Genomic DNA, 57,671 nt, shown 5'->3' on the forward strand with positions numbered 1-57,671 from the left:
CCAGATTGACGGTACGGTGAGCAACGACGTATTCGGACTTGCAGCTTCAGGAACAAACGGAGGCCAGACAGGAGCTAATCCGATTTCGATGGATGCCATCCAGGAAATCCAGGTAGTAGTTGCCCCATTCGACGTACGGCAGAGCGGATTCACCGGCGGCGGAATCAACGCCATCACCAAGCAGGGAACAAATACCACACACGGATCGGCCTACACTTATTTCAACAACCAGAACATGTATGGCAAGTACAGTGCCATCCGCGGCTACGAGAAATCTCCGATGGCACAGCAATACACACGCACGTACGGAGGAACACTGGGAGGAGCCATCATCAAGGACAAGCTGTTCTACTTTGTCAGCGCAGAAGGCAAGAAAGAATCGTATCCGTCAAGCATCTACCCGGGATATACAAACAATTACCTCACCGCCGGCGACGCACAGAAAATTGCACAGAAATACCAGGAGCTGACCGGATTCAACGAAGGATACGGACAGCGGAACGTTGACAACAAATCGTTCGGATTACTGGCACGTGTCGACTGGAACATCAACCAGAACCATAAACTGGCTATCCGCTACCAGCACAACAATTCGTATGACGACAATTACGGAGTGAGCGCGACAAGCTATATGTTCAACAACAGCGGATACCGCATGAACAACAAGACCAACTCTGTCGTTGCCGAACTGAATTCTCACCTCGGACAGAATCTCTACAACGAGCTCCGTGCCTCGGCCAGCTTTATCCGTGACCACCGCGAAACAGCTTACCAAGGTCCTACCGTACAGATAAAGAATATTTATGCCGCAGACGGAAAAACCAGAATCACGGCCAACATCGGTACTGAATATTCTTCAGGCGCCAATTACCTGGATCAGGACATTTATACATTTGAAGACAATCTCTCATGGTATCTTGGCGACCATACACTGACTTTCGGTACGCACAACGAAATATACCGGATGAAGAATCTGTTCATCCAGGCAATAAACGGGTCATGGTACTACAACAGCCTCGACCTGTTCCTGAACGACGAACCCTATCAGTTTTCATATAAGTATACCGACCCGACACTGACCGGAGGAGATACCCGCTGGGCTCCGGCCATGAAGGCAGGCCAGTTCGGTTTCTATGCCCAGGATAAATGGGATGTCAACAACAACTTCAATCTGACCTACGGCTTGCGCATAGATATCCCGGTTGTTTTCAATGACCCCACGGAAAACCCGACATTCAATGACTATGCAGCCAAAAGAGGATTTGACGTTCGTGTCGGCCAGAACCCGAGTGCAAAAGTGCTGTTCTCTCCGCGCGTAGGTTTCCGCTGGTTCCTGAATGAGTCTCACAACACGCTGCTGAGAGGAGGCGTAGGAATCTTTACGGGCCGTGTACCGTTCGTATGGCTGTCGAATGCCTTCAACAACACCGGTATGGAAAGCAAGGGAACAACGATTTCGCCGCAAGATGCAGACAAGAACTATACGAACACAGCGCCGAAACTAGGCGACTATGCTCATGACCCAATGGCTGCTGCCAATTCGCAGAAAGGTTCTGCATCACGTCCGGACATCGTTACAGTGGACAAGGATTTCAAATACCCGCAAGTATTCCGCGCAAACCTGGCTTTGGAACAGCGTCTTCCGGGAGATGTGAAACTTACTCTGGAGGGTATCTACTCAAAAACAATGAACAACGTGTTCTTTGAGAACTTGGCCATCACAAACAATGGAGAAAAGGTGTATGCTGTTCCCGGTGTGGAAGCGTCCTCCGCTCCGCGCTACAGCAACGAACGAAGCGACTATTACAGCATCATCAACCTGAAAAATACAAACAAAGGCTATACGTATGCCGTATCGGCCCTGCTGGAAAAGAGCTTCAACTTTGGTCTTGACCTGTCGGCTTCTTACACTTTCGGACACGCGAAGTCTGTAAACGACGGTACAAGTTCCGTTGCATACTCTAACTGGAAATACAACTATTCGCGTGACACTAATTCAGACAACGAACTGGGATTCTCCAAGTTTGACATCCCTCACCGCGTAATGGTTCAGGCTTCTTATACCAGTCCGAAATATTGGAACAACTGGATGAGTACCACTGTAGCTGTCATCTACAACGGCTTCTCGGGAGGTAGATACTGCTTGACTATGAACGAAGTTCAGGACTTCAACGGTGACGGCTTCTCTGGAAACTCTCTCCTCTACATTCCGACAGATGCAGAAATTGATAAGATGATCTTTACCGGCGTTGACAAAGACGGAGAAGCACTGAGCATGACGGCAGAAGAAAGCCGCAAAGCTTTCAAGGAATGGATTGCAAACGACAGTTATGCCAAGAATCACCGCGGACAGTATGCAGAACGCAACTCAAATCTGAGCAAGTGGGAACACGAAATTGACCTGCATCTGGCCCAGACCATTTATAACATCAAGGGTGCAGGCAAGTTGGAACTGACTTTCGACATCATCAACTTTGCCAACATGCTGAACAAGAAATGGGGAGCAAGCTACAGCTCAGCCTATAATTTGTCGCCGATTTCCGTAGAATACATGACAACAACAGAAAACGGAGAAAGAACTCCGGCGTATTCATACAACAGAGCAGAAATCGAGAAAAACGATATCGCTTCACGCTGGCACGCACAGGTTGGCGTAAGACTGACTTTCTGATAAATACGGATTTATTATAAGCAACCGATCAAAATTAGCTTATATTAACGTGTCTATTTGAAAACGCAGATTCACGCGGATAAACGCAGATAATAATTTAACTATTAATCCAATCTGAGTTAATCCGCGTAAATCTGCGTTTTTCATTATATCAATTCATTTTGTACACTCAGAAAGAAAGAGGGTGTGTCGAAATTGTTCTTTGAACACAGAGGCACAGAGACACAAATTTTTATTTATTTGATAATAAAATGTATATACTCTGTGACTCTGCACTCAGTTCCTTAATTACGGCACATCCTCTTTCTTTTTTATCTGTTCCTCTCTTTTTCTTTATCAGACAGCCTGCCTCTCTCCTCACAAAAGCAGGAAAAATCCCCGAAAGGCCTGTTCCTGATGACAAAGACAGTTACGTTACGTCCACTCGTCCCAAAGATCACTCCACCAGCCGTCTTCCCAGTCTTCAGGAAACTCTTTCACAATGTTTCCGTCTTGATCGACAATGACCAGCCAATCGTCGTCGTGGCGTTCGGCCTCAATGGCATAAAATATGCCCCGGCGGGAATCAAGCACGTCAATGTCGTCATCATCGATGTCATGGTAGCCTTTTGACCATAAATTGCTCCACAAGTTATCGGGCAGACTGCTGAATCTAGGCTCTTCCCACCAAGTGCCAACCCACTCGTTCCGGAAGTTGAAGTAAACTTCTTTTTCATAGCCTTCATGACGGATTTCAAACTCCATGAAACCGTCTTCCCAATCGCTGTCTTCAATGCGCGCGCCGGGGTATCGGTCTGCGATAAATTCTCTGGGAGTCATCGGCTGCTGTTCAGGAACGAAGTCGATATGGTTATCGTCTTCGGGCGCACCGATAACTTCATCAACAAGTTTGCCCTCCAAAGTATAATAGAGATCAACGTCGGTCTCCGTTCCGTTCTCATTCTTGTCTACCTCGATGACATAAAACGTTTCAGATCCTGCGCGTTCCAACACATTGGCTTCATCGTCCACTGTCCAAGGCGATTGGGCGTAGACGCTGGACTCAAAGGCGCTGCGCACAGCTGCCGGGAGACTGCTGAACGGTATTTCACGGTCGGTCATGCTCCAACGATTGCTCGTGCGTGAAAACCACGCAGTGCAGTTGGGTTGCATCATTTCGGCCCGCGTACCTGCATCATAGAAACGAGCGACATCGTAGTCATCGATGGTCGTCCAAGAGACGTTGGTCGCGTTGGGAAACATTTCGTTAAACGCCTTGACGATTTCGCTAGGCGGAGTTCCGGACAAGCTGTCATCATCACTGCATGACGACAGCACGAACACACTGCATAAAGCAGCCATCAAAAAAAACTTAAACTGTTTCATAGTACAAGTGGATTAGAATATCGTATCGCTATAAATAAAAGCATTTTTCTTCAAAAAGGTGAACAATAACTGTTATTGTTATTAACCTTTAACGGAATTAACTAAAAGCAGAGCATCGCCACTTTTTTCAAACCCCTATATAGATTTCAAGGTTCGTTTAAAAGCAAAAGGCAGAGCCGCAACACGACCCTGCCTCGTTAATAAGAAATCAGTCTTCCATCAGCTTGCGATAACGCACACGCTTCGGCTCTACGTTGCCCATGCGCTTCATCTTGTTCTCCTCGTATTCGGTATACGAACCTTCAAAATAGAACACTTCACTATTGCCCTCGAACGCAAGGATATGCGTACAAATACGGTCGAGGAACCAGCGGTCGTGGCTGATGACCACGGCACAGCCTGCAAAATCCTCCAGACCTTCTTCCAAGGCACGCAGGGTATTCACGTCAATGTCATTGGTAGGCTCATCGAGCAGCAGCACGTTTCCTTCCTCCTTCAGCGCCATGGCCAGATGCAGACGGTTGCGTTCACCTCCCGAAAGCATGCCGCAGAGCTTTTCCTGATCGGAGCCGGAGAAGTTGAAACGGCTCAGATAGGCGCGCGCATTGATGTCGCGGTTACCCATACGGAGCAGTTCGTTTCCGCCGCTGATCACCTGATAGACAGTCTTGTTCGGGTCGATATCCTTGTGCTGCTGGTCGACATAGGCAACCTTCACCGTTTCGCCCACTTCAAACTCTCCCCTGTCCGGCTTTTCAAGTCCCATAATCAGGCGGAACAGCGTTGTCTTGCCCGCACCGTTCGGACCGATAACACCCACGATGCCGTTGGGAGGAAGCATGAAGTTGAGGTCGTCAAACAGCAGCTTGTCGCCATAAGCCTTCGCCACATGCTTGGCTTCGATAACCTTGTTTCCCAGACGCGGACCGTTCGGGATGAAGATTTCCAGCTTCTCTTCCTTCTCCTTCACATCCTCGTTCAGCAGCTTGTCGTAAGAGTTCAGACGGGCCTTTCCCTTTGCCTGACGGGCCTTGGGAGCCATGCGCACCCATTCCAGCTCGCGTTCCAGCGTTTTGCGGCGCTTGCTTGCCACTTTTTCTTCCATTTCCATGCGTTTGGTCTTCTGCTCCAGCCAGCTCGAATAGTTTCCCTTCCAGGGGATACCTTCGCCACGGTCGAGTTCCAGAATCCATCCGGCCACGTGATCAAGGAAGTAACGGTCGTGCGTCACGGCGATTACCGTTCCTTCATACTGCTGCAGATGCTGTTCCAGCCAGTCGATGCTTTCTGCATCCAGGTGGTTGGTAGGCTCGTCCAGCAGAAGGATGTCCGGCTTCTGAAGCAGCAGGCGGCACAAAGCCACACGGCGGCGTTCACCTCCCGAAAGGTTCTTCACCGGCTGGTCTTCGGGAGGACAGCGCAGCGCATCCATCGCACGTTCCAGCTTGCTGTCCAGGTTCCATGCGTCTGTAGCGTCAATGATATCCTGCAGTTCGGCCTGGCGGGCGAAAAGCGCATCCATCTTTTCCGGATTTTCATAATATTCCGGAAGCCCGAACTTCTGGTTGATTTCTTCATATTCCGCCAATGCGTCCACGGTGCTCTGCACACCTTCCATCACCACCTCCTTGACCGTCTTTTCATTGTCGAGCTGAGGTTCCTGAGCCAGATAGCCCACCGAATAGCCCGGAGAGAAAACCACTTCGCCCTGATAGTTCTGGTCCAGTCCGGCGATAATCTTCAGCAACGTAGACTTTCCCGAACCGTTCAAACCGATGATACCGATCTTCGCTCCGTAGAAAAAGGATAGGTAGATGTCTTTCAATACCTGTCTGTTGTTCTGGAATGACTTGCTCACTCCCACCATCGAAAAGATAATCTTCTTGTCGTCTGCCATATTCTTTATTGGTTGTTAGTTAAATAATGTCTGCGTCTTGCAGCTTCCGGATGTAATAACGGTGCACATAGAGCTGGTAAAAGAGCAATCCCGCCACGCCGATGACAAAAGCCGTCACAAACGGATTGCCTACACTCATCCGGGATTCCCATTGGCAAAGCAAATAGCCGGCCGTCACTCCAACTCCCCAAAGGAGCTGGAACGTGTGATAACCGGTTCCCCGTTCGCAATGGAGCGGAAGGAGAATCATCATCCGCAGGAACTGGTAGAGGGAAAGCCCCAAACCCAGCCCTGCCAGAACTCCCGCACATCCAAACGCACGGTGACCGAAATCGGGGAAGCCGAGTATGCCCAATGCGGCAAGCATCAGCAGCATTCCTGCACCGTTCAGCAACCGTCCGCCCACTTTCAGCGTGATGAAACGGCTCACCGGCAAAAATACAAAAAATCCCGCACCCATGTAAAGATAAAAGTGAGTATATCCATAGCCTACCGTTCCGAGCAGAAAACCCAGCATGACGGGTACGGTCATCATGTTCAGTCCGGACAGACAGGTGCGGAACAGCAGGAAGCGGTCGAACGAAAGCAGCGGAACATCCAAAGGGGCACGGAAACAGACTCGTACCGCGGAAACCAGCACTACCGACACAAGCGCAAGACATGCCGAAAGCATGAACGCACCGTCGGACGAAATGACAAAGGGGCCTCCTCCTTCTATGCCCAGCACGATTCCGGCCAGCATACCCACGAGTCCCGCCCACGTGAAGCAGGCATTCGCCCCGTCCCGATGACGGCTGGGAGTGACATCGATGACCAGCGTGCTTCCCATCGACATCAAGGCTACTCCGAACATCGCTCCCTGAAGGAGCAGCCAGGCTATCATCCACCTGACATCAGACACATAGCCATAGAACACCGTTATTACGGACAACAGGAGAATGCTGTACACGCACACATGCTTCCGCTTGAAGCGGTCCACCAGATAGGCGTTGAAAGGACCGGAAAGGAATGGGGCGATTCCGAAAACGGATGTTATCAGAGCCGCATGCAGCCCGTCGCATTCCAAAGCCGCCTGAATCCAACCGTGAAGGACTGGAAACAGCATATAGACCGACATGAAAAGGAACACGTTCGCCAGCACCAGCAGACAGAAGTTCCGGTTCCACAAGCCGTGATTAGTCGCCATTGAGTCTACTTTTATAAATGAAGAATGAAGCATCAAGAATGGGAGAAAATTCTTCACTATCCACTCTTAACACTTCACTCAAATCAATACTGTTCTGTTTCGTTGGGAAAATCGCCCGACTTCACATCGGCCACGTAATGTCCGATGGCATCTGTCATCACCGTGTTCAGGTCTGCGTAACGGCGCAGGAACTTCGGGCTGAAGCCTTTGGTCATGCCCAGCATGTCGGCCACCACAAGCACCTGTCCGTCAACGCCTCCTCCGGCACCGATTCCAATCACGGGAATCGAAAGCTCTGAAGCCACACGTGCGGCAAGAGCCGCCGGAACCTTCTCGAGCACAAGGGCGAAGCACCCGATTTCTTCAAGCACATGCGCGTCGCGCACCAGCTTTTCGGCCTCAGCGTCATCCTTGGCACGCACGCCATACGTCCCGTACTTGTTGATGGACTGGGGCATCAGTCCCAAATGTCCCATCACGGGCACTCCGGCAGCAATTATTCTGGAGAACACGTCCCTGTATTCCTCTCCGCCTTCCAGTTTCAGCGCATCGGCACCCGTTTCCTTCATCATCCGCACGGCATTCGCCACACCTTCATAGGGGTCAGCCTGATAAGAGCCGAAGGGCATGTCCACAACAACCAGCGCACGCTTCACGCCGCGTGCCACCGACCTGCCGTGGTAAATCATCTGATCGACAGTTATGGGAAGCGTAGTGGCATTTCCCGCCATCACGTTCGAAGCGGAATCGCCCACCAGAATCACATCCATACCGGCGCCGTCTACAATCTGCGCTACGGTATAATCATAAGCTGTCAGCATGGAAATCTTTTCTCCCTGCTGCTTCATTTCAATCAATCGGTGAGTGGTGACCTTGCGGGCATCACTCGACAAATATCCTGCCATAAATCACTTAATTAAAAAACGTTCATAATACCTTCCGAACGGGAATCACGGCATATTCAGAAAATAACCCGTCAAGTCAATCAAAATATCCCAACAAGTCAATTAAAATGTCCCGTCATCTTCATCAAGATGTCCCGTCATTTTTACGCCGGGAAGAGATTCCCTCCCCCAAAAGCCAGACAAAAGTAAGGCAAATCTCTGATATAAACAACTTTTAACGGGCAATTAATGCAAAAGGAGGCCCATCATCTCGGGATAGCTGAAAGCGGTGAAATCGGGGATGACCAGCGCGCATTTGCCGGCTATCGCCTCCTTGGGATTGGTGGTGCTCAGACCTACCACCGTCATTCCCGCCGCATTCCCGGCCTCAAGCCCGTGGAAAGAATCCTCGAATACCACGCAGTTTTCCGGAACGGTTTCGAAAACCTCCGCACCGAGAAGGAAACAGTCGGGTGCTGGCTTCGAACGGGCAAACATTTCTGCGGTCAGAATGCGGTCGACCAACTGCTTCAGCTCCGGATGAACGGCATATACGTTAGCCATCTTCTTCTCGTTCGAGCTGGTCACGATGGCAATCTTCACTCCATGGGCATGAAGTTCGCGCATGAAGTCCACCACCCCCGGAATATACTCATAGCTCATCTGTTCCTCAAAACGGTTCAGCCCATCGGTTATCTCGGCCTGCTCTTTTTCCATTCCGGCAAAATAACGGCCGTAAATCTGGTTCAAAGTCTGTCCCTTGATGATTTTTCCGAACTCCTCGTGTTCGGGATGATACTTCTTCCCCACCTCGTTCCAAAAGATGCTGTACTGCGACTCCGTATCCATCACCACTCCGTCAAAATCAAAAAGAGCGGCTGCGCATTTTGTCATGTCCATGTGATTCAAGTTTAATTTAGTTTGATTTAACGGTGCAAATTTCATAAATATCCGCCCATCTTCCTAACTTTGCCACGCAATTTTAACGAAAGAATACAAAAAATGGAAACCAATAATCCGCATGTGCTTGGGGAAGCACCTATCGGGAAATTGCTGTGGCAATATTCCATTCCGGCTATCATCGGAATGACCCTGACTTCTTTATACAACATCATCGACAGTATCTTTATCGGGCACGGCGTGGGAGCGCTGGCTATTTCGGCCCTCGCCATCACGTTTCCGCTGATGAATCTGATCATCGCTTTCAGCACGCTGGTGGGAGTGGGCGGAGCAACCCTCTCATCCATCCGGCTGGGACAAAAAGACCGGAGGGGAGCCGAATACATTCTGGGCAACGTAGCGGTGATGTGTGTGGTAAACGCCATCGTTTTCGGAGGAATCTCGCTGATCTTCCTCGACCCGATTCTGCGCTTCTTCGGAGCCACCGAGGCCACGCTCGCCTATGCACGCGACTTCATGCAGGTGATTCTTGCCGGCACGCCGATTTCTTACGTAATGATCGGACTCAACAACATCATGCGCGCCACCGGATACCCGAAGAAGGCCATGCTCTCATCTATGCTGACCGTGGGATGCAACGTCATCTTCGCCCCGATCTTCATCTTCTGGTTCGACTGGGGGATCCGGGGGGCTGCACTGGCCACCATACTTTCCCAATTCATCGGAATGATTTGGGTGCTTGCTCACTTCTTCAGCAAAAAGAGTTATATCCGTTTTGAGAAACGCTGCTTCAAGCTGAGGAAAAACATCATCGAAAACGTGTTTGCCATCGGCATGTCGCCTTTCGTGATGAACGTGTGCGCCTGCTGCATCACGATTTTCATCAACAACAGCCTGCTGAAATATGGGGGCGATCTTTCTATCGGCGCATTCGGCATACTTAACCGTATCGTCATGCTCTTCATCATGATTGTAATGGGAATCACGATGGGAATGCAGCCCATCACCGGATACAACTACGGGGCGCAGCACTTTGCACGTGTGAAACAGACGCTCAGAATAGGAATTACAGCCGCGGTGACCATCACTACCTGCGGCTTTCTGGTCGGAGAGCTTTTCCCGTCCGTGTTCGTCGGAATGTTCACGACCAACGATGAACTGACCCGGCAGGCTACCGTAGCCCTCCGCTTCGGAATCGCCTCATTCCCGGTGGTAGGCGCACAGATCGTCATCACCCAGTTCTTTCAGTCGATCGGAAAAGCGAAAATATCCATCTTCCTTTCGCTTACCCGCCAGCTGCTTTTCCTGCTCCCCTGTCTGGCGCTGTTCCCGCATTGGTATGAACTGAACGGAGTGTGGCTCAGTATGCCCGTATCTGATTTCTTCGCCTTCATAGCAGCCGTACTGATGCTGGCCTATCACTTCCGCACAAGGATGAAAAATGCGGCCTCCACATCCGGAATCAGCTGAACAGCAGCATGATGTTCAGCACCGAAACGACAACCGCAATCGTATAAAGCACAAACGTACTCCAGCGGGAATTGGCATATTCGCCCATCACCCGTCTGGATGAAGTGAGGCCCACCTGAAGAAAGACCGTAAAAGGCAGCTGGACACTCAGTACCATCTGCGAAATGATCAGTCCTTTAAAGGGATTGCCGATAAAGAAGATGACCAGCAGCGCCACTCCCAACGAAATCAGAATGCCAGCGCGCGAATGGATGTCCTTTATATGGTAAGACTCGCCGAACATTCCGGCAAAGATGGAACCGGCAGCCATTCCGCTGGTCACGGTCGACGACAGTCCCGCCATCAGGAGAGCCAAAGCGAAGATTGTGCCGGCCTGGCTCCCCAGCAAAGGGTCGAGCAGCGACTTCGCCTGCTGCAATTCTTCTACCTGCACACCGCCGGCAAAGAAAGTGGATGCGGCAAGCAGAATCATCGCACTGTTGATGGCCCACCCCACTCCCATCGAAAAGAGGGTATCATAAAATTCATATTTCAGCAAGCGGCGGATGGAACTGTCATCCCGCTTGTTATACTCGCGGCTCTGCACCACCTCCGAATGAAGAAAAAGATTGTGAGGCATCACAACAGCTCCCAGCACACTCATGATAATCAGCAGGCTTCCTTCGGGAATGCTCGGAATTACCCACGAACGGACAGCTGCCGGCCAGTCGATATCAACCAAAAACAATTCGTAAAGAAATGAAAGTCCGATAACTGACACAAAGCCGATGATGGAACGCTCGATCCGCTTGTATGAGTTGGTGAAAAGCAGAATTACCACAAGCACCGTGGTCAGGATGGCTCCCCACATAATCGGGATTCCGGCAAGCATCTGCAGCGCAATGGCTCCGCCCAGTATCTCGGCCAACGAAGTGGAAACGGATGCCAGCACCGCACTGCCCAATATGGGGCGCGACACCCATCTGGGCGTATAGCGCGTGGCAGCCTCACTCAGGCACAGGCCGGTAACAATGCCGAGATGCGCCACATTATGCTGCAACACGATAAGCATGACGGTAGACAACGTGACCACCCAGAGCAGCGAATAGCCGAAATCGGATCCCGCAGCGAAATTTGACGCCCAGTTTCCGGGATCAATAAATCCCACGGTGACCAGCAGTCCGGGACCGATGTATTTGAAGAAATCCAGACCTCCCAGATAACGCTGGTGGTCTTTCCGTTTAAGTTCTTTGATTATATTCCACATAGCATATCTCCTTTTTTTCCATAAAACAGCATGAAGATACGCAAAGTTCACAAAAATAAAAAGAGTGTCCGTTTTTATTCGGATGCGGAAGGAAGGTAACGCTCCCACCCTGCGGCCTGATACCAGGCAATCGCAGTGCGATAGTATTCATCCCATGAATCCTTGATTCCACGGTCGGGGAAGTACATGCCGATGCCGCAGAAACGGTTTTCGTCAACCGTCACGCCTTCAAATTCATACGCAGCTCCCGAGAGGCAGGCTTTTGCCGCAACAGCTTCATTGAGAGCCGACTGAATGTTTTCGGGTATCTGCCCGCTGTTCAGCACACGGAAAAAATCACCGACATCAAAAGAGAAATTCTTATAGCTCTTCACTCCATACTGCTGTATGTCATTTTCGTAATCCAGATCCGAAAGTTCCGACTTGTATGTTTCCAGCCCTGCACCCACAGCATTCGCCAGTCCCGCAGCCTTGGAACAGTCGACCAATGCGCATGTACCCCACGCATTGTTTTCTTTGTTAAACGAAATAAAATCAGTGCAAACCTGAGAAAATCCGGAAGCTGCACCATAAAGATAAGGCAGCACCCGATGGTAAGGAAAACCCAAAACAGATGTTTCCATCACCGATCCGATAAGATAATCAGTCGCTTCACGCAATTCATAAGCCACCTCTGCGGTGCCCATCATGCAGGCATCGAAAAGAAGAAAATCAAGTTTCTGCGAAAAGCTGGAAAGAAGCACATCCGCCAGTTCCGGAAGATTGATGCTGTAGCCATTGTCGTCACCGAATGCTTTCGACTGCACCGTCTTCCCTCCTTTTATCCAGCTTGAAGCATGAGAGCCGAAAATCAGTCCGTAGCTTTCGGAAGGAGCGGCTTCCTGCATGTCCAGAAACACCTGGCGCATCACCTGAGGATCGACAGCCACATACGAATTGTCTGAAGGATACACTTTCTTTCTGGCAATCTCCACCACCTCGTCAAAGCTGACATTTTCGCCCGGCGAAGGCAGTCCGTTCACATTTCCGCTTCCGTCACTCACAAACTCCATCAGCGTCGGACCGTCGAAAGTCGCATCGTTTGAACGGGGACGGTAATAAACCAGCAGCGTACAAGTATCTGTCATGGACGACAAGGCTTCATACATCCATACGACATTGTCCTCCAAATAAGCGTTCAGGTTATTGTTTGCCACCAGATAAGCCAGCACCGTGCGCCCCTTCCGCATCACAGGCTTGCCTTCCGGAATTTCATTCGAGCAAGAGAAAGTCAGCGCTCCTGCCAGCAAGACACACAAGACAGACCAGACCTTCAGCTTCACCATTCCCAATCAGGCTTTTCAAATTTGAATTCAGGATCCACTCCCAGAATCACAAGCGAATTCCCTTTCTTGTAGTTTTCTTTCAGCTTGGCAATTTCTTTTTGCAGGCTTTTCTGCTTTCTGTTGAAGAACATGAAGCAGGTGCGGTTTTTTCCTCCCTGTTTCTGTTCAAGATAGTCTTTCAACTGAATGCTGTAGGCCGCACGGTTCACCAGCATTCCGCTTCCGTCGACAGAAGCACTGTCCAGATACTGAATATCTGTAAAATAGACAAGCGAATCAGTGAACGACGCCGACACTCCGGCAAGATAAACCCCATATTTTTTCTTATCCTTCGGCTGCTTTCCTACGGCAGACACTGCCAGCAAGGCCATGAAGAAGAAACAAAGAAACTTTGTATAACGCATAGTTCAATTCATTTAAAAACAGGTTACAAAAGTAAGCATTTCATGCATAAATACCGAAACATGGAATGAAAATTAACAAAATAAAAGGAGAGTGCATCAGAACATGAATTTGATGCACCCTCCTCCATTCCTTTTCGGAAACCGAACCTTTCTTATCCCAAATAAGACTTGAGCAGCTTGCTACGAGAATTTTGTCTTAACCTTCTGATAGCTTTTTCCTTAATCTGGCGGACACGCTCACGTGTGAGCCCGAATTTGTCGCCGATTTCTTCCAACGTCATTTCCTGCGTGTTGATACCGAAAAACATCTGGATGATCTCCTTCTCCCTTTCGGTCAGCGTAGAAAGCGCTCTGTCGATTTCCTTCGAAAGTGATTCATTAACCAAGGAACGGTCTGCCATCGGAGAATCGTCGTTTACAAGCACATCCAGCAGACTGTTGTCTTCTCCTTCCACAAAAGGAGCGTCAACCGAAATGTGACGGCCGGACACCTTCAGGGTATCCGAGATCTTGTCTACCGGAATCTCCAGCTCGTCGGCCAACTCTTCAGGCGACGGACGACGCTCATTTTCCTGCTCGAACTTGGAGAAAGCCTTGCTGATCTTGTTCAACGAGCCTACCTGGTTCAAAGGCAGACGCACAATGCGCGACTGCTCTGCCAGAGCCTGCAAGATAGACTGGCGGATCCACCATACCGCATAACTGATAAACTTGAATCCACGGGTTTCATCAAATTTTTCAGCGGCTTTAATCAGTCCAAGGTTACCTTCGTTGATCAAGTCAGGCAAGCTGAGTCCCTGATTCTGATACTGTTTGGCTACTGATACGACGAAACGCAAGTTTGCGCGCGTAAGTTTTTCCAATGCTACACGATCTCCTTTACGGATACGCTGAGCGAGTTCTACCTCCTCCTCTACAGTAATCAAATCTTCACGACCAATTTCCTGCAAGTACTTGTCCAGAGATGCGCTCTCTCGGTTAGTGATACTTTTGGTAATCTTTAATTGTCTCATTCTATATAAAACGATTTGGGTACAAAGATACAATTTTTTCATCAACGGGAAGACTTATTTCAAAAGTTTTTCCAAACTTTTCACAAAAAAGCTGCCGTTTCCCTTCTGCAAACTCCGTGCCTTTCCACATATCGCAGCAGAAGGCGTGCCGTGAGCTGTCACCACATGCACGCCTTCGCCTGTTTTCCCTCAAAGGAGGAAGCTGTTATCCTCTATTTTACCTTCCGATTGTCATTCGCCCTGCGACAGGTCAACGGCATAGTTGGCACGTTTGCCTGACGGATAGACACCCGTCATGAACAATACCTGGTCGGGCGACTGAGAAGCCTGCTTCATCACTTCTTCCAAGTCTTCAACCGTACGCAACTGCTGTCCGTTTGCCTTCAATATGATGAATCCTTTACGGATGCCGCTCTCTTTCATGCGTCCGTCGCTCACTCCGGTCACCTGGACACCGTATCCCAAGTTCAACTGACGCTTGAGTTCGTCAGGAACTGCACGGAAGGCAGCGCCCAGAATCTGCATGTCGGCTTTCTTTACAACCTTCGTATTGCCCTGAGCGTTCTTCAGCGTAATCGTAAATTCCTTGTCATTCCGCTCTCTGAACACTTTTACCTTCACTTTATCGCCCGGACGCTTCTCGGCAAGAATACCTTGCAGGCTGGCCATTGTTTCAATCTTCTTGCCGTCGAGGGCAATGATCACATCGTTTTTCTTCAGTATGCCCGCGGCCGAACCTTCTTCCTGCACTTCTACTACCTGAACGCCATAGCCGATACCCAGTTCCTTCTGTTCCTTGCGGATTTCATCCGGATAGCTTTCCTTGCCCATGTCACGTCCGGCAATGCCCAACAGCGCACGCTGAACAGTTCCATACTGCTTCAAATCGGTCACCACCTTGGTCATGATGCTCGTCGGAATCGCAAACCCGTAGCCCGAATAAGCGCCCGTAGGCGAATACAGCATGGCGTTGATGCCTATCAGCTCGCCGCGCGCATTGACCAGCGCACCTCCACTGTTTCCCTGATTGATAGCCGCATCAGTCTGAATGAAAGACTCCACATCGTTTGCACCCAGTCCGCGCGCTTTCGCACTTACCACACCTGCGGTTACGGTAGATCCCAAATTGAACGGATTACCCACGGCAAGCACCCATTCGCCAACCTTCAGGTTATCAGAGTTCCCGACCGGAATGGCAGGGAAGTCATCACCCTCAATCTTGACCAGAGCCAAGTCGGTTGTTGCGTCCGTACCGATCACACGCCCCTTCATCTCACGGCCGTCATGCAGCTTCACGTTGATTTCATCAGCCCCGTCAATCACGTGATTGTTCGTAACGATGTAACCGTCTTTCGAGATGATTACCCCCGAGCCGAAACCGCGCTGCTCCGGAGTCTGGATCTGACGCTGGCGTCCGCGTCCGTCACCGAAAAAGAAGTCGAAAATGTCCGGCTGGGACTCAACCACCTGCGTCTTGCTTCGCTGAACAGCCATGATGTGCACCACCGAGTTCAAAGAACTTTCGGCGGCCTTTGTCAGATCAACAGGCTGCATGCTCGAAGCATCCAGCGCAGCCGTGCGCAGCGGCATCGCCGCATCGAAAGCCTGGTAAAACGAAGCGTTTGCCGAAGTGTTCTTCTGCATCACAGCGTATGCCGTCACTCCAGCCACTCCTGCGCTGACAGCAATTACGGCCGCAGCACCTATCGCGAATTTAGTTGTTGTTTTCATACTTTTATTCTGTTTAAAATGTTAATTTAGTCAGTCTTTTAACTTTTCATTTGCTAAAGTAGAACAAAATCCATACGGTTGTACTCCTGATTGCCTCTTTTTTCCGTCTTTTAACAGAGGCCGCAAAGCGATTAACCGCAGTTAACTGCCAATTCTGCCAAATTTACATTCGTTATCAGTCATTTTTGCCCCGGCTGACAAATCGGCACAATACCTGAGAAAAGACGGACATCCGGAACACATTCTATAAACCACGATGTCGTCTGAAGTTCAGAAGCCGATATTCTGAAGCACGCAGCCGCAGCAAATATTTTTCATCCGTCAGGTCCGCGATTCGTTTTATTTGCGTACCTTTGCAGAACCAAAGAAGCAGTCGGCCGGTCTGTCGCTGATGCCTTTACGGCAGAAGAGGAAAGTCCGGGCAACGCAGAGCATCCTACTTCCTAACAGAAAGCTGTCCGCGAGGGCGGAGTAATGCAGAAGAAAACAACCGCCTCCTAACCGGGAGGTAAGGGTGAGAAGGCGGGGTAAGAGCCCACCAGCCGCACAGCGATGTGCGGGCTGTGCATCTTAGGAGTTGTAAGGTCATGTAAACCGGCATCAACGAGGGTTGCTCGCCCCACGTCGGAGGGTAGACCGCTGGAGCCTGCCGGTGACGGCAGGCGTAGATAAATGACAGACGCCCCTGCTTGCAGGGTGACAGAACCCGGCTTACAGGCCGTCTGCTTCTTTTTTTATGAAAAATACCCAAACGTATCGGAAAAATGAAAATCGCCCAAATCTGGAGATTCCTGACGTATGACATCTGGCGCATCACGGAAAGCGAAGTGACAAAAAGCACATACGCACTCTACAACATCATCAAGACCGTATACATCTGTATAACCCGGTTCGCCAACGACCGGCTTATCAACAAGGCTTCGGCCCTTACCTACAGCACCCTGCTTGCCATCGTGCCGATTCTGGCCGTGCTGTTCGCCATCGCGCGCGGATTCGGGTTCGACAATGTCATGGAAGAGCAGATCAAAAGCAACTTCGGAGGAAGCCCGGAAGCGGCGGAAGCCATCCTTTCGTTCACACAATCTTATCTGGCGCAAACCAAAAGCGGCGTATTCCTGGGCTTCGGACTTGTCTTGCTCTTCTGGACGGTGATCAATCTGGTGATGGAAATCGAAATCACCTTCAACCGCATCTGGGAGGTGAAACGCCAGCGCTCGGTTTACCGGCAGATCACCGACTTTTTTTCAATGATACTGCTGGCACCGATCCTCATCGTCGTTTCGGCGGGACTCTCCATCTTCACCACCACGACATTGAAAGAAATGGAAGACTTTGCCCTGCTGGCTCCCATATTCCAGTTTCTCATACGGCTTATACCTTATATATTTACGTGGTTCATGTTTACGGGGCTTTACGTGTTCATGCCCAACACAAAAGTAAGGTTCAAGCATGCGCTGGTTGCCGGAATCATCGCCGGAACCGCCTTTCAGGCGTTTCAGTACCTCTATATCAACAGCCAGCTGTGGGTATCGAAATACAACGCCATCTACGGAAGCTTCGCAGCCCTTCCTCTCTTTCTCCTCTGGCTGCACATCTCATGGACCATCTGCCTCTTCGGCGCCGAACTCACTTATGCGGGGCAGAACATCAAAAGTTTCAACTTTGAACAAGACACGCGCAACATCAGCCTGCGCTACCGCGACTTCATCGTGATTCTGATCATGTCGCTCATCACCAAGCGCTTCGAAAAGAACGAGCCGCCATATACAGCCATCCAGCTTTCGGAAGAAAACCAGATTCCTCTGCGGCTGACCCGAAAAATCCTCTACCTCCTGCAAGAAACCGGAATCATCCATGAAGTGGCAAACGACAAGAAAAGCGAAGAAACGGCCTACCAGCCTTCGATAGACATCAACCAGCTGAGCGTCGGAATGGTGCTGAATCGGCTCTATACAAAAGGCTCTGAGAATTTCAAGATAGACAAGGACAAAGTGTTCAGCAGCGAATGGAAAATCCTGACGGAATCAAGAAACGAATATTATTCAAAAACCTGCAAGGTATTGCTGAAAGACCTGTAGGATAAACTCCTGCAGGCCTTTCAGCAGCACCGCACAAACCTGCGGCCCTTATTTTGTCAGCTGCATCATCCGGCTCAGATACTTGCCGATGATGTCAAACTCAATGTTGACCACACTGCCTACTTCCAGCGTGTGGAAATTCGTGTGCTCATAAGTATAGGGAATTATAGCCACCTGAAAAGTATCCTCTGTCGGATTGCACACGGTCAGGCTCACCCCGTTCACGGTTACCGAACCCTTGTCAACGGTGAAATAGCCGCGCTTTGCCATTTCCCGGTCAAACTCATACCGGAAAGTGTAATACCAGCTTCCTTCCGCATCCTCCTTGGCAATGCAGGTCGCCGTCTGATCCACATGCCCCTGCACGATGTGTCCGTCCAGACGGCCGTTCATCATCATGCTTCGTTCCACATTCACCTTATCGCCCACCTTCAGCAGACCGATATTCGAACGCTCGATGGTTTCTTTCATGGCAGTCACCGTATACGTGCCGTCCTGAATGCAGACCACAGTCAGGCACACCCCGTTGTGAGAAACACTCTGGTCAATCTTCAATTCATCCACAAACGAACATTTCAACGTAAGATGCAGGTTTTCCTGCTCCTTTACAATCTTTACTACTTCAGCGTATTCTTCTACTATTCCCGAGAACATAATATATTATATTTTGATTATTTGAATATAAAACCGGCCACGAGCAGCCAGCAACCTCACTTTTTCGGAATCGGCCTGCTCCACACGGTCTTTCCCTCCGAACTCACAACCGATATTGTTCCGCCCGCATAATCGTCGATATACGTGTTTCCCTTTACCAGCATGTCTTCGGCCATGTGAATGGCCTTTTCCGACGAACGGATAGCAAATCCTTTGTTGTCGCTCAAACGACCGTCAGAAAAATAAATGTCATAAGTTTCCATAACTATCTTTTTACCGTATAAAAATTCGGGGACAAATATATAATTACATCCTTTCAACACAAAATAAAATCGGAAAAAAGCAGAAAGAAAAAGACACAAAAAAAGAGAAATCAGTGTAACTGACCTCTCAACAAATTGACCGAGCGGAAAACGAAACTCGAACTCGCGACCCTAACCTTGGCAAGGTTATGCTCTACCAACTGAGCTATTTCCGCATCATGAAAAATACGACTAGCTATGAGCGGAAAACGAGACTCGAACTCGCGACCCCAACCTTGGCAAGGTTGTGCTCTACCAACTGAGCTATTTCCGCAACAAAGTGCCCAGAACAGGACTCGAACCTGCATGCCTCTCGACACACGCACCTGAAACGTGCGCGTCTACCATTCCGCCACCTGGGCATTACGGCCTTTCGGCCTATCAGCGCAACACTTTGTCTGATTGAGCGGAAAACGAGACTCGAACTCGCGACCCCAACCTTGGCAAGGTTGTGCTCTACCAACTGAGCTATTTCCGCAATATTCATTTTTTCGTGAAGGAAATGAGACTCGAACTCACACGACATAAATTGTCACTACCCCCTCAAAGTAGCGCGTCTACCAATTCCGCCATTCCTCCAATAAGTGCCCAGAACAGGACTCGAACCTGCATGCCTCTCGACACACGCACCTGAAACGTGCGCGTCTACCATTCCGCCACCTGGGCATTACGGCCTTTCGGCCCATCAGCGCAACACTTTGTCTGACTGAGCGGAAAACGAGACTCGAACTCGCGACCCCAACCTTGGCAAGGTTGTGCTCTACCAACTGAGCTATTTCCGCAACTTTTGAGCTATCTGTTTCTCAATTGCGAGTGCAAAGGTAGTGTTTTTTCTGAAACCTCCAAAACTTATGCGCTTTTTTTTACCGTTTTTCCCTAAAATATCATTCAAAAGCACGTTTCAGCACATTCTGTCGCGGTAATCTTCGTAGCGGAACGTGCGATAAATCTCCAGTTCCCCTCCAGTATGAAGCAAAGCGACAGACGGATGATGGATGCCGTTGAACATTGTCGTCTTCACCATCGTATAGTGGATCATATCCTCAAACACAATCCGGTCGCCCGCCTGAAGTTCGTGATCGAATTTCCAGCTTCCCATATAGTCCCCGCTCAGGCAACTGTTTCCTCCAAGACGGTAAACATGATTCTCCGGAGCCGCATTCTTCACCGCCTCGGGAGGCAGCGACTCCGCTCCGCGCACACGGGGCTGATAAGGCATCTCCAGACAATCGGGCATGTGACAAGTAAAACTTACATCAAGAATGGCTGTGCGGATCCCCCTGCTCTCAACCACGTCAACTACCGACGACACCAACGGCCCGGTTTGCCAGGCAAATGCAGAGCCCGGCTCCAGCACAATCATCAGATGGGGATAGCGCGACTTAAGGTCTTGAAGCAAGCGTATCAGATGGTCGACATCATAATCCTTGCGCGTCATCAGATGGCCTCCGCCCAGATTCAGCCACTTCAACTGAGGGAACCAACGGCTGAACTTCTCCTCGATATGAGCCAATGTGCGCTCCAGTTCATACGAGCTCGACTCGCAATGGCAATGGCAATGAAAGCCTTCGATGCCTTCAGGCAAACGTTCGGGAAGCAAATCAGAAGTAACCCCGAAACGCGTTCCGGGAGCACACGGATTGTAAAGTTCTACCTCCACCTCCGAATACTCCGGATTCACGCGAATGCCGCACGAAACCGGCTTTCCTTTCGCCATCGGATAAAAACGCTCGTACTGAGAAAGCGAATTGAAGGTGATATGGCTGCAATACTTCAGGAACAAAGGAAAATTCTGCTCCGTATAAGCCGGTGAATAGGCATGCGCCTTGCTCCCGAACTCTTCAAACGCAAGCCGCGCCTCATATTCCGAGCTGGCTGTCGTGCTATGTATGTACTCGCGGAAAATCGGGAACGACTTCCACATGGCGAATGCCTTAAAAGCCAAAATGATTTCCACTCCGGCCGTATCGGCCACATGCTTTATCAAGCTCAAGTTCTTTCTGAGCAACTCTTCCTCCATCACATAGCAGGGGGAAGGAATCTGGTTCATATCTTTTATCATCATCTTTTTTCTTTATTCCGTTATTCACATACTTTGAAGCGGGCAAACTTCAGCAGCAGCTGCTTGACTCCGGCATTTTCAAAACGTACGGTAGCCTTGCGGTTGTCGCCTGCGCCTTCTACCTTCTCTACCACTCCCCGTCCGAACCGCTCGTGCTCGATGTGCTTTCCCTCCAGTGAATCTCCGGACATTTGCCCGACACTTGAAGATGCCGGCACGGACGAGGAATCGATTTTCCGCAACTTGCGTGGAGCAACAAAGCGATGCGGCTCCTGCGGCATCTCCCCTCCGTCAAACATCGAAGGCCCGCCCGTGTCATACGATCTGACTTCCGGACGGCGGAAGCCCCCGGCTATTTCTTTTCTGAATCGCCCTGCACCAATCTCTACCTGACGAGCAAGCTGCTCTCCAGCGGGCAAACAAAGAAACTTCGTATCTATATCGCGCAAGAAGCGGCTGGGATTGCCGAACTCCATCTTCCCATAGCGGAAACGGCTTTTTGCATACGAGAGATAACAGTGCGATTCGGCCCGCGTTATAGCCACGTAGAACAGACGCCTTTCTTCCTCGAGCGACCGGGGATTGTCGGCCGAAATTCCGGGAAAAAGACCTTCTTCCATCCCTACGACAAACACATTGGGAAACTCAAGACCTTTGGCCGAATGGATGGTCATCAGTGTCACTTTCGATACATTATCATCCTTTTCGCCGTCCTGGTCTGTGAGCAACGACACCTCCGACAGATAATCGGCAAGCAGAATATGGCTATCTCCCTCTTCTTCCCTGTCGGAACAGAAATCGTGGATTCCGCTAATAAGCTCTTCAATATTTTCCTGACGGCTCAGATTCTCGGGAGTACGGTCCTGATAAATGTCATTGATGATACCCGAACGGCGCACGATGTCCTGCCCCAAAGTATAGGCATCCTTCTCCGGAGCACCGCTGACAAATCCGGCTATCAGGTCACGGAAAGCCTGAAGTTTGGCAGCCGTCCCCTTATTCAAAGACAACCCGTAAGCCAAAGGCTCGTTCAGCACTTCCCAAAGGCTGACATGCTGCTTCGTGGCCGCATCAACCAGCTTGTTCAAGGTCGTATCTCCTATTCCTCTCGCCGGGTAATTGATCACCCGCTTGAATGCCTCCTCATCGTTCGGATTGACAGCCAGGCGGAAATAAGCGATCACATCCTTGATCTCTTTCCGCTGATAGAACGAAAGTCCCCCATACACCTGATAAGGAATCCCTTTCCTGCGCAATGCCTCTTCAAAGATACGGCTCTGCGCATTCGTGCGGTACAGCACCGCACAGTCATGATAAGCATATCCGCCGCGCCGATGAAGCTCAACAATCTTGTTGGCCACGATTTCACCCTCCTCAACATCGCTGTAGGCGCACGAAACAGGAATCGGTTCTCCTTTGTCGTTCTCGGAGAACACATTCTTCTGAATCTGCTGGCGGTTCTTTTCTATCAGGCTGTTCGCCGCCTTCACGATGGTCTGCGTAGACCGGTAGTTCTGCTCCAGCTTGAACAGGAGGGCATCCTTGTACTGACGGGTAAAATTCAAGATGTTGTCGATGTTCGCTCCGCGGAAAGAGTAAATGCTCTGCGCATCATCTCCCACCACACAGATGCGCCGATGCTCTTGCGTAAGCTGCAGCACGATGCAGTGCTGGGCATAGTTCGTGTCCTGATATTCATCAACCAGCACATAACGGAACTTGGCAGCATATCCTTTGCAGACATCCGGATGTTCCCTGAAAAGACGGTAGGTATAAACCAGCAGATCGTCAAAGTCCATCGCATTGCCCTGACGGCACCGCTCGCAATAGCGGAGGTAAATATCACCTGCAAGAGGGATTTTGGCCGCCTTGTCGGCTTCCCTCATCTCCGCGCTCGCCGCATAAGCCTGAGGAGATACCAGATGGTTTTTCGCATTGCTGATGCGGCTCTGTATCATTCCGGGCTTATACACCTTATCGTCAAGCTGAAGTTCCTTGACGATTGCCTTGATCAGACTTTTCGAGTCTGCCGAATCGTAAATGGTAAAACTGGAAGTGAAGCCGATCTTTTCCGCCTCCATCCGGAGTATGCGCGAAAAGATGGAATGGAACGTGCCCATCCACAGATAACGGGCTCTGTTGATGCCCACCTGGCGCGCAATGCGCTCCTTCATCTCCCTTGCCGCCTTGTTTGTAAAAGTCAAGGCAAGAACAGACCACGGCTCATAACCGTGGTCCAACAAATAAGCTATCTTGTAAGTCAGTACGCGCGTCTTTCCCGATCCGGCGCCGGCTATCACCAGCATGGGACCGTCGTTATAAAGAACAGCCTTGCGCTGACTTTCGTTCAGTTCGTCCAGATAACAGCTTTCTGCCATACTCAATTCTTAAAGCTATGAATCGGGGCGGGAATGCGGCCTCCACGGTTCACAAAAGCCTCGCAACTGAAGCGGTTGACCGGCATCACAGGCGCATATCCCAACAGTCCTCCGAACTCCACTCTCTCTCCCACGTTCTTGCCGACAACGGGAATGATGCGTACAGCCGTAGTCTTCTGGTTCACCATTCCGATAGCGGCCTCATCTGCAATAATGCCCGAAATGGTCGCAGCCGAAGTATCGCCGGGAACAGCAATCATATCCAGACCGACCGAGCAGACGCAGGTCATCGCCTCAAGTTTCTCAATGCCAAGGGCACCCGCTTCAACCGCGTCAATCATCCCCTGGTCTTCACTCACAGGAATGAACGCTCCGCTCAGTCCTCCTACATACGATGAAGCCATCACGCCTCCCTTCTTCACCTGATCGTTCAGCAAAGCCAACGCCGCCGTAGTTCCCGGAGCTCCCGGATATTCAAGTCCGATCTCTTGAAGAACCTCAGCCACGCTGTCGCCCACAGCCGGTGTAGGAGCCAGCGAAAGATCAATAATTCCGAACGGAACGCCCAAGCGGCGGGAAGCCTCCTGAGCCACCAGCTGCCCCACACGGGTAATCTTGAACGCGGTGCGCTTGATGGTTTCGCACAGCACCTCAAAGCTGGCGCCACGGATTTGCTCGAGCGCATACTTCACAACGCCCGGACCGCTGACGCCTACGTTGATAATCGCATCCGCTTCCGAAACGCCGTGGAACGCGCCGGCCATAAAGGGGTTGTCATCGGGAGCATTGCACAGGACAACCAGCTTGGCGCACCCCAGCGAGTCACGCTCTTTCGTCATCTCGGCCGTTTCCTTCACGATTTCTCCCATCAGCTTCACGGCGTCCATGTTAATTCCGGTCTTTGTAGAACCTACATTGACCGAACTGCAAATACGCTCCGTACACGCCAAAGCCTTCGGAATCGAACGGATAAGCAGCTCGTCACTGCGAGTCATCCCTTTGGAAACAATGGCCGAATAGCCTCCGATAAAGTTCACGCCCAACTCTTCCGCCACCTTATCCAAGGTCAGCGCAATCTTCACATAGTCATCGGGAGTATTGCATCCCGCTCCTCCCACCAAAGCTATCGGCGTAACAGAAATGCGCTTGTTGACGATAGGTATTCCGTATTCTTTCGAGATTTCCTCGCCCGTCTTCACCAGGTTGCGGGCAAGCCTCGTCATTTTGTCATAGATTTTCCGGCAGAGCACATCCAGATCGCTGTCCGCACAGTCCAGCAGACTGATTCCCATCGTGATGGTGCGCACATCCAGATTCTCCTGGTCAATCATTTTATTGGTTTCGATAACCTCCGATATATTGATCATAAAAACTGCATTATATTAAGGTACGACAACAGCTGTCAGATGCGGTGCATCTTATCGAATATTTCTTCTCTCTGACACTTGATCTGCACGCCCATCTGCCGCCCTACTTCATCCAGTTCATTGACAGCCTGCTCGAAGGGCTTCTCCATTTTCTCCATATCCACAATCATCATCATGTTGAAGTATCCCTGCACGATGGTCTGCGTGATATCAAGGATATTCACATTGTTGTCTGCCAGCCAGGTGCAAACCTTGGCTATGATACCTACAGTATCTTTTCCAACTACTGTAATAATCGTCCTGTCCATGTTTTTTCTGTAAAATATAATTGACAGGGCAAAGGTAAACAAATCTTGGCAAAAGTCTGATGTGGGAAGAAGATAAATTCTTGCTCCGCACTCCTGCTCCATCGTGCAAACAGCCGTTTACAACATCACGTAAAGAGGACCTCTCACTCGTACGTAAAGATATATTCATCCTCATAAACATAAGACTCGAAACCATCAAAGGCACCACGAGCAGTTACCCGTGACAGGTAGTTTTCAGCCGTGAAACTGTATTCAAACGGTTCCCAATAAGCCCCGTCAGTGGTTTCTTTGATCGGATCGGATGCCTTGGAAGCTGGTTCTTCTACTTCATATCCCCAATTCGCATAATCTTCCTTAACCAAATTCCTGCTGTTCTGTCCCAGCATGCGGAGAGCAAAGAGCATGTTTATAATGTCTACATATTGCCCATCATGATGGATGCCGAACAAGGAACGGGAACTCATCACGTTGAAGTCCAAGTCAGGCGTTTCATTCAAATAAGAAGTATATTCCCAGTCCATAAAGTCCTCGTAGATGATTCCATAGGAATCAGTTCCGGTATTTATCAGGTTTCCGTCTTTCCAATCCATTATGAGGCGGGCGTAAGTAAACGCCCGAGTGGAAGCCGTTGTCCCCGGATTCAAAACAGCAGTGTCCTCGCCATTCTCCAACTCGTATGTATTGTTTTCCACAACTTTCTGCAGGTAGCGGTTGTCATCGTAATCGAAACGCCAAGCTGTTGTAGTGGGATATACGGTTTCTTCGTACATCAGCCCCACATCGCCCGCCTCATTCAATTGAAGTATATAAGTGTAAGGAGAACTATGGTCCTTGGTCTGCACGAGACGTACGGTCTTCGGGTCTTCGTAGGTGAAAGTGTACACATCGTCCGAATAATAAGATTGACTATCACCGACATACGAGATATCGTGCATCTCCGTCAAACGGCCTTCGTTGTCGTATTCGAAAGTGATGATGCACATGTCATAAGAGTCGGGATGAGCACATTCCACGCTGGTATGTTCCAAGCGCACCAGACGTTTGCCTTGCGAAGAAAGTGTCCCACCGTCTTCGGTCGTTCCTTTCTGTTCCACCGTAATGGTGATAACATCGTCCGCGCACACAATTTCAATCTTCGCCTTGCGGTCTTGCCCGGTCGTGTTCTTCTTCAAAGTCAGAGTCAGGGTGTATTCACCCGGGCCACCGCTGTAGGCACTCAACGACAGCCAGTCCACCGAACTGCCTCCCTCGGCCCGGGAAGTGACGGGAATGACGGAAGCCGTCCAATCCGCCGCGGCGGTGAAGTGTATGCCGCCGGAGTTATCCGTTGTTTCATCGGCATAAATGGTTTGAGATGTCTGCGTTCCGTTTGTCAGCATGATGCTGCCATTGCCTTCTTCATCATCACTGCAAGCGGCCAATCCAAACAGCAGGAACAAGGCCCACAATGTTGTTTTCCTGTTAATCTTCATAATCATGTATGTTTTAGGGTTTCAGTCATCATTAGTTTATAAGTTTCACATTAGAGGTTACGCTTTCAGTGACAGCATACCTCACAAGACCGCACATGCTACTAACACGATCAAACGTTGCGGTGATACTTGCGGCAACATTGGACCAACGGATCATGCACTTCCCTACCTTCGTAACAATGACCCGAACCATCATAACGGGCGCACGAAGCACAGCAGTTGTAGAGTGGAGCATCTGACTTGCTCCTGCTTCCACCATTTCCAGCAATATCGGCCATTACTGCCGGCACGATAATTATTATCAAATAAACAATCAGAACAATCGAAGCAAGCATAATTGCCACCCCCAAGAACATCCAAAGGAAATAGGCCGCGAATATCAGCAGGAAGAAACCTCTCCAGCCTACATTCCGCAAAAGTCCGGAGAGAGTGGAAGCAACGGAGTTCATGTACCATATCCAGACAAAGAACACCATGGCCAAACATCCGATAATGCCCAACACCATGTTGGCTATGGAGTAGAAAGTATTGCCAAGGACGGTAGCCGACACGAACCAGTACCTGTCCACATTATAACCGCACACAAATTTCAGTGTATATAATATAATGAAGTAGGCCAAGCCTGCATACACTATCCACGAAACATGCTTCATAACCCTCCGGGTATGTTCTTCTGTATCGAATCCCCAGCGGAATATGGCGAACAGGGGAAAATAGAGGGAGAAATATACCAGAAAGCCCAGCAGCTTTATCCACCCGGAAGGAGGCAGGTTCTTTGCGCCGACGGTAAGGAAGGTATTCTCTCCTTGCCTGCCCTCGAACATGGCACCTTCTTTCGAGATAACGTACTGCTCCTCCACATACAGCGGTTCTCCATCGTCGCCTATGTCTACCTTGGCCCATCCGTCCGAGGGCTTGTCCACCTTCAGCTTGCCGGTATCCAGCCAGCGTTCCCCTTCCTTCTTTTCAGGCACCAGCGAAGGGTCCGCTCCATCTTCGGGATACATCACCATCTGCTCCGTTCCTCCTGGCTTGTCATAGAAACCCATGCCCATCTCCCAGTTCAGAGAGTATCTGACAGTCTTCAGCAGAGGCTCGTAGTTTTCCATGCCTGACACAGCAAACATAGCCCAACCGCATACCAGCGAAACGACCAACAGCAACAAGGCTCCTATGGCTCCCGGCAAATCCAGTTTCCTTCTTTTCCACTTTCCCATACGTACATTCATTTACAGGATACATTATCCATCTTTCCATACAACAAAGAAAGCGGTTTTAGAAATACAGGAAATCACAGGAAACAGTGATTTTAGCCGCCGGAACACATTTTTTCAGCGAAAAGCAGCACATTGTTCAAGCCAATGCCTCAGAGCCTGCATCTCATCCAGCCGGACACTTACAGGCTGTTCCCGCTGATTTCCCGGTTCAGTTCCTTTTCTGATGAATGACGATTTTGCCGTTCAGTTCATAACTTAAATTTAGAAACTGTTTTGAATTTCTCCAAAAAGTTTTTCTTGGCTTGATGTGTTCGTTTTCGTGTGTGCTTTGGGCTATTTTTTGGTCTTTTCCGCTTCTGTTCTTCGTCAGATAGCCCGCTATCTTCCTCATCACACAAACGGAAATGCCTCAAAAACTCATCCCAAATCAGCACACGATAAATTCAAAACAGTTTCTTAAAGGCCAAACAAGTTTTGTTCCATGCAAGGGCTGTTCCTACAGCCCTTTGCCTTTCGCCTCGTTCCAGATGGCATCCATTTCTTCGAGCGACATGTCTGCCAGGTTCTTTCCCTCTTTTATCGTATGTTCCTCCAGATAATTGAAGCGGCGGATGAATTTCTGGTTGGTGCGTTCCAGCGCATTGTCGGGATTTATCTTATAGAGGCGGGCTGCATTGACCAGGCTGAACATCACATCCCCGAATTCAGCTTCGGCCTTGTCTTTGTCCATCTGCCCCACTTCCGACTCAAACTCTCCGATTTCCTCCTTCACCTTTGTCCATACCTGCTCGCGCTCTTCCCAGTCGAAGCCCACGTTGCGGGCCTTGTCCTGGATGCGGTAGGCCTTGATGAGCGACGGAAGCGCTTCGGGCACTCCGCTCAGCACAGACTTGTTTCCGTCTTTTTCCTTCAGCTTGATCTGCTCCCAGTTCTCCGAAACCTTTTCGGCCGTATCCGCCTGCACTTCGCCGAACACATGCGGGTGGCGGAAGATCAGCTTGTCGCAGAGCTTGTCGCAAACGTCCTTGATGTCAAAGTCGCCGGACTCGCTCCCGATCTTGGCATAAAATATCACGTGGAGAAGCACGTCGCCCAATTCCTTGCAGATGTTTTTCTTGTCATCCTTCATCAGCGCGTCGCAAAGTTCATACACCTCCTCAATCGTATTCGGACGCAGGCTTTCGTTCGTCTGCTTCCGGTCCCACGGACATTTCACTCTCAGTTCGTCAAGCACGTCCAGCAGACGGCCGAACGCCTCCATCTTTTCTTCTCTTGTATGCATATCCATCATTCAATCAATTTAACAGTGCAAAGCTACGGAGTTTCCGACAAAAATCGTTGCCCGTGAACGTAAAAATAAATAACTTTAGACCACAAAAGAAACAAACTTCGCCAAATATGGACAAACAGAAAGTCGCCTTAGTGCTATCCATGGGCGGTGCCAGAGGAATCGCCCACATCGGTGTCATCGAAGAACTGCTCGCGCACGGCTATGAAATCACCTCCATTGCGGGAACTTCGATGGGAGCGATTGTCGGAGCCATGTATGCCACAGGAAAGCTGGAAGAGTGCAAACAATGGATATGCGGATGGGACCGGAAAAAGATGTTCTACTTTGCCGACGTGAAGCTGAACCGTGAAGGCATGGTGAAAGGAAACCGCTTCATGCAGGAACTGCGGCAGATTGTTCCCGACGTAAGCATCGAGTCGCTCCCGCTTCCGTATACGGCCCTTGCAACCGACATAATCAACGAATGTGAAGTTGTGTTCGAATCGGGAAACCTGTTCGATGCCATACGCGCGTCTATATCCATCCCCATGGTGTTCCACCCTTTCAAGAAAGACGGCAGAACGCTCGTGGACGGAGGACTGCTGAATCCTCTTCCCCTGCGCCACATACGCCGCACGGAGGGAGATATCGTGATAGCCGTCGACGTGAATGCCGCGGGAGAAGCAAGGCCCATCCCCCATCTGAGCCCCTACCAGCTGCTCACCGCCTCGTCGCGGATGATGATGCAGGAAATCACGCGCAACGAACTGCGCAACTTCCCGCCCGACATCCTGATAAGCATCCCTGCATCCCGCTTTGAGATGATGGAATTCTACCGCGCCAAAGACATCATGGAAGGAGGACGGGAAGCGGCAAGGAAAGTTCTGGAAAACAGATGAACAACCCGTCGGACACGGCTGGAAAGTCCGTTCCACACTGTGGATTATACATTCCACGATGTGGAATATACAAACCGCATCGTGAAATACAGAATCCACGATGCGGTTTACAGTTTCATACGGTTTGCTTTTACGAAGCCAGACCGATTTGCTATACTTTCCATGCGGCAATGCGGTCCATGGCTTCCCGGCAATCCTCGCGGCTTCCGAAGGATGTAAACCGGAGGTATCCTTCACCGCTCGGACCGAACCCTACTCCGGGAGTGCCCACCACATGCACATCGCGCAGCAGCCTGTCGAAAAACTCCCACGAACCGATGCCGTCGGGGGTCTTCACCCACAGATAGGGCGAGTTCACTCCGCCATAAACGTTGAATCCTGCACGGCGGAGGGTATCACACATCAGTTTCGCGTTGCCCATGTAATAGTCTATGGTTTCTCTGACCTGCTTCCGGCCTTCCGGAGAATAGACGGCCTCGGCCCCGCGCTGGGTTATATAGCTTGTTCCGTTGAACTTGGTGCATTGCCTGCGGTTCCACAGACGGTGCAGCGGCACACGGTTTCCTTGCCCGTCAGTGCCGGACACTTCTTTCGGAACGACCGTATATCCGCAGCGCACACCCGTAAATCCGGCGGTTTTCGAAAAGCTCCGGAACTCAACCGCACACCCTCTCGCCCCTTCGATCTCGTAAATGGAATGAGGCACGTCGTCTTCGCTGATAAAGGCCTCGTAGGCAGCGTCAAACAGAATCAGCGAACCGTTTTCCAACGCATAGTCCACCCACTCCTTCAGTTGTGCGCGGGTCAGGGTCGTGCCTGTGGGATTGTTGGGATAACACAGATATATGATGTCTGCCCGGCGTTTCGGAAGTTCGGGAATGAAGGCGTTTTCCGCCGTACAAGGCAGGTAGACAATGTCGCTCCAGCGCCTGTCAGAAAGAAGGCCGCCCGCACGTCCGCCCATCACATTGCTGTCCACATAGACCGGATAGACGGGATCGGTTACAGCCACCGTATTCCGGCTTCCTAAAATGTCTGTGAAGTTCCCTGTATCGCTCTTCGCCCCGTCACTGACAAAAATCTCATCCGCCGACAGACCGATTCCCAATTCGCCGAAGTCATGTCGCACGATGGCTTCGCGCAGAAAATCATATCCCTGTTCCGGACCGTATCCGTGGAAACTTTCCGCATGTGCCATTTCGTCCACCGCCCTGTGCATCGCCTCTACAGAAGCCTGCGGGAGAGGACGCGTCACGTCACCGATGCCCAAGCGTATCAAACGGACTTCCGGATGGGACGCCTTGAACGCACTGACTCTTTTGGCTACCTCCGAGAACAGATAGTTTCCCGGAAGCTTTATGAAGTTTTCATTTACTGATACCATACGACTAACTTATTTCTATTACACCATCGAAAACCTTTACGGCAGGCCCTGTCATGAACAGATGGCCGCCCTCTCCCGTCCAGCGGATATGAAGGACGCCGCCGTCCATCACAACGTCGGACTCGTTTCTGCAACGCCCCGCAAACGAAGCGGCCACAGCCGTAGCGCAAGCTCCCGTACCGCAAGCCTGAGTAATGCCGGAACCGCGCTCCCATACCCTCATCCGGATCTCTCCTTCGCCAATCACCTGGGCAAACTCCACGTTCACCCTGTCGGGGAACAGCGGATGACGCTCCAACGCCGGTCCCACATCCTGCAAGGCAACCTGCGAAATGTCGTCCACGAAAATCACCAGATGCGGATTTCCCATCGACACGGCAATCCCCTCCGCATAAGGAAAGCCATCGCCCAAAGTCACCGGATGAATGTCGGCAGGAACTCCCATATCCACGCTGACACGGTTCACCACACCCTGCTCCGGAAACAGATGAAGCACTTTCACCCCCGAAAGCGTGTCAAGCAGAATCTCGGTTTTGCCGGTCAGCCCTTTCTCGTAGAGATATTTTCCTATGCAGCGGCTGGCATTTCCGCACATCTTCGCCTCCGATCCGTCGGCGTTGAATATGCGCATGCTGAAATCCGCCCTGTCCGACCGGCCGATAAGCACCAGCCCGTCGCTTCCGATACCCGTATGCGGACGGCTCCACTCCACCGCATACCGTTCAGGATCGGGCAGCGGATACTTCATCACATCAACATAGATGTAATCGTTGCCCAGCCCCTGCATCTTTGTAAATTCAATTTTCCTTTCCATAAATCAATAAGCATCTTCATGCACTCCGGCCACAGCGCGTCCGCTCGGCTCGTTCATATTCTTGAAAGCCTCGTCCCAGGCCAGGGCCTCAGCCGTGGAGCATGCTACGCTCGGCACACTGGGCACGCTGCGCGCGGCACTTTCGCTGGGAAAATATTCTTCGAATATGCTGCGGTAATAATATTCTTCCTTGTTGCGCGGAGGATTCACGGGAAAACGCTCCGCGGCATGCGCCATCTGCTCGTCCGACACCGCTTTCGAGGTCATCTCCTTCAGCGTGTCGATCCAGCTATACCCCACTCCGTCGCTGAACTGTTCCTTCTGCCTCCAGAGCACGCTTTCGGGCAACATGCCGGCGAAAGCCTCGCGCACGATCTTCTTTTCGATGGTCTTGCCCGGACACATCTTAGCGGCAGGGTTCAGGCGCATGGCAATGTCAAGAAACTCCTTGTCGAGAAACGGAACGCGGCCTTCAACGCCCCATGCCGCCAATGCCTTGTTCGCCCTCAGGCAATCGTACAGATAAAGCTTGGAAAGCTTGCGGAGCGTTTCTTCATGGAAGGCCTTCGCATCCGGCGCCTTGTGGAAATAAAGATAGCCTCCGAACACTTCGTCCGCCCCTTCTCCGCTCAGCACCATCTTGATGCCCATGCTCTTGATGACGCGCGCCAGCAGATACATCGGCGTGGAAGCCCGCACCGTTGTCACGTCATACGTTTCGATGAAATAGATTACGTCGCGCACTGCATCCAGCCCTTCCTGGATGGTATAGTTGATTTCATGATGCACCGTTCCGATATGGTCGGCCACTTCCTTTGCTTTGGCCAGATCGGGAGCTCCTTTCAGACCGATGGCAAACGAGTGAAGCTGGGGCCACCACGCATCCTTCTTCCCGTCTGTTTCAATGCGCCTGGAAGCAAACTTCTTTGCTATGGCCGAGATGACCGAGCTGTCCAGTCCTCCGGACAAAAGCACCCCGTACGGCACATCGCTCATCAGCTGCCTGCGCACGGCATCTTCAAGTCCTTCGCGCACGCTCCGTACAGAAGCGGGATTATCTTTCACTGCGTCATAGTCCATCCAGTCCCTCTTATACCAGCGCACCGCCTTTCCGGTGCGGCTCGAGTAGCAATGTCCGGGCAGAAAAGGCTCGTAACGCTCGCAATAGCCCTCCAAGGCCTTCAGTTCACTCGCGCAATACACTTTTCCGTCCGCATCATAGCCTATATAGAGCGGAATCACGCCGATCGGGTCGCGGGCGATGAGAAACTCATCCTTCTCCTCGTCATAAAGCGCAAAGGCAAAGATGCCGTTCAGTTCTTCCAGAAAGTCAATGCCTTTGTCACGGTACAAGGCAAGGATCACCTCGCAGTCGCTTCCGGTCTGGAACTCATAGCTTCCGGCATACCGCCTGCGGATGTCGCGATGGTTGTAGATTTCTCCGTTGACAGCCAGAATCTGCTTCCTGTCGGGCGAGAAAAGCGGCTGCTTTCCGCTTTGGGGGTCAACGATGGACAAACGTTCGTGAGCAAGGATAGCCGACTTTCCGCAATAGATGCCGCTCCAGTCCGGCCCGCGGTGACGGATTTTCTTCGCCATCGCAAGAGCCTTGTCGCGGAGAGCCGGTGTCTGCTCCTTTATATTGAATATTGCTGCAATGCCACACATTTTTTAACGAACAATTAAAGGTTGATAATTTCAGGTTCTTCTTTCTTATTTGGCCGAGAGGTAGGCATCGATGTCTGCCGCAGCCTGTCTTCCTCCTGCGATGCAGCGCACCACAAGGCTCGCTCCCGTAGCGGCATCCCCCGCCACGAACACGTTTTCGGGAAATTCGGGATGCCGGGGTTTCAGGAATCCCATGGCCAGCAGCACAAGGTCAGCCTTCAGAATCTCTTTCTTCCCGGTAGGCTTCATGACAGGGCGACCTCCGTCGGGCGAAGGAATCCATTCTACCTCTTCCACCTCCACGCCGCATACACGGCCGTTCTTTCCGATAAAACGGGTAGAAGACAGGCACCATCTCCGCTCGCAGCCTTCCTCATGGCTGCTGCTGGTCTTCAGCACCAAAGGCCATTGCGGCCATGGAGTGGCAGGATTGCAGCCCATCGGAGGCTTCGGCATGATTTCAATCTGAGTGACGCTCAAAGCCTGCTGGCGGTTGCTGGTTCCGATGCAGTCGCTTCCCGTATCACCTCCTCCGATAACCAGCACGTGTTTTCCCTTCGCAGTGATGCGCTCTTCCTTCGCAAAAGTCTGTCCCGCAAGCACCCGGTTCTGCTGTGCAAGCATCTCCATGGCAAAATGAATGCCTTTCAGCTCACGCCCCGGAATATCCAGATCGCGGGCCTGCGGCGTTCCCGTGCAGATACAATATGCGCTGAAACCTTCGGGAAGCCTGGTCACATCAATGTCAGCGTTCACCTTGAACACAATCCCTTCCGCTTCCATCACGGCGATTCTGCGGTCGATGACCGACTTGCTCAGCTTGAAGTTCGGAATGCCGAAACGGAGAAGGCCGCCCACATATTCCAGTTTCTCGAACACCGTCACCTCATAGCCGCGTCTGTTCAGCTGGTTCGCCGCAGCCAGTCCCGCCGGTCCCGAACCGATGACAGCCACCTTCTTCCCGTTCCGTTCATACCGGCGCGGGCGAATATAGCCTTCGCGGAAAGCCGCTTCCACCACCGCCGCTTCATCCTCACGGATTGTAACAGGAGCGTCCATGGTCAGTTTCAGCACACAACTCTTTTCACACAACGCCGGACAGATGCGGCCCGTAAACTCGGGAAAATCATTCGTGCGGCTCAATATCTTGTAGGCTGTTTCCCATTTTCCCTTATACATGGCATCCTGAAACTCCGGCGGACGGTTGCCCAGCGGACAGGCCCAATGGCAGAAAGGCACGCCGCAATCCATGCACCTCGAAGCCTGAAGTTTCCGGTCGCTTGTATTCAATGTCTGTTCCACCTCGCTGAAGTCGGCGATACGCTCATGCACCGGACGATAGCCGGCTTCCTGCCGCGGAACACTCAAGAATGCTTTAGGATTTCCCATATCTCATATCTGTTTTTGATTCGTTTAGTAACTCTGTTAATAATCGCGTTGCACTTCGGCTATCTTTTGCTGCAGCTTGCGCATCTGCTCCTCGGCGAGCACCTTCTTGTACTCGATCGGAGTCACCTGAATGAACTCCTCGACATACCGGCTCCAGTTGTCGAGCATCGTGCGCGCAAGCCGGGAACCGGTGTACAGGTAATGCTGGCGGACAAGTTCATGCAGCTCCTTCCGTGCCGTAGAGTCTTCGAGCAGCGAAAGCTCAACCATCTCCATGTTGCAGAAATAATCGAAATTACGGTTCTTGTCCCACACATAGGCCACACCGCCGCTCATGCCCGCAGCAAAATTGCGCCCGGTTTCACCCAGGACAACCACACGTCCGCCCGTCATGTACTCGCAGCAATGGTCGCCCACTCCTTCCACGACAGCTATCGCGCCAGAGTTGCGCACAGCAAAACGCTCGCCTGCACGTCCGTTGATATACACTTCTCCGCCGGTAGCTCCGTACAGAAGGGTATTCCCCGCAATCACGTTCTTCTCCGCATCAAAATTGCTCCTTACCGGCGGATGCACAGAGATGTGTCCGCCACTCAAGCCCTTGCCCAGATAGTCGTTTGCCTCGCCTTCAAGCTTGAAGCTGATTCCATGAGCCAGGAACGCTCCGAAACTCTGTCCTGCCGAGCCTTTGAACTTGACTGATATGGTCTGTTCCGGAAGCCCTGCTTCGCCATACCGGGCCGCAACCGCCCCCGAAAGCATCGCTCCTACCGAGCGGTCTGTATTTCCGATGGTGTATTCCAGCGACACTTCCTTTCCGCTTTCAAGCGCATCCTTTGCAGCCGCCAGCATGGACACGTCCTTCACGCAGTCGATGTCGTGCTTCTGTGCGGTCACATTGCAGAGAGCGGCCCCGTTGTCTACCTTATGCAGCAGCCGGCTGAAATCAAGCAGGGCACATTTGTTTCCGGGCTTCATCGGCTTCAGCTCAATCAGATCCGTGCGACCTACAATATCCTCCAGACGGGTAAATCCCATTTCCGCCAGGTATTCGCGCACTTCCTGAGCCATAAAGCGGAAATAATTGACCACATACTGGTAATGGCCGCGGAAATGCTCGCGCAGACGCGCGTCCTGCGTGGCCACACCCACCGGACATGTATTGGCATGGCACTTGCGCATCATCACGCATCCGAGCACAATCAGCACAGTGGTTCCGAAGCCGAACTCCTCCGCTCCAAGCAATGCCATGCTGATGATGTCGCGTCCGGTCTTCAGCTGACCGTCGGTCTGCAGGCGGATCTGGCCGCGCAGCCCGTTGAGCACCAGCGTCTGCTGGGTTTCGCTCAGACCGATTTCAGGCGGTATGCCCGCATAGCGCATCGATGAAGCCGGCGAAGCGCCTGTACCGCCCTCGGCTCCCGAAATCACAATCAGATCGGCTTTCGCCTTGGCTACTCCGGCAGCAATCGTGCCAACGCCGCTCTCTGCCACCAGCTTCACGCTGATCTTCGCCTTCGGATTGACATTCTTCAGGTCGAAAATCAACTGGGCAAGGTCCTCAATCGAATAAATGTCGTGGTGGGGAGGAGGAGAAATCAGCGAGATTCCAGGAATGGAATGGCGTGTCTTGGCAATGATCTCATCCACCTTGAACCCGGGCAACTGACCTCCTTCGCCCGGCTTGGCTCCCTGCGCCACCTTGATCTGTATTTCTTCGGCATTCACGAGATATTCGGCTGTCACCCCGAAGCGTCCCGATGCCACCTGCTTGGTCTTGCTGCACAGCGAGATGCCGTCAAACGTTTCATGAAAACGGTCGGAATCCTCGCCTCCCTCTCCGGTATTGCTCCGGGTGCCCAGCTTGTTCATGGCCAGCGCCAACGCTTCGTGCGCCTCCTTGCTGATGGCACCGAACGACATGGCTCCTGTAACAAAATGCTTCACGATGCTTTCCACCGGCTCCACTTCGTCGATTGAAATCGGGTTGCGCTTGAACTCAAAGAAGTCGCGAAGGAAAATGGGATTCTCCTTGCCGTCCACCCACCTGGTATATTCCTTGAACTTTGCATAGCTTCCCAGCCGGGTAGCCAGTTGGAGCTTGCTGATACTTTCAGGATTCCACGCATGTTTCTCCCCATCTTTCCGGTAAGAGAACAGTCCGACATGAGGAAGCAAGTCGCCAACCTCGTCCGCCTTGAAACCTGCATCATGCAAAGCCGTGTAGTCTTCAGCTATTTCTTCGAGCCGGATGCCGCCGACAGACGACATTTCTGTCCCGAAATAAGCCTTCAGCAGCTCTTCACTCAAGCCTACCGCCTCGAAAATCTTCGCGCCGCGATACGAACGGATGGTACTGATGCCCATCTTGCTCATCACCTTATAAAGTCCCTTGCAGACCGCCTTGATATAATTCTTTTCGGCCGTTTCATAATTCATCTGCACATCGCCTTTCTTCACCAGATCGTCAAGAATGGCAAACACCATATACGGATTGATGGCACTAGCACCATAACCGAGGAGCAAAGCCGCGTGCATCACTTCACGGATTTCTCCGCTCTCTACCACCAGCGCCGTCTGCACCCGCTTCTGAACCGATATCAGATGATGGTGTACGGCACTCACGGCGAGCAAGGAAGGAATGGCGGCATGTTCCGCGTCAATGCCGCGGTCGGACAGCACAATGTAGTTGACACCATCCGTAACCGACTCTTCCGCTTTTTTGCACAATTCGTCCAAAGCCTCGCGCAGACCGGCCGTTCCCTTTGACACATCAAAAAGCATGGGGAGCTTCACCGCCTTGAATCCCTTATAGCGGATGTTGCAGAGAATGTCCAGTTGCGTGTTGTTCAGAATGGGATGCGGCAGACGCACCATCTTGCAATGGCTCTCGTTCGGAAGGAGAATGTTGGTTCCTACCGCTCCGATGTATTCGGTCAGCGACATCACCAGTTCTTCGCGGATCGGATCAATGGGGGGATTCGTAACCTGCGCAAACTGCTGGCGGAAATAGTTGAACAGAATCTGGGGCATTTCCGAAAGCACAGCCAGCGGCGTGTCGTTGCCCATAGAAGCCGTAGGCTCCGAACCGTTCGTACACATCGGCATGACGGTGCGCTCGATGTCCTCGCGCGTAAAGCCGAACGCACGCAGGCGGCGGCTGTATTCGTCCACCGTATTCGCCACCTTGCGCCCGCTCCGCAACGCATCCAGTTCGATACGGTTGGCAGAGAGCCACTGGCGGTAAGGTCTTTCCGAAGCAAGCTGCTCCTTCAGTTCGCCGTCATAATAGATGCGTCCCTCCTGCGTATCGACAAGCAGGATTTTTCCGGGCTGAAGCCGCCCCTTTTCCTTGATGGTTTCCGGCTCGAAACTGATGACGCCCGCTTCACTCGCCACGACCATCATGTCGTTCTTGGTAATGAGATAGCGTGCCGGACGCAGACCGTTACGGTCGAGCATACCGCCTGCATACCGTCCGTCGCTGAACAAGAGAGCGGCAGGTCCGTCCCACGGCTCCATCAGAATGGAATGGTATTCATAAAAAGCTTTCAGATCTTCGCTGATCGGGTTCTTGTCATTGAACGATTCCGGCACCAGCATCGCCATCGCATGAGGCAGGCTCAGGCCCGACATGACAAAGAACTCCAGCACATTGTCGAGCGAGGCACTGTCGCTCATACCCGGCTGGATAATCGGACGGATGTCCTTCACGTCGCCCAGAAGAGGAGTGGAAAGCACGCTTTCCCGCGCTTCCATCCATCCCCGGTTGCCGCGGATGGTATTGATTTCGCCGTTATGAGCCAGCAGACGGAAAGGCTGCGCCAGACTCCACGTAGGAAACGTGTTGGTGCTGAACCGAGAATGCACGATAGCCAGTCCGCTGGTAAAATAAGGCTGCGTAAGGTCCAGAAAATACTCGCGCACCTGAACCGACGAAAGCATGCCTTTATAGATGATGTTCTTGCTCGAAAGCGACACGATATAGAAATCCTTGTGATGCACCCGGCGCTCAATCTTTTTGCGGATAACGTACAGCGTGCGCTCGATATTGCTCGCATCGGTCACTCCCGTAATGAAAATCTGCTTGATGTCGGGTTCAGTTTCCAGAGCGCTTTTCCCTAAAACGGAAGAATTCACCGGGACCGAACGGAGATGCATAAGCGACAGGCCTTCACGTTCGATTTCCTCAATCATGACACTGAGAATCCGTGCCTGCTCCTTTTCGTCCTTCGGGAGGAACACCAGTCCCGTACCGTATTTCCCTTTTTCCGGAACCGGAATGCCCTGCAGCAAAATGAATTCATGAGGAATCTGCACCATGATGCCGGCACCGTCACCGGTCTTGTTGTCGGCACCCTCCGCTCCACGGTGCTTCATGTTTTCCAAAACCTTCAAGGCCGAATCGACCAGCTCGTGCGACTTGTTGCCGTGAATATTTACAATCATCCCCACTCCGCAGGCATCATGCTCGTTTTGTGGACTGTAAAGTCCGGCACATTGCGGCCGGCACTGCTCGCCCACACTATCATCCTTCGTGATAAAAACATCTTTTTCCATAGACTTCTCTTTCTTTTTAATATCTATTGATTGTTTTCCATTCTGTTTAGGCACAAAAATAGGAAATCAACTTTCAATATGACAACCATTAACGACTTTTTTATAACAGAAAATTCATCGACGCACAAAGAATGTTTCGATTTATAAAAACAAACGTGCATAAATCAACAAACTGATATTATTTTTACAAGTTTTACTTACAATCCACTAAAATCAGCAAGCAACAAAAGAAATTTGCAGTGCCGCTTTCAACTTATATAAAGAATTGTCCCTTATTTTGTATCCGAAAAATATCCGGATACGGAAAAACAAGGGCACAAAGCCTTTTGCTCCTCCGCATCCAAACATGTTTTTTTAACCACGATGCCTGCATCCGTCGCACGAACAGACCGGCTGCAGACATCGACCTAAATCAATTACGATTAGAAACTTATTATGGAAATACTGAAACACGAATGCGGGGTGGCTCTGATCCGCCTGCTCAAGCCGCTCGAATATTATCAGGAAAAATACGGCACATGGATGTACGGGCTGAACAAGCTCTATCTGCTGATGGAAAAACAGCATAACCGGGGACAAGAAGCGGCAGGACTGGCCTGCGTGAAACTTCAGGCAGATCCGGGCGAAGAATACATGTTCCGCGAAAGGGCGCTGGGAGCCGGAGCGATCACCGAAATATTCGGCACCGTACACAGCCACTTCAAGGACCTCACCGCAGAACAGCTCCACGATGCGGAATACGCAAAGAAGTGCCTCCCCTTTGCAGGCGAACTCTACATGGGACACCTGCGATACTCTACTACAGGAAAGAGCGGCATCTCGTATGTGCATCCGTTCTTGCGGCGCAACAACTGGAGGGCTAAGAACCTGGCGCTCTGCGGAAACTTCAACCTCACCAATGTGGACGAAATCTTTGCCGACATCACGGCGGCAGGACAGCACCCGAGAAAATATGCCGACACGTACATCATGCTCGAGCAAGTGGGACACCGGCTGGACCGCGAAGTAGAGCGTCTGTACAATATATGCAAGGAAGAGGGACTGCAAGGGATGGACATCACCCATGCCATCGAAAACCGCATCGACCTGACCAACGTGCTGAAAACATCCTCTCCCCAATGGGACGGAGGCTATGTAATCTGCGGACTGACGGGAAGCGGCGAATCGTTTGCCGTGCGCGACCCGTGGGGAATCCGCCCGGCATTCTGGTATATGGACGACGAAATCATGGTGCTCGCATCGGAACGGCCGGTTATCCAGACCGTACTCAACGTACAGGCAGACAGCATCCGCGAACTGCTTCCGGGACAGGCAATCCTGGTCAACAAGAAAGGCGAAATGCGCCTGGCGCAGATCAACCGGCCCAAAAACGTGAAGCCCTGCTCGTTTGAACGCATCTATTTCAGCCGCGGAAGCGACATAGACATCTACAAAGAGCGGAAAAAGTTGGGCGAGCGGCTGGTCGGCCCGATTCTGAAAGCTCTGGGAGGCGACATCGACCACACTGTGTTCTCGTTCATTCCGAATACAGCCGAAGTGGCCTTCTACGGAATGCTGGAAGGCTTCGACAACTACCTGAACAAACTGAAGGCGGAACGCATCGAGGCTCTGGGACACAAACCTACGCACGAGGAGCTGAAGCAGATTCTCTCCAGGCGCATCCGGAGCGAGAAGGTGGCCATCAAAGACATCAAGCTGCGCACGTTCATCGCCGAAGGGAACACGCGCAACGACCTGGCTGCACACGTATATGACATCACTTACGGAAGCCTCACTCCCTACCAAGACAGCCTGGTAATCATAGACGACAGCATCGTGCGCGGCACGACTCTGAAACAGAGCATCATCGGCATACTGGACCGGCTGCATCCGAAGAAAATCGTCATCGTATCGTCATCGCCCCAGGTGCGCTACCCCGACTATTACGGCATCGACATGGCAAGCATGGAGCAGTTCATCGCGTTCAAGGCCGCCATCGCCTTGCTCGAAGACCGCGGAATGCAGCATGTGATTGAATATGCCTACCGCAAGTCGAAGGCCCAGACGGAACTTCCGAAAGAGAAGATGGCCAACTACGTGAAGGAAATCTATGCACCGTTCACCGACGAGGAAATATCGGCAAAAATTGTGGAACTGCTTACTCCCGCGGGCACACAGGCAAAAGTGCAGATCGTATACCAGACACTGGAAGGACTGCATGAGGCCTGCCCCCACCATCCGGGCGACTGGTACTTCAGCGGCGACTACCCCACTCCAGGCGGCGTGAAGCTGGTGAACAAGGCCTTCATCGACTGGGTGGAGCAGAACTACCAGTTTTAAGAGGTTACTTCAATAGGGTGTTCCCTGAATCAGGAAATCAGATACACACAGACATGGGGCCACAGAATATACAGACCGACGCGGCCCTGTGCCTGTGTGTCCACGTTGAAACACTAAGGCCTTACTCCTGAATCTTCATTTATTTTTTCATTGAATCTTCCTTTTTCCGTAAGCATTCGAACAAATGCATCTTTTATCGGTTCTGTTCAAATTTCCAAACCGAAATCTATCCGCATTTCAAACGGTGCCATGAAGAAATCTGCCTTTTTCATCTCGACAGCCTTGTAATGAGAAAAGCGGCGGAAAAGCCTTTAAAGCTATCCGCCGCAATCCAGTTAGAGAGATGTTTTTATGATGTTTCAACCTTTCACAAGGTTCAAAATCGGATTCTACTCTGCTTCTCCGATAACGCGTGCCTCCGCTACAACTTCATCAGGAACCTTGTCGCAACGCACATATTTGGTTACATCCGATTCATTATCTTTTGCAGTCCATATCATAGAACCTGATTCCAGCAAATCTGTTACAATGTATTCGCTGTTCCAGTCACCCATCCAATAGTCGTACTCACCGCTGATGACAGAGCCGAGGTAAGGATCCTCTTCTATGTCAAAACTTCCAGTGATATAGCGCGCATACATACTGTCGAATTTCTGATACATTTCGAAAGTCTGTTCACGGCGGTTGAAGGTAATGTAACAGTAAAGCCCTTCGGCAAGCGGCTGCCCGTTCCATTCGGCAAGCTGCCACGTACCGTTCAAGTTTGCCGGAGTAACGTCCAATGTCGGAACTACAGGCTCGTCATCGTCACTGCAAGATGAAAGGCAGCAAACCAAAGCCAGCATGGCCATCAGTTTAAAAATATTCTTCATTTCCTGTTTTTATTTTTCATTATTATTCGGTACATTAATTTTTACAGTTATCGTGCGGTCGGAAGGTCTCCCCTCCACTCCGTCCACAACAACAGGGAAAGTGAACGTCTTACCCTTAGTCCGGGGAACCAAAGCTTTTTCCACAGTTATCACAATGTCGCCCTCGCTGCCCGGATAAATCACCTCAGGCTCGGTACGGAATTTGGCATACTTCGGAATCATCAGAGCAGACAGCCGTAACGGCACCTCGCCGCTGTTTCCACACAAGATGCGCTCCACCGACTTTTCTGCAGAGCCAAAGACGACCTCTACAGACTTCCGCTTCAACCGAAGCTTGCCCATGAAAAAAGGAAACCTCGCCCACTCATCTGCACCCGGAAGTACATTGCCAACCAATGTCAGCCGTGCAACCGGAACATTCTCCGATCCGGACAGGTAGACAAAAGCGTTAGAATCTACCGTACCCGGATGATTCTTGGGATGATAGGTAAGCAATATCTCACGCTTTTCCCCCGGAGCTATCACTCCAGGCTGAAATTCTGAAACCATACAGCCGCAAGTTGTTCTCACCCGCACCAGTTCAACCGGACTGCCGCTGACATTTGTACATACAAACCGGCATGTCACCGGATCATCGTCTTCCGTAAGTGTTCCGACATGCCGTACTACACTGTCAAAACGGAGAACGGCTTCCGCATTCTTCATCAAAGGCGGATTGAGCAGCGAATCCATCTGCGCACGCGAACGGAAGGGGACTTTCCGGCCTTGCGCCTTCAGTCCTCCAACCGCACAAACGGCTAACAGCAATATCAGATAAAGCTTTGTTCTCAAAACTCAAAAGATTTAAATTACATCCACCCGTTATCGTTCGCCTTGTCACGTACGGTAACAACAATGGTCTGCGAGGCTTCTCCGCTTACTTGAACAGTAATCTGCGCCATACCTGCTTTCACGCCCGTAACTGTCATTACGGTTCCGTTTACAGCAACAGCAGCCGTCGCCTCATCAGATGAAGCAGCTTCGTAAGTCAGGTTTTCACCGTTAACAAAGTAAGAAGCAAGGTCAATGGCATAAGATGCACCTGTCCCTACATACACATTAGGCAACTTCATCTCCGAACCCGCACCCGCAATGCTGCTCAGTAATGCCCCAGCATCAACCAGTCCGGTTCCCATCTTACCAATATAGTTTCCAAGCTCCATTCTTGTAACAGAAGCTCCCGGGTAAGTATGGCCATCGTAATACAGTTTAACACCGTCCTGATATCCATTATAAAGCGACTTATCCGTCGTGTTCTTCAGCAAATCAACGAACTCTTCAGCCGTAAAGTGGCGGCGCAGCTGCTTGGCATACGACAAGCCCAGAGCAGCAACTCCCGACACGTGCGGACAAGCCATTGAAGTACCCTCCATATAACCATAGGCCTGCTGTCCGTTTCTGATCAGTGTAGAAAGAATCGAGCCGAGCGTCTTTGTCGTCGTTCCCGTTCCTTCACCGGCCTGTGACTCATCCGATGTCCAGTACTCATCTTCCGTTTCACCCGGTGTGCCGTAATACTCAAGATCACCGCCCGGAGCGGCTATAGCCACACCTTCACCATAGTTCGAGAAACAAGAAGGCGTATAGTCTGCTGCAACCGCAGACACGCTCACGCATCTGGAGTACGCCCCCGGAAATCCCGGAAGAGCAGCATACTCATTGCCCGAAGCAAATATGGCAATACCGCCGTCAATCACTCCGTTCGGCGAACCGGCGTTGTTGATAAAATAATCCAATGCTTCCTTCTCCAGCGGATAAAGGCTCTCCCATTCTTCTTCCGTAGACGGACCGGGTGTATAGCCCAACACCGCGTTCGATGCACCCGAATTATACCCCCAGCTGCACTGAAGGATTACCGCACCGTTGTCCGCTGCATATTTGATGGCTTTAGCCTCCTGGTCCAAAGTCACACCGCTTTGTCCGGAGAAAACCTGACACGACATAATCTTCACGCCCGTTCCGGCAGTTCCGTCGCCGCCTGCAATACCACAGACACCGATTCCGTTGTTGTTTGCAGCAGCGATTGTTCCGGCTACATGCGTACCGTGTCCTGTATCACTGGCATCCGACCAGGTAATGACACCTGAATTCGTGACGAAATTATAGCCATACTTGTCATCCTTATAGCCGTTGCCGTCGGCATCCCTTCCGGCATATTCCTCTTCGCCTTCATTCACCCAAATATTGTCCCGCAAGTCCTCGTGCGTATTCATTACACCCTCGTCAAGCACGGCGACAATGATAGAAGGATCTCCCTTACACAATTTCCATGCTTCATAGCAGTTCACATCGCATCCCGCAACCGCGGCAGCATTCAGTGCATTGCCCGTAAAATCATAACTGCCGGTATTATGGAATCCCCACTGATGAGCAAGTCCCGGATCCGTAAAAGGAGCGGAATCATCTCCCGAGCGGCTCATGCTTTTACGCTGCAGTGCAGATTCACTCACATAAGTACGTTTCGTATTGTATGCACGCTTGATGTGGCTGTTCGCCTGAATCTTCGACACCTCACCCAACTGGCGAAGACGCTCTACCGCCTCTTGCAAGTCTGTGTTCTCATCAAACTTCACACGATACCACAGATGAAGGCCCGCTTCACGTGTGCGCGCTTCATTCTTTTCGTCTACAGGAAAAATGCGCTCGAAGGAATATGCTCCCAAAATATCAAGAACCTCGTCTGTAGACGGAATTCCCGAACGGCTCATCCCTCCACTTCTTGAAGCGCGGCTGAACGTCTGGTCAAGAATGTCCGTCATCTCCGGAGAAAACTTGATCAGCAGTTCGCCGTCAGTTGCGTCTGCCGGAAGCTTCACTTCCGTTTCGCCCTGAGGAACGGAAGGCTGTTCTACAATGTCTTCATCAGCACATGCCGACAAGGTCAATGCAAACAAGGCTGTATATAAATATTTTTTCTTCATTTATTTATTCTGTCTGTTAATATATTAAACTCCCAAACCTCCGACTCTCTGCCTTCACAAGCCTCCCCGAAAGGGAGGTCTTGCAAAGAGCCTATTAAATGTTCAAGCCATTGGTTCAATAAGTTCCACTCGGGAAACTTTCAAAAGGTTACTGATTGCCTCCCGCACCATGGTAGTCCGGATCATTTGCTCCGGCTGCATTCACGTAACGATAGTAATAAAGCGGATAAGCAACGCCAGGATCTCGGTCCGAATAACCGGGGTCTATACTTGGATCACAATCACCCGGTTTTTCCGTAGTAGCAGCCGGCTGTTTATTGCCATAATAATAGGTATAGTCAAAATCATACGGCGACTGCCCTACTCCGTCAAAACCGACGGTCACACCATCCGAAGTCTTCCCCTTTTCCTGCTGGTTGAAAATCATCTGCCCCGGATTCCACTCTGCCAAATAAGGATGGAAAAGCAACCACTTGGGCAACGGTCCGGTCAGGAAATTCAGGTTAATGGAGAACGCACGGTTGAAAGGAAGCACGCGAGGAATCTCTGTACCTTTTGCCGTTATCTCTTCGCCGTTCAACGTAATCGAAACTTCCTTCTCGGAGAGAAGCCACTGGCAAGTATCTTTCGAAACTTTATTCCACCAGTCATCACGTGCAGGGTTTTTCCCGGCAAAGAAATCATCCGCATCGTAATACGGCTTCTGGCCAGCTGCCTGCAAAGCTGCCACCATCTCCTCATCCGTAGGAAGCGAACCCTGCATGAAGCCGTAAGAAAGGCTCAAGTATCTCAACTTTTCCCATGTAAGAAGATCAATAAGAGCCTGCTTTTCATTAGAATCTGTCGAGATATTTGAACGCAGACCGATGGGAGTACCATTATATTCGAATCCAGAGATCGTGCTCAGATCAGACAAGGCATCCGTACGGCGGCAGCCTGACAAGTCAAGATACTCCAGTTTCGGGAAGTTCTCCTTCGTAATGATTCCTGTAAAATCCGACAAGTTTTCGAAGTTATTACTGCTCAAAGTCAGCGCCTCCAGTCCGGCATAAGAATCATCAACCTCACCGCCAAGCTTCTTAAAGTCTTCAGGCAAATCTATCAGACCGTATGAGCTGATGCTCAATTCTTTCAGATGCTTCAGCTCCAGAAGCTCATCGCCAAGGTGCATTTCACGTGTCTGCCGGTTAGTATTACTTGCTATGCTCAGTGTTTCCAGGTACTTCAGATAGCGGAGTTCGCGCGGGAAGGATTCTCCCTCCTGGATATTCGGTCCCATAAAGCTTACCGAACGTACACGGCCTACCCATTCTGAAGGCACTTGTTCGCCATCCACCTCATCGGTGCGCTCCCACAAGGTCACTCCGTCCCAGTTGCGCATATTCTCAGCCGAACTGTATGACACCATTGTCTGAGCCTTCTCGCAAATCATGATGATTGCCAGCGAATCGCCCGCACGGTTATCTTCAATCTTCGGAGCAGCTGTCTGAGTCACGGTCAGCGTCACCTTATCAATCGGATTGCCGTCAGCATCCACCAGCGTTTCATCACCATCCAGACCCAACGGAAGCAGATCAATCTTGGCCACACGTGTATAAGGAACCGTATTCATCTCCCAACGGAAACGCACTTTCACTGTGCGGGGCCGTGCTCCACGATCCAGCAAGTCATCACCCACCGGCGTTTCGCTTTGGTTTCTTTCCAAATCAATCCACCCGGTACGCTGAGTTTCAGCTTCGGCAGCGTCATCCCCTGTCGGATCTCCTTCCTCAAATGAATAGCCAATGTTGTCCATATCAATACGGAACTGCACATTCGTCTGGATGGTCACGTCAACCACGCGCTCGTCATAATTTGCAGAACTCTCAAGTTCCACTTCAGCCTCCTTAATCAGGATCTGCTTACCGAAACCAAACTGGGTAACAGTCAGCGTTTGAGGCTGTTGTCCCTGAGGAGTATAGCGCACTTCCAGCGTACGTGCCGTGTTTTCAAGCGTAGAGTCCACAGTCAGCACACTTGCCACAGAACCGAATCCATTGGCAGGAGAAACGCTTACCCATGGAGCGGAAACGCTGGACACCCAGTTTGTAGAAGAAGTGACTTGCACACGCTCCGTTCCTCCTTCAGGGCCTATCGCTATTTCAGTCTTGTCAAGCGCAAGACCTCCCGGTATCCCCGGTTCGTCATCGTCCTTGCACGAAACCACAAGTCCCGCGCAAAGAATCAATGACCATATCATACTGTTGTTCAAAAACTTCATAACTGTCTGCATTTTTATTCTAATAAAATGTCACATCCGCGGATGTCCTGCGTCTTGTCATAATAAAGCAAATATGCGCCCGCACTGATAGCCGAACATACATTGGTCAAGTCAATCGTAATATTCGGATTGTCAGCGATGTCCAGCATGTAAATCTTTGTGGTAGGTGCTTCCTCCACCAGGCGAATGTCATTCGAACCAATCTGAAACCAATAAAGGTTCGGACACGAACCGGCTGCATTGATACCTTCCGGCCATTCTTTCAAGCACCGCTCTCCCTGTGCATCACGCTGGTGACGGATTGCAAACGCCATCAGGCGGTCGATGTTCAGCGGATTGGTGGGGAACTTCGAGAAGCAGTTATAGCTCAAGTCAATTCCCTGAAGATAAGGAATCAGAGGATTAAAGTTCTCTCCCGAGATTTCAGTCAGTTTATTGAAACGCAGGTCGAATGTTTCAAGCGGGCACCATTCCTTGCCAGCCTCACTTCTGCGGAGATCGTCACCGTCAATCTTGGTGAGCAGGTTTCCGCTCATGTTCAGCACGGTTATCGGAGAATTTGACTTGAAAAGTTCTTTCGGGAAATTCGCAATCCGGTTGTTGGCCAACGAAAGTTCATTGGCATTGATTCCCTTGAAATCCGCTTCATCCACATCTCTGATACCATCCTTGTCAGAATCATTTGCATTCTCTCCGATCCGGTTGTTCGAGAAGTCGATCGACCCCATGATGTAAAGCGAGGACGCATCAAAGATATTCGGAATATACGTAATCTTATTGTTCGAGAAGTTGAACGTTTCCACATCGTTGGTGAAACCGCAGAACTCTGCCGGCACTTCTTCTATCTGGTTGTTCTGCAGATAAAGCGTAGCCAGCTTGATGTCCGTACCAAAAGAATGAACTGTCTTTATCTTATTGTCAGTAAGGTCAAGCAGTCCCAACTTCTTCATTTTACACAACGGCGCATCTGAGCCTGCATTGTCCAATCCATCAGGAAACTCCTCCAGATTGTTGTAGCCCATATAAAGAATCTGGATCTTGGGTCCTGTATCTGGATCGTTGGCCAGTGCTGTCCAATCCTCTTTCAACTGATCCCCCTTGATACCTGTATTACAAGCAATGTTAAGCAACTGTATTTCGGGCAGGTCATAAAGGAAAGCAGGAAGCTTTTCCAGATTCTTGCAATTATAGACCTCAATATCAGTCAAATCAGTCATATTACTCCACGACAACTTCCCTTCGGCCTCTTCCTGTGAATACGCTTTTGCATATTCAGAATCTGCACCGTTTTCTTCCCATGAAGTAAAAAAGTTATCTACCGCATCATTGCACACAATCGGAGCATTTGCAATATAAAGCTGCTGGAGTTTTGTCAAACGCATCACCGCTCTAGAAACCCCTGTCAAATTACTTGTCATGACACCGATCTGCGTATCTTTCAGTGTAGGACGCGCTTTCTTCTGTATCTGCTTTTTAGCTGGGTCATTATTTATCAACTCTTGAAGCATTTCGGAGAGATCAGCACGCAGGTCATGTTTCAGGAACATATTTTCATAATGACGGCGCATCTGCTGTTTGCGGTCCTCGCTCATACCCGGAGCAATTCCCTGCTTGCCGAAAAGTCCTCCTCCCACCTTTTCGTCATGAGATCCTAAGGACAGAATCTGAAGTTCTGTAAGCTGACCAATAGCCGCCGGAACAAAACCACTTATTCCGAAATTAGACAAGGCCAATCCAGTGACACGTCCATGATCATCCAATGTCACTCCAGGCTGGTCACCCCACATATCCAATTCCTTGTTGAAGTTCCAGTTAGTTCCTTCGGGATATTCCTGACCAAAATAGCTCCAGTTCTTTCCACCGAGCTTATCCCAAATCTCTTTCAGAGCCTTATAGTCTTTAATATTTTCCGAAGTTTCAGACAACTGAATAGGAATTACAGCATCTTCCGTCAGCATATTATCAGCCACCACGAAGCTCTCGCCATTGACAACCACCTGAGATTCAAGTTCTGAGCGAGAAGCGCCACTTCTCGAATACGCAGAATAAGAAATTACCTGATAAGTACCGGCGGGAAGCCACACGACGGAATCACAGCTCGCCTTACCTATTTCCTTGTATTTGTCATCCGGGTTATCAACGCCAACAGACTCTTCGTATCCGGTTTCGTAAGTAACTTTCAGCTTTTCAAAAGCCGTAACTTCACGGGTAAACATATTCTTTACCTGTACATCCACTTCAGCGATGGAACTGAACAGGTATCCCTCTTCCGTTGCACGCGATTTAAGAACCTTTTCCAATTGAAACTTCACCATTCCTTGAGAAGCCGCATTTGCCGAAAGATCCTGTACATGCAAACCACCGCTAACAACAGTAAATTCACTGTTATCACCAGAGCCGCCTGTATAAAGCAGTTCATCTACTCCATCGTACAAGTAGTAGCCCACCACTCTATATACTCCAGCCACCAACTGAAGCTTATCGCTCCGCACACCAAATTCCGCATTGGTGTCATTATAGCTGTTCAAAAGCAAAGTTTGTGATACAGTGGTACCATCATGAAGCAGCACCACTTGTATCTTCTTTGCATCCGCCAGCCTTTCCAGTCTGTCCGTCACTGTCCGTGAGGCAGATTGCGCCTCAGCCGATGTACTCTTGCTGAGTTTGAACTGCACATAGCCGTAACCGCTTTGCATCAGCTCTTCATCGTCGTCCGAACAACTTGTCACCGCTACCATCGCCAGCATACTGACGAGGAGCGATAAAAAGTATTTGGAATATAATTTATATATGTTCATCTCAATTTTGTGTTTTAAGAAACAATATTATTACTCAGCCGGAGTACCTACGATTAAACCGTATTTAACCCCCGAATTGTCCGTTATTACAATGAATACAACATCGTGTTCAACGAAAGCGCCACCAATCCATATATTGATGACAGAACCATCGCTATTTACATCCATTATCTCATCTTGAGTGAGTGATATCGGACTTTCAGTTGCAAAATCATAGCAATCCCATGAAGCAATCGTTTTACCTAAGGTACTCAACGCAACATTCAAACTGCCAGTTGACGGTTTTTCTACCTGCCAGATGCTTTCAACACCATAATTCTGCTTAAACCAGTCAAGACTTGGACCTGCATATTCCGTACATGCCACAGAAGAATCCGTAGAAGCATTTCTTATAGAGAATACGCCTTCAGAAGGTTCTTCGCTACCGCCTTCTTCTACATTCGACAAATGTATAATAACCATTGCTTTTCTCGGAGTTCCGGCTTCCATCCATTCTGTTACAACAAAGAAGATATCCTTCTTACCAAGAGTAGAAGCATCAACACTTATATAAGTACCTGCAGGTTCAATACCTCCTGATTCAATAGGCTCTTCCGTAGATAAATCATACGCTTCAATGCTCCCTACTTCAAAAGCAAGCGTAATCAACGTAGTCATTGCAGGTTCGTTGATTTCGGTAACCGACTGTACATTATAAGTAGATTGATAATGATTAAGCTTTTCTCCTGTATATGCTACAAAATTTATCTCCGTAGAACCGTCGCCACTTGTTACATTGTTAACCAACTGTTCGCCGGTAGTTGTTTCCTGTTCTTTCTGGGTAATCTGAATCAACAGATTGCGTTGCTGGTAAGCATATTTAATATCTCCGTTTTCTACAATATTAGCTTCCAGATTATCTTTTATGCTTTCATATTCCGCACGCGAGAAAGCCAAGACATAACCCGTTCTTTCTTCTGCCGGAACTCCTGTATACTGAGGCTCGTTTTCATCAACACGCAAAGAGATATCACCTTTTTCTCCTTCACAATGCAACCACAACATAGACGGATCAATCAGAGAAATATTTTTCGTGCCGGAAAAATCTTCCCATTCTTCCAAATAAACAAACTCATAATCATCGTTCAGCACCTTAACCGTAAAGGGAATTCTGTTAGTATAAGTGCTGCTTCCGGAGGTTCCCTGCCCGCCTTCTTGAGCAAAGTTCTTTCCGTCCATCGAAACCGTCCAACCATATCTGTTGCCAGAAGGAGCTGTTACATCAATATCCATCGGGTCCATACCCGCATAAACCAGCGGAAATGAGAAAGAAGCCTTTCCGTCTTCTGCACTGAACACAATCATCTTGTTATCTGTTGCGGCCACCGGATATTTTTCAACCGTTCCGTCTTGAACCACTCTCAATCCGCCTTCCACTTCCTGGTTAGATACTCCAACCAGCGAACCACCTTCTACTTCCACCCAGTTGGGAGTTCCGGTTACGGCAAAGTGAAAGTTCGCTTTCACTTTAAAGGGTTCAAAATCATCATATCCCACGGTAAGAGCTTCCAGTTCGTTGCCTTCCATATCATAGATTTTCAGTTCGCTACCCAAAGCTGAACGGGTCACTTCACCGATAACCGTGCGCTGCATCCCCATTGTAAGCCAAAGTTTTGCCACACTTGCAGCATCTACGGTTGCGCCTTCGTCCGTAGCACGAATGGTCACAGTCTGTGTTCCGGCAGAACCTGTAAGCACAAAACCTTCGTTTTCGCCACTCACCAACTTGCACCAAAGTTCAGACGACTCCAATGTCCAGTTTGTATTTGCCTCAAAAGTAAATTCCTTCGTTTCCCCGATATTACAGCTAAAACTTTGCAATTCCGGAAAAACAGGAGCTGCCGCACTTTCGTCATCGTCCGAGCATGATGCCAATCCACATGCCGCAAGAAATCCTACGAACAGGCACCCCTTATACAATACCTTCTTGCAATGACCTGCAATAGATTTCAATTCGAGATGTTTCATAATCTATTCTTGTTTTATTTTATTGTTTTACTATCAACTTTATTTAAAGCGCAAACCATTATAACCTAATTATCAAATAAAATTTGCGCTCTCCCCTCTTAATATCCGTCCTGCCTCAAATCCTCTGCTTCCCCTTCGCTTATCCATTCCAGAATATTCACATAAGTGCCGACGCTTCCGTAAAGCGATCCGTCGTCGTTATACACGTTAAGCGTGACATACTGGAGAACAAAATCCTCACATGTGCTGAAGTACGATGTATAGGCAGTGGGCTGGCTTATCATCAGATCCCCGTTGCCGTGGATGTTGCCGATAAAGGCATCGGCCGTACTCGCCAGCTTCTGCTCTTCCATCTCTACCAGCGGTTCCATATCATCTTCCGTGTTGAACTTCAGCTTCACATCATATCCGTCATAATAGAGATCATGAAGAATGATGGTGTTTTCTTCTTCCGGATCCACCTCCGTCTTGATAAGACGCATAGCGGCTACACCCGTCCAGTTGTCGCTGGAGAAGAAGGTGGAAGTCACCACGCAATCGCCCGTGAAATTGTTGATGTCAAAGGGACATACCTTCTGAAGCACCACCTTGGCCTCCGTACCGTACAAGTCCCACTTGTCTTCATCCGGAATCACAAGACGCAGGGCGAATCCCAGCGAGTCGGAAACTCCGATATTGTCATAGAAACTCTTCACCTGCACACTGGAAGCAAGTTCGCCGGCCTTTATAGTCACCGTATTCGACAACAGCTCATAATGCTTGCCTTCCACCGCATTGCTCTCCTTGTCAATAATCTCAACAGCAAGCGTACGGTCGTAGTCAACAGCCCGGGTAGCCGATACAGGGACATCGAACACATCATCGTCCGCTTCCCTCACCGGACACTGGTACAGCGTGTCGGAAAACATCAGGTAATCGGGTCCGCTATAAATAACCCTCTTCTCCTCACATCCCGACAAGACCGTCATTGCGGCAAAAGCCGCCATAAATCCTGTAAGTATCTTTTTCATAATTCACCTCCTTATCTGTTACTTTCGTTCGGTTCAATCTGCGAACCCGGAGCTTCAATTTCATGCTGAGGTATCGGCCATACGAACATTGGATCGTCCGCCTCCACTTTCAGGCTGCTTCCGTTCTCGAGCGACTGGTCTTGCGGTTCACGCTCGAATCCCTTGTGCCAGCGCTTCAAGTCCTGCAGGCGGAAACCTTCCATGTAAAGTTCCTTCACACGCTCCTGTTCGACAATTTCCAGCCAATTGTCCGCATTTACAGAAACCGCACCTCCTGTCTGATAGCGCGCTCTGCGCAGCGTAGAAAGGTCGTTGCTTGCTTCCGCGTAGTTTCCCTGTTCCGCATAGGCTTCAGCACGGATCAGATACTGCTCTGCCAGACGGAACACCTTGGGCATGCACAGACCGTAGATATTATATGACTGAAACTCCGTATTTCCCCAATACTTCTGCAGCAAAGGCCAGTAAAGTCCGTATGCCGTTGTATAGTAGGCAAAGTATGAAGAAGCGCGCAAATCGTTTGCGTCATACAGGCCAAGCACCCATTGCGCCGGCACATAGTCGGGACGTACGCTTGTCTGGTCATAGTTGAAGAAAACCGTTCCCAGCGACCCTCCATACGAATTCAAGGTGAACGACACTTTCCATATCACCTCCGTTCCATGGTCGTTGGTCCACATATAGTCGAAATAGCTCTGCGTAGAAGAAATCGCCTCGGTACAGCTGGAAAGGAAATAGTTCTTCGACCCTCCTTCTCCGTCACCGATGACTCTAGTTGCATAGTCGACCGCTTCATCCCACTTCTTCATGTAAAGAGCTATGCGAGCACGGAGAGCATACACCGTATACTCATTAAAATACACCGTATCAAACAGCGCACCGTCTACAGAAGGATCGAAATCCTCTTCCAGCTGAAGCAGTTCTTCCGCACGGTCCAAATCGTTCAAGATGAACTGATAAGAGTCTTTCAGCGTAGCGCGTACCATCGGCTCCTGGCTGTCGTAATGCTCGTTCAGCACCACGCCCAACTGGCCGGCCGCGTCTTCGTCGCTTTCATATGCCTTGCAAAACAGCTTCACCAGCTCCGAATAAGCCAGCGCACGGGCGAAATAAGCCTCTCCGCAATACTGGTCCAGACGGTCCAGATCGTCATCGTCAGTTACTCCGGCCCTTACTTTCTCCACATGGTCAAGCAAGAAGTTGCAGCGTCCGATAACCGCATACAATGCACCATATACACTTTCAATGTCTGTATTTGTCGACAAAATATCGTTCCAGCGCCAGATTTCCCCATAAACATTTGTGTTTCCGTTGACCCCATACACCAAATCAGTCTGGATGTCAGGAAGCAAAGTCAGGTTACCGGAGTAGAGCGCGCTGCTCGTGAACGAATCATAAATGCCGATAACCAACTGATTCACATCATCTACCGTATTGACCGCCTCATCCGAGGGAATAGCGTTCTCCGGATATTTGTCCAGGCAGGACGAAAACGCCAGAGAAGCTGCGGCCAACACCATATACAGTTTAAATTTTCTGATTATCATTTTCTCTTATACCTTATTATATATTAGAATGAAACTTCTACACCGATCGTGTATTGGCGTGAAGGAGGATACACACCCAGATATCTGTTTCCTGCATATTCCGGGTCGAAACCGGTGAAGCCGGTAAATGTCAACAGATTCTGCCCCTGCAAATACACCCGGGCTGAAGTGAAGAACTTGCTTTTCTGCAACCACAGGCGAGGCAACGAATAGGCAATAGTGACATTCTTCAGACGCAGGAACGATGAATTTTCCAGGAAACGGTCGTCCAGCTGGGCTATTTCGCCGTAATGCGGAATATCTGTCACATCGCCCGGATTCTTCCATCCGTCATACAACAGACGCTTCGACTGGTTGTAGCTGGAGAAACTTCCGTTGTTTTCTTCAAAATAACGGTCATTGTTCAGCACCCAACGGTCGGCCATCCAGGTAAACTGGGCCGAGAAAGAAAGCCCTTTCCACGAGAGCGTCGTTCCGAAGCCTCCTGCCCAGGGAGCGTCAAAACTCTTTCCGGTCATCACACGGTCTTCTTCGCGGTATTCGTTGGTTATTTCCCCGTCCTTCGTATACCACAACTGCTCGCCGTTTGCCGGATTCACACCCGCATAGCGGTTCAGATAAAACTCGTTCACCGGACGTCCCACTTCATAGCGGAGCCCCGTAGTCGAGTTTACATACTCATCCACGCCGCTATAAAGCTCCTTCAGTTCATTCTTGTTATAAGAAAGGTTTGCACTCAGGTTCCATGCAAAGTCACCCACACGAAGCACATCCGCATTCACATTAACCTCAATGCCTCGGTTCACCATCGCACCGATGTTTTCCCAATGCGAGCCTTCACCTGTGATGGCATACGATTCAGGAACATACATCAGCATATCCGTCGTTTTCTTATTGTAAAGCTCAACGTCCAGATTTATGCGGTCGATGAATCCCAGATGGAAAGCCAGATTTGTCGACCAGGTCTTTTCCCAGCTCAAATCTTCATTGCTGCTCTGTGCCGGATAGATGCCCGCCTCGTCATTATAGTTCGGTCCGCCGGACACAAGCGCCAGATGATCGAAATCCGGTATCTCCGAGTTACCGGTCGTACCCGAACTCAACGCAACCTGCGCATTGGTCAGCCATTCCACATCTTTCAGGAACTCTTCCCCTTTCGCATTCCACATCAGACCGACTGACCAGAAACCTCCCCAGCGGTTGTTCTTTCCGAAGCGCGAAGAAGCGTCCGCACGGACAGAGAAATCGGCATAATACAAGTCCTTGTAGTTGTATTCGGCACGGCCAAAGAACGAAAGATAAGCATAAGAAGTATAAGAATTTGACCACGAGGAACCACGGGTACCTGACGACAGGTCGGTAAGCAGGTCATTGGTCTGTCCTTCCGTAAACACCTGGAAACCTTCCGACATGTAGTTCACCGCTTCCTGTCCGAGCAGGAAGTTAAACGCATGGTCATCTTTATAAGTCCAGCGGTAGTTGGCCGTTGTCGTTTCTGTCAGATTCATGGTATCATACGAACTGCGTCCGGCAGCTCCCTGCCCGTTATTCAGCGAATAGCTGGGGAACGACTGAGAAGAGCCCGTTGAATGCGAATAGTCCACGCCAAACTGCGAACGGATAGTCAGATTCTGGATCGGAGTTATTTCAGCATAAACCGTAGACAACAGCTTGTATTTCTTGTTCATCACCGGATTGTTGGCCATCCATTCCAGCGGATTCACTCCCGTACCGGTCCATGTGCCGTCATTGGTAGAAGCCAGCGAACCGTCCTCCTTGAACGGATTCCAGTAAGGAAGCATCAGGCGGCAGGCAAAAATCGGACTGGACAATGCAGGGCTTCCCTCTTCCGTCTGCTCGATCTCCTCGTAAGCAGCCATCGTATTCGTTCCGACTTTCAGCCAGTTGCTTGCCTTCACTTCTGCATTCGCACGGATATTGTAGCGGCGGAACGAAGACCCAGGAGCGATACCGTCCTGATCAT

38 protein-coding genes, 7 tRNA genes and 1 other RNA gene (2 of these 46 only partly in view) are annotated in these 57,671 nt (G+C 50.4%); 6 read left to right on the forward strand and 40 right to left on the reverse strand.

Annotation, left to right across the window (positions count from 1 at the left end):
* Positions 1–2,671 carry the 3' portion of a TonB-dependent receptor gene (locus QUW60_RS01095; protein WP_289558147.1) on the forward strand. The gene continues 542 nt to the left of window position 1, outside the view, so the window shows 2,671 of its 3,213 coding nt (coding positions 543–3,213); its start codon lies off the left edge, out of view; it ends in the stop codon at positions 2,669–2,671.
* Between the two features lie 414 nt (positions 2,672–3,085).
* On the opposite strand, the gene QUW60_RS01100 is transcribed toward QUW60_RS01095, so the two are convergent.
* The 5 genes from QUW60_RS01100 to QUW60_RS01120 all read right to left on the reverse strand — a co-directional run bounded on the left by QUW60_RS01100 (position 3,086) and on the right by QUW60_RS01120 (position 8,903).
* Positions 3,086–4,036, reverse strand: coding sequence for a PepSY-like domain-containing protein (locus QUW60_RS01100; RefSeq protein WP_258336935.1), 951 nt, complete (start codon positions 4,034–4,036; stop codon positions 3,086–3,088).
* Positions 4,037–4,244: 208 nt separating this feature from the next.
* On the reverse strand, positions 4,245–5,933 hold the full coding sequence (gene ettA / locus QUW60_RS01105; RefSeq protein ID WP_258336936.1) for an energy-dependent translational throttle protein EttA: 1,689 nt from the start codon (positions 5,931–5,933) through the stop codon (positions 4,245–4,247).
* Positions 5,934–5,952: 19 nt separating this feature from the next.
* Positions 5,953–7,119 (reverse strand): MFS transporter, encoded by a 1,167-nt coding sequence (locus QUW60_RS01110; RefSeq protein ID WP_289558148.1) that lies wholly within the window; start codon positions 7,117–7,119, stop codon positions 5,953–5,955.
* Between the two features lie 83 nt (positions 7,120–7,202).
* Positions 7,203–8,024 carry a 3-methyl-2-oxobutanoate hydroxymethyltransferase gene (gene panB / locus QUW60_RS01115; protein WP_289558149.1) on the reverse strand — a complete coding sequence of 274 codons (822 nt, stop codon included), beginning with the start codon at positions 8,022–8,024 and terminating at the stop codon, positions 7,203–7,205.
* 225 nt (positions 8,025–8,249) lie between these two features.
* Positions 8,250–8,903, reverse strand: coding sequence for an HAD family hydrolase (locus QUW60_RS01120; protein ID WP_289558150.1), 654 nt, complete (start codon positions 8,901–8,903; stop codon positions 8,250–8,252).
* Between the two features lie 102 nt (positions 8,904–9,005).
* On the opposite strand from QUW60_RS01120, the gene QUW60_RS01125 reads away from it, so the two are divergent.
* Entirely contained in the window at positions 9,006–10,373 is a 1,368-nt protein-coding gene (locus QUW60_RS01125) for an MATE family efflux transporter (RefSeq protein WP_289558151.1), read from the forward strand.
* On the opposite strand, the gene QUW60_RS01130 is transcribed toward QUW60_RS01125, so the two are convergent.
* The 5 genes from QUW60_RS01130 to QUW60_RS01150 all read right to left on the reverse strand — a co-directional run bounded on the left by QUW60_RS01130 (position 10,366) and on the right by QUW60_RS01150 (position 16,092).
* Positions 10,366–11,619 carry an Nramp family divalent metal transporter gene (locus tag QUW60_RS01130; RefSeq protein ID WP_289558152.1) on the reverse strand — a complete coding sequence of 418 codons (1,254 nt, stop codon included), beginning with the start codon at positions 11,617–11,619 and terminating at the stop codon, positions 10,366–10,368. The two genes, QUW60_RS01125 and QUW60_RS01130, sit on opposite strands and share 8 nt — an antisense overlap.
* 74 nt (positions 11,620–11,693) lie before the next feature.
* The gene (locus QUW60_RS01135; protein ID WP_289558153.1) at positions 11,694–12,944 is read right to left on the reverse strand and encodes a clostripain-related cysteine peptidase; all 1,251 of its coding nucleotides are present in this window, start codon (positions 12,942–12,944) and stop codon (positions 11,694–11,696) included.
* Entirely contained in the window at positions 12,938–13,348 is a 411-nt protein-coding gene (locus QUW60_RS01140) for a hypothetical protein (protein ID WP_289558154.1), read from the reverse strand. Before QUW60_RS01140 ends, QUW60_RS01135 begins: the two co-directional genes overlap by 7 nt.
* 152 nt (positions 13,349–13,500) lie before the next feature.
* The gene (locus tag QUW60_RS01145) at positions 13,501–14,361 is read right to left on the reverse strand and encodes a sigma-70 family RNA polymerase sigma factor (protein ID WP_258336944.1); all 861 of its coding nucleotides are present in this window, start codon (positions 14,359–14,361) and stop codon (positions 13,501–13,503) included.
* Positions 14,362–14,592: 231 nt separating this feature from the next.
* On the reverse strand, positions 14,593–16,092 hold the full coding sequence (locus QUW60_RS01150; RefSeq protein ID WP_258336945.1) for a trypsin-like peptidase domain-containing protein: 1,500 nt from the start codon (positions 16,090–16,092) through the stop codon (positions 14,593–14,595).
* Between the two features lie 369 nt (positions 16,093–16,461).
* On the opposite strand from QUW60_RS01150, the gene rnpB reads away from it, so the two are divergent.
* Positions 16,462–16,822: RNase P RNA component class A (rnpB, locus tag QUW60_RS01155), an RNA gene on the forward strand.
* A gap of 34 nt (positions 16,823–16,856) precedes the next feature.
* Positions 16,857–18,170 carry a YihY/virulence factor BrkB family protein gene (locus QUW60_RS01160; protein ID WP_258336946.1) on the forward strand — a complete coding sequence of 438 codons (1,314 nt, stop codon included), beginning with the start codon at positions 16,857–16,859 and terminating at the stop codon, positions 18,168–18,170.
* Positions 18,171–18,218: 48 nt separating this feature from the next.
* Here the strand turns inward: QUW60_RS01160 and QUW60_RS01165 are convergent, their stop codons facing one another.
* From QUW60_RS01165 to mazG, 16 genes are all read right to left on the reverse strand, one after another.
* The gene (locus QUW60_RS01165) at positions 18,219–18,824 is read right to left on the reverse strand and encodes a riboflavin synthase (RefSeq protein WP_258336947.1); all 606 of its coding nucleotides are present in this window, start codon (positions 18,822–18,824) and stop codon (positions 18,219–18,221) included.
* A gap of 56 nt (positions 18,825–18,880) precedes the next feature.
* Positions 18,881–19,087 carry a hypothetical protein gene (locus QUW60_RS01170; protein ID WP_258336948.1) on the reverse strand — a complete coding sequence of 69 codons (207 nt, stop codon included), beginning with the start codon at positions 19,085–19,087 and terminating at the stop codon, positions 18,881–18,883.
* Between the two features lie 142 nt (positions 19,088–19,229).
* Positions 19,230–19,302, reverse strand: a tRNA-Gly gene (locus QUW60_RS01175).
* Positions 19,303–19,327: 25 nt separating this feature from the next.
* Positions 19,328–19,400 (reverse strand) — tRNA-Gly (locus QUW60_RS01180).
* Between the two features lie 7 nt (positions 19,401–19,407).
* A tRNA-Leu gene (locus QUW60_RS01185) sits at positions 19,408–19,488 on the reverse strand.
* Between the two features lie 43 nt (positions 19,489–19,531).
* Positions 19,532–19,604 (reverse strand) — tRNA-Gly (locus tag QUW60_RS01190).
* Positions 19,605–19,620: 16 nt separating this feature from the next.
* Positions 19,621–19,705: transfer RNA gene (locus QUW60_RS01195), tRNA-Leu, on the reverse strand.
* 6 nt (positions 19,706–19,711) lie between these two features.
* A tRNA-Leu gene (locus QUW60_RS01200) sits at positions 19,712–19,792 on the reverse strand.
* 43 nt (positions 19,793–19,835) lie between these two features.
* Positions 19,836–19,908, reverse strand: a tRNA-Gly gene (locus QUW60_RS01205).
* A 119-nt stretch (positions 19,909–20,027) separates the two neighbouring features.
* Positions 20,028–21,185 carry a carboxynorspermidine decarboxylase gene (gene nspC / locus QUW60_RS01210; protein WP_289558181.1) on the reverse strand — a complete coding sequence of 386 codons (1,158 nt, stop codon included), beginning with the start codon at positions 21,183–21,185 and terminating at the stop codon, positions 20,028–20,030.
* 23 nt (positions 21,186–21,208) lie between these two features.
* Complete coding sequence (locus QUW60_RS01215) at positions 21,209–23,566, reverse strand: ATP-dependent helicase (protein ID WP_289558155.1); 2,358 nt, start codon at positions 23,564–23,566, stop codon at positions 21,209–21,211.
* Between the two features lie 2 nt (positions 23,567–23,568).
* On the reverse strand, positions 23,569–24,933 hold the full coding sequence (locus QUW60_RS01220) for a PFL family protein (RefSeq protein WP_289558156.1): 1,365 nt from the start codon (positions 24,931–24,933) through the stop codon (positions 23,569–23,571).
* Positions 24,934–24,968: 35 nt separating this feature from the next.
* A complete protein-coding gene (locus QUW60_RS01225) occupies positions 24,969–25,241 on the reverse strand; it encodes an ACT domain-containing protein (protein ID WP_258336951.1) in 273 nt (90 codons plus the stop codon).
* A gap of 143 nt (positions 25,242–25,384) precedes the next feature.
* Complete coding sequence (locus tag QUW60_RS01230; RefSeq protein WP_289558157.1) at positions 25,385–26,713, reverse strand: BACON domain-containing protein; 1,329 nt, start codon at positions 26,711–26,713, stop codon at positions 25,385–25,387.
* A gap of 110 nt (positions 26,714–26,823) precedes the next feature.
* On the reverse strand, positions 26,824–27,930 hold the full coding sequence (locus QUW60_RS01235; protein WP_258336961.1) for an MFS transporter: 1,107 nt from the start codon (positions 27,928–27,930) through the stop codon (positions 26,824–26,826).
* Between the two features lie 496 nt (positions 27,931–28,426).
* The gene (gene mazG, locus QUW60_RS01240) at positions 28,427–29,212 is read right to left on the reverse strand and encodes a nucleoside triphosphate pyrophosphohydrolase (protein WP_258336962.1); all 786 of its coding nucleotides are present in this window, start codon (positions 29,210–29,212) and stop codon (positions 28,427–28,429) included.
* Positions 29,213–29,328: 116 nt separating this feature from the next.
* Here mazG and QUW60_RS01245 point away from each other — a divergent pair, with 116 nt between their 5' ends.
* A complete protein-coding gene (locus QUW60_RS01245; RefSeq protein WP_289558158.1) occupies positions 29,329–30,099 on the forward strand; it encodes a patatin-like phospholipase family protein in 771 nt (256 codons plus the stop codon).
* Between the two features lie 151 nt (positions 30,100–30,250).
* Here the strand turns inward: QUW60_RS01245 and QUW60_RS01250 are convergent, their stop codons facing one another.
* Genes QUW60_RS01250 through gltB form a run of 5 tightly spaced genes read right to left on the reverse strand, consistent with a single transcriptional unit; the run spans position 30,251 to position 39,914 of the window.
* Positions 30,251–31,483 (reverse strand): LL-diaminopimelate aminotransferase, encoded by a 1,233-nt coding sequence (locus QUW60_RS01250; RefSeq protein WP_289558159.1) that lies wholly within the window; start codon positions 31,481–31,483, stop codon positions 30,251–30,253.
* Positions 31,484–31,487: 4 nt separating this feature from the next.
* Complete coding sequence (gene dapF / locus QUW60_RS01255; RefSeq protein ID WP_289558160.1) at positions 31,488–32,297, reverse strand: diaminopimelate epimerase; 810 nt, start codon at positions 32,295–32,297, stop codon at positions 31,488–31,490.
* 3 nt (positions 32,298–32,300) lie between these two features.
* Positions 32,301–33,965 carry an asparagine synthase B gene (gene asnB / locus QUW60_RS01260; RefSeq protein ID WP_258336966.1) on the reverse strand — a complete coding sequence of 555 codons (1,665 nt, stop codon included), beginning with the start codon at positions 33,963–33,965 and terminating at the stop codon, positions 32,301–32,303.
* Between the two features lie 45 nt (positions 33,966–34,010).
* Positions 34,011–35,354, reverse strand: a complete 1,344-nt coding sequence (locus QUW60_RS01265; protein ID WP_289558161.1) for a glutamate synthase subunit beta — start codon at positions 35,352–35,354, stop codon at positions 34,011–34,013.
* Positions 35,355–35,390: 36 nt separating this feature from the next.
* A complete protein-coding gene (gene gltB, locus QUW60_RS01270) occupies positions 35,391–39,914 on the reverse strand; it encodes a glutamate synthase large subunit (RefSeq protein WP_289558162.1) in 4,524 nt (1,507 codons plus the stop codon).
* 435 nt (positions 39,915–40,349) lie between these two features.
* Between gltB and QUW60_RS01275 the strand changes: the two genes are divergently transcribed.
* Entirely contained in the window at positions 40,350–42,233 is a 1,884-nt protein-coding gene (locus QUW60_RS01275; protein WP_289558163.1) for an amidophosphoribosyltransferase, read from the forward strand.
* 389 nt (positions 42,234–42,622) lie between these two features.
* Here the strand turns inward: QUW60_RS01275 and QUW60_RS01280 are convergent, their stop codons facing one another.
* The 9 genes from QUW60_RS01280 to QUW60_RS01320 all read right to left on the reverse strand — a co-directional run.
* Complete coding sequence (locus QUW60_RS01280; RefSeq protein WP_258336970.1) at positions 42,623–43,105, reverse strand: lipocalin-like domain-containing protein; 483 nt, start codon at positions 43,103–43,105, stop codon at positions 42,623–42,625.
* Between the two features lie 9 nt (positions 43,106–43,114).
* Complete coding sequence (locus tag QUW60_RS01285; RefSeq protein WP_289558164.1) at positions 43,115–43,936, reverse strand: DUF1573 domain-containing protein; 822 nt, start codon at positions 43,934–43,936, stop codon at positions 43,115–43,117.
* Between the two features lie 17 nt (positions 43,937–43,953).
* Entirely contained in the window at positions 43,954–46,065 is a 2,112-nt protein-coding gene (locus QUW60_RS01290; RefSeq protein WP_289558165.1) for a S8 family peptidase, read from the reverse strand.
* Positions 46,066–46,213: 148 nt separating this feature from the next.
* Entirely contained in the window at positions 46,214–48,325 is a 2,112-nt protein-coding gene (locus QUW60_RS01295; protein ID WP_289558166.1) for a hypothetical protein, read from the reverse strand.
* Between the two features lie 14 nt (positions 48,326–48,339).
* Positions 48,340–51,123 carry a DUF4458 domain-containing protein gene (locus tag QUW60_RS01300; protein ID WP_289558167.1) on the reverse strand — a complete coding sequence of 928 codons (2,784 nt, stop codon included), beginning with the start codon at positions 51,121–51,123 and terminating at the stop codon, positions 48,340–48,342.
* 30 nt (positions 51,124–51,153) lie between these two features.
* Positions 51,154–53,130 (reverse strand): DUF8476 domain-containing protein, encoded by a 1,977-nt coding sequence (locus tag QUW60_RS01305; protein WP_289558168.1) that lies wholly within the window; start codon positions 53,128–53,130, stop codon positions 51,154–51,156.
* Between the two features lie 98 nt (positions 53,131–53,228).
* Positions 53,229–54,140, reverse strand: coding sequence for a DUF4984 domain-containing protein (locus tag QUW60_RS01310; RefSeq protein ID WP_289558169.1), 912 nt, complete (start codon positions 54,138–54,140; stop codon positions 53,229–53,231).
* Between the two features lie 11 nt (positions 54,141–54,151).
* Positions 54,152–55,684: a RagB/SusD family nutrient uptake outer membrane protein gene (locus tag QUW60_RS01315; RefSeq protein ID WP_289558182.1), complete on the reverse strand. Its 1,533-nt coding sequence runs from the start codon at positions 55,682–55,684 to the stop codon at positions 54,152–54,154.
* A 26-nt stretch (positions 55,685–55,710) separates the two neighbouring features.
* Positions 55,711–57,671: the 3' portion of a SusC/RagA family TonB-linked outer membrane protein gene (locus QUW60_RS01320; protein ID WP_289558170.1), read on the reverse strand. The gene runs 970 nt beyond the window's last position; 1,961 of the gene's 2,931 nt are visible here — the last part of the coding sequence; its start codon lies off the right edge, out of view; the stop codon is at positions 55,711–55,713.

This window comes from Bacteroides gallinaceum (assembly GCF_030373775.1).
Classification (GTDB): Bacteria; Bacteroidota; Bacteroidia; order Bacteroidales; family Bacteroidaceae; genus Phocaeicola; species Phocaeicola excrementipullorum.

Bases quoted from the DNA above. Each gene is read 5' to 3' on its own strand.
- asnB (WP_258336966.1), bottom strand. From the start codon at position 33,965: ATGTGTGGCATTGCAGCAATATTCAATATAAAGGAGCAGACACCGGCT.
- QUW60_RS01100 (WP_258336935.1), bottom strand. From the start codon at position 4,036: ATGAAACAGTTTAAGTTTTTTTTGATGGCTGCTTTATGCAGTGTGTTC.
- QUW60_RS01230 (WP_289558157.1), bottom strand. From the start codon at position 26,713: ATGAAGATTAACAGGAAAACAACATTGTGGGCCTTGTTCCTGCTGTTT.
- QUW60_RS01225 (WP_258336951.1), bottom strand. From the start codon at position 25,241: ATGGACAGGACGATTATTACAGTAGTTGGAAAAGATACTGTAGGTATC.
- QUW60_RS01295 (WP_289558166.1), bottom strand. From the start codon at position 48,325: ATGAAGTTTTTGAACAACAGTATGATATGGTCATTGATTCTTTGCGCG.
- QUW60_RS01310 (WP_289558169.1), bottom strand. From the start codon at position 54,140: ATGAAAAAGATACTTACAGGATTTATGGCGGCTTTTGCCGCAATGACG.
- QUW60_RS01265 (WP_289558161.1), bottom strand. From the start codon at position 35,354: ATGGGAAATCCTAAAGCATTCTTGAGTGTTCCGCGGCAGGAAGCCGGC.
- QUW60_RS01290 (WP_289558165.1), bottom strand. From the start codon at position 46,065: ATGAAGAAAAAATATTTATATACAGCCTTGTTTGCATTGACCTTGTCG.
- QUW60_RS01165 (WP_258336947.1), bottom strand. From the start codon at position 18,824: ATGTTCTCGGGAATAGTAGAAGAATACGCTGAAGTAGTAAAGATTGTA.
- QUW60_RS01280 (WP_258336970.1), bottom strand. From the start codon at position 43,105: ATGAAGAATATTTTTAAACTGATGGCCATGCTGGCTTTGGTTTGCTGC.
- QUW60_RS01125 (WP_289558151.1), top strand. From the start codon at position 9,006: ATGGAAACCAATAATCCGCATGTGCTTGGGGAAGCACCTATCGGGAAA.
- QUW60_RS01110 (WP_289558148.1), bottom strand. From the start codon at position 7,119: ATGGCGACTAATCACGGCTTGTGGAACCGGAACTTCTGTCTGCTGGTG.
- mazG (WP_258336962.1), bottom strand. From the start codon at position 29,212: ATGCATACAAGAGAAGAAAAGATGGAGGCGTTCGGCCGTCTGCTGGAC.
- QUW60_RS01130 (WP_289558152.1), bottom strand. From the start codon at position 11,619: ATGTGGAATATAATCAAAGAACTTAAACGGAAAGACCACCAGCGTTAT.
- QUW60_RS01135 (WP_289558153.1), bottom strand. From the start codon at position 12,944: ATGGTGAAGCTGAAGGTCTGGTCTGTCTTGTGTGTCTTGCTGGCAGGA.
- QUW60_RS01170 (WP_258336948.1), bottom strand. From the start codon at position 19,087: ATGGAAACTTATGACATTTATTTTTCTGACGGTCGTTTGAGCGACAAC.
- QUW60_RS01140 (WP_289558154.1), bottom strand. From the start codon at position 13,348: ATGCGTTATACAAAGTTTCTTTGTTTCTTCTTCATGGCCTTGCTGGCA.
- QUW60_RS01145 (WP_258336944.1), bottom strand. From the start codon at position 14,361: ATGAGACAATTAAAGATTACCAAAAGTATCACTAACCGAGAGAGCGCA.
- QUW60_RS01275 (WP_289558163.1), top strand. From the start codon at position 40,350: ATGGAAATACTGAAACACGAATGCGGGGTGGCTCTGATCCGCCTGCTC.
- QUW60_RS01215 (WP_289558155.1), bottom strand. From the start codon at position 23,566: ATGGCAGAAAGCTGTTATCTGGACGAACTGAACGAAAGTCAGCGCAAG.
- dapF (WP_289558160.1), bottom strand. From the start codon at position 32,297: ATGGAAAGGAAAATTGAATTTACAAAGATGCAGGGGCTGGGCAACGAT.
- panB (WP_289558149.1), bottom strand. From the start codon at position 8,024: ATGGCAGGATATTTGTCGAGTGATGCCCGCAAGGTCACCACTCACCGA.
- gltB (WP_289558162.1), bottom strand. From the start codon at position 39,914: ATGGAAAAAGATGTTTTTATCACGAAGGATGATAGTGTGGGCGAGCAG.
- QUW60_RS01150 (WP_258336945.1), bottom strand. From the start codon at position 16,092: ATGAAAACAACAACTAAATTCGCGATAGGTGCTGCGGCCGTAATTGCT.
- QUW60_RS01250 (WP_289558159.1), bottom strand. From the start codon at position 31,483: ATGGTATCAGTAAATGAAAACTTCATAAAGCTTCCGGGAAACTATCTG.
- ettA (WP_258336936.1), bottom strand. From the start codon at position 5,933: ATGGCAGACGACAAGAAGATTATCTTTTCGATGGTGGGAGTGAGCAAG.
- QUW60_RS01120 (WP_289558150.1), bottom strand. From the start codon at position 8,903: ATGGACATGACAAAATGCGCAGCCGCTCTTTTTGATTTTGACGGAGTG.
- QUW60_RS01300 (WP_289558167.1), bottom strand. From the start codon at position 51,123: ATGAACATATATAAATTATATTCCAAATACTTTTTATCGCTCCTCGTC.
- QUW60_RS01160 (WP_258336946.1), top strand. From the start codon at position 16,857: ATGAAAATCGCCCAAATCTGGAGATTCCTGACGTATGACATCTGGCGC.
- QUW60_RS01235 (WP_258336961.1), bottom strand. From the start codon at position 27,930: ATGGGAAAGTGGAAAAGAAGGAAACTGGATTTGCCGGGAGCCATAGGA.
- QUW60_RS01305 (WP_289558168.1), bottom strand. From the start codon at position 53,130: ATGAAACATCTCGAATTGAAATCTATTGCAGGTCATTGCAAGAAGGTA.
- QUW60_RS01220 (WP_289558156.1), bottom strand. From the start codon at position 24,933: ATGATCAATATATCGGAGGTTATCGAAACCAATAAAATGATTGACCAG.
- QUW60_RS01245 (WP_289558158.1), top strand. From the start codon at position 29,329: ATGGACAAACAGAAAGTCGCCTTAGTGCTATCCATGGGCGGTGCCAGA.